Origin of the sequence: Wukongibacter baidiensis (genome assembly GCF_050888315.1) — a bacterium.
Classification (GTDB): Bacteria; Bacillota; Clostridia; order Peptostreptococcales; family Caminicellaceae; genus Wukongibacter; species Wukongibacter baidiensis.
In genome coordinates, this window is record NZ_CP138202.1 from 5017411 (window position 1) to 5075081 (window position 57671).

The 57671-nt window shown below is 32.6% G+C and carries 57 protein-coding genes (2 of these 57 only partly in view); 49 read left to right on the forward strand and 8 right to left on the reverse strand.

All coding sequences use genetic code 11. The features are described 5' to 3' along the window. A protein-coding gene (locus tag R9X47_RS22615) for a DNA-binding domain-containing protein (RefSeq protein ID WP_432663348.1) crosses the window boundary here: on the reverse strand, nt 1–272 show its 5' portion. 565 nt of this gene lie to the left of the window's left edge; the window shows 272 of its 837 coding nt (coding positions 1–272); its start codon is at nt 270–272; its stop codon lies beyond the left edge, outside the window. Next, entirely contained in the window at nt 269–1543 is a 1275-nt protein-coding gene (locus R9X47_RS22620) for an ATP-binding protein (RefSeq protein WP_432663349.1), read from the reverse strand. Before R9X47_RS22620 ends, R9X47_RS22615 begins: the two co-directional genes overlap by 4 nt. 676 nt (nt 1544–2219) lie before the next feature. On the opposite strand from R9X47_RS22620, the gene R9X47_RS22625 reads away from it, so the two are divergent. The 5 genes from R9X47_RS22625 to R9X47_RS22645 all read left to right on the forward strand — a co-directional run bounded on the left by R9X47_RS22625 (nt 2220) and on the right by R9X47_RS22645 (nt 10284). Beyond that, nucleotides 2220–5651 (forward strand): pyruvate carboxylase, encoded by a 3432-nt coding sequence (locus R9X47_RS22625; RefSeq protein ID WP_432663350.1) that lies wholly within the window; start codon nt 2220–2222, stop codon nt 5649–5651. Between the two features lie 544 nt (nt 5652–6195). Then, nucleotides 6196–6471, forward strand: coding sequence for a hypothetical protein (locus R9X47_RS22630; protein ID WP_432663351.1), 276 nt, complete (start codon nt 6196–6198; stop codon nt 6469–6471). A gap of 26 nt (nt 6472–6497) precedes the next feature. Next, entirely contained in the window at nt 6498–6839 is a 342-nt protein-coding gene (locus R9X47_RS22635) for a hypothetical protein (RefSeq protein WP_432663352.1), read from the forward strand. A gap of 327 nt (nt 6840–7166) precedes the next feature. Beyond that, nucleotides 7167–9572, forward strand: coding sequence for a leucine-rich repeat domain-containing protein (locus R9X47_RS22640; RefSeq protein ID WP_432663353.1), 2406 nt, complete (start codon nt 7167–7169; stop codon nt 9570–9572). A 250-nt stretch (nt 9573–9822) separates the two neighbouring features. Next, complete coding sequence (locus R9X47_RS22645) at nt 9823–10284, forward strand: VanZ family protein (RefSeq protein WP_432663354.1); 462 nt, start codon at nt 9823–9825, stop codon at nt 10282–10284. Between the two features lie 1446 nt (nt 10285–11730). Here the strand turns inward: R9X47_RS22645 and R9X47_RS22650 are convergent. Both R9X47_RS22650 and R9X47_RS22655 read right to left on the reverse strand, forming a co-directional pair. Continuing rightward, nucleotides 11731–11916 carry a uracil-DNA glycosylase gene (locus R9X47_RS22650; protein WP_432663355.1) on the reverse strand — a complete coding sequence of 62 codons (186 nt, stop codon included), beginning with the start codon at nt 11914–11916 and terminating at the stop codon, nt 11731–11733. Nucleotides 11917–11958: 42 nt separating this feature from the next. Continuing rightward, entirely contained in the window at nt 11959–12777 is an 819-nt protein-coding gene (locus R9X47_RS22655) for a metallophosphoesterase (protein ID WP_432663356.1), read from the reverse strand. Between the two features lie 148 nt (nt 12778–12925). On the opposite strand from R9X47_RS22655, the gene R9X47_RS22660 reads away from it, so the two are divergent. The 35 genes from R9X47_RS22660 to R9X47_RS22830 all read left to right on the forward strand — a co-directional run bounded on the left by R9X47_RS22660 (nt 12926) and on the right by R9X47_RS22830 (nt 44566). Further along, entirely contained in the window at nt 12926–13774 is an 849-nt protein-coding gene (locus R9X47_RS22660; RefSeq protein WP_432663357.1) for a patatin-like phospholipase family protein, read from the forward strand. A gap of 237 nt (nt 13775–14011) precedes the next feature. Beyond that, nucleotides 14012–16663 (forward strand): sigma 54-interacting transcriptional regulator, encoded by a 2652-nt coding sequence (locus R9X47_RS22665; protein ID WP_432663358.1) that lies wholly within the window; start codon nt 14012–14014, stop codon nt 16661–16663. Nucleotides 16664–16921: 258 nt separating this feature from the next. Continuing rightward, the gene (locus R9X47_RS22670) at nt 16922–17278 is read left to right on the forward strand and encodes a (2Fe-2S) ferredoxin domain-containing protein (RefSeq protein WP_432663359.1); all 357 of its coding nucleotides are present in this window, start codon (nt 16922–16924) and stop codon (nt 17276–17278) included. Nucleotides 17279–17293: 15 nt separating this feature from the next. Beyond that, nucleotides 17294–17767, forward strand: a complete 474-nt coding sequence (locus tag R9X47_RS22675; protein ID WP_432663360.1) for an NAD(P)H-dependent oxidoreductase subunit E — start codon at nt 17294–17296, stop codon at nt 17765–17767. Continuing rightward, the gene (locus R9X47_RS22680; protein ID WP_432663361.1) at nt 17768–19060 is read left to right on the forward strand and encodes a complex I 51 kDa subunit family protein; all 1293 of its coding nucleotides are present in this window, start codon (nt 17768–17770) and stop codon (nt 19058–19060) included. It begins immediately after the preceding gene. Further along, on the forward strand, nt 19057–20781 hold the full coding sequence (locus tag R9X47_RS22685) for an NADH-dependent [FeFe] hydrogenase, group A6 (RefSeq protein ID WP_432663362.1): 1725 nt from the start codon (nt 19057–19059) through the stop codon (nt 20779–20781). Before R9X47_RS22680 ends, R9X47_RS22685 begins: the two co-directional genes overlap by 4 nt. 854 nt (nt 20782–21635) lie before the next feature. Next, complete coding sequence (locus tag R9X47_RS22690) at nt 21636–28649, forward strand: S8 family serine peptidase (protein WP_432663363.1); 7014 nt, start codon at nt 21636–21638, stop codon at nt 28647–28649. A 25-nt stretch (nt 28650–28674) separates the two neighbouring features. Continuing rightward, a complete protein-coding gene (locus R9X47_RS22695) occupies nt 28675–29184 on the forward strand; it encodes an ankyrin repeat domain-containing protein (protein WP_432663364.1) in 510 nt (169 codons plus the stop codon). A 356-nt stretch (nt 29185–29540) separates the two neighbouring features. Next, entirely contained in the window at nt 29541–29705 is a 165-nt protein-coding gene (locus R9X47_RS22700; protein WP_432663365.1) for a hypothetical protein, read from the forward strand. Between the two features lie 399 nt (nt 29706–30104). Then, nucleotides 30105–30530 (forward strand): hypothetical protein, encoded by a 426-nt coding sequence (locus tag R9X47_RS22705; protein WP_432663366.1) that lies wholly within the window; start codon nt 30105–30107, stop codon nt 30528–30530. Then, entirely contained in the window at nt 30490–30708 is a 219-nt protein-coding gene (locus tag R9X47_RS22710; protein ID WP_432663367.1) for a hypothetical protein, read from the forward strand. Before R9X47_RS22705 ends, R9X47_RS22710 begins: the two co-directional genes overlap by 41 nt. Before the next feature lies 1 nt (nt 30709). Next, nucleotides 30710–31297, forward strand: coding sequence for a hypothetical protein (locus tag R9X47_RS22715; protein ID WP_432663368.1), 588 nt, complete (start codon nt 30710–30712; stop codon nt 31295–31297). Between the two features lie 82 nt (nt 31298–31379). Further along, nucleotides 31380–32147 (forward strand): hypothetical protein, encoded by a 768-nt coding sequence (locus R9X47_RS22720; RefSeq protein WP_432663369.1) that lies wholly within the window; start codon nt 31380–31382, stop codon nt 32145–32147. Between the two features lie 429 nt (nt 32148–32576). Then, nucleotides 32577–32762, forward strand: coding sequence for a hypothetical protein (locus R9X47_RS22725; protein ID WP_432663370.1), 186 nt, complete (start codon nt 32577–32579; stop codon nt 32760–32762). Between the two features lie 425 nt (nt 32763–33187). Next, nucleotides 33188–33349 (forward strand): hypothetical protein, encoded by a 162-nt coding sequence (locus tag R9X47_RS22730; protein ID WP_432663371.1) that lies wholly within the window; start codon nt 33188–33190, stop codon nt 33347–33349. A 13-nt stretch (nt 33350–33362) separates the two neighbouring features. Next, nucleotides 33363–33692, forward strand: coding sequence for a hypothetical protein (locus tag R9X47_RS22735; protein ID WP_432663372.1), 330 nt, complete (start codon nt 33363–33365; stop codon nt 33690–33692). A 148-nt stretch (nt 33693–33840) separates the two neighbouring features. Then, nucleotides 33841–34044, forward strand: coding sequence for a hypothetical protein (locus tag R9X47_RS22740; protein ID WP_432663373.1), 204 nt, complete (start codon nt 33841–33843; stop codon nt 34042–34044). A 16-nt stretch (nt 34045–34060) separates the two neighbouring features. Beyond that, nucleotides 34061–34540 carry a hypothetical protein gene (locus tag R9X47_RS22745; protein WP_432663374.1) on the forward strand — a complete coding sequence of 160 codons (480 nt, stop codon included), beginning with the start codon at nt 34061–34063 and terminating at the stop codon, nt 34538–34540. 16 nt (nt 34541–34556) lie between these two features. Further along, nucleotides 34557–35318 carry an REP-associated tyrosine transposase gene (locus R9X47_RS22750; protein ID WP_432663375.1) on the forward strand — a complete coding sequence of 254 codons (762 nt, stop codon included), beginning with the start codon at nt 34557–34559 and terminating at the stop codon, nt 35316–35318. A 49-nt stretch (nt 35319–35367) separates the two neighbouring features. Then, the gene (locus R9X47_RS22755) at nt 35368–35886 is read left to right on the forward strand and encodes a barstar family protein (RefSeq protein ID WP_432663376.1); all 519 of its coding nucleotides are present in this window, start codon (nt 35368–35370) and stop codon (nt 35884–35886) included. A gap of 67 nt (nt 35887–35953) precedes the next feature. Further along, nucleotides 35954–36238: a hypothetical protein gene (locus R9X47_RS22760; RefSeq protein WP_432663377.1), complete on the forward strand. Its 285-nt coding sequence runs from the start codon at nt 35954–35956 to the stop codon at nt 36236–36238. 287 nt (nt 36239–36525) lie between these two features. Further along, on the forward strand, nt 36526–36675 hold the full coding sequence (locus R9X47_RS22765; RefSeq protein ID WP_432663378.1) for a hypothetical protein: 150 nt from the start codon (nt 36526–36528) through the stop codon (nt 36673–36675). Between the two features lie 50 nt (nt 36676–36725). Further along, nucleotides 36726–36878, forward strand: coding sequence for a hypothetical protein (locus R9X47_RS22770; RefSeq protein ID WP_432663379.1), 153 nt, complete (start codon nt 36726–36728; stop codon nt 36876–36878). Between the two features lie 437 nt (nt 36879–37315). Further along, a complete protein-coding gene (locus R9X47_RS22775; RefSeq protein ID WP_432663380.1) occupies nt 37316–37864 on the forward strand; it encodes a hypothetical protein in 549 nt (182 codons plus the stop codon). A gap of 127 nt (nt 37865–37991) precedes the next feature. Beyond that, a complete protein-coding gene (locus R9X47_RS22780; RefSeq protein WP_432663381.1) occupies nt 37992–38141 on the forward strand; it encodes a hypothetical protein in 150 nt (49 codons plus the stop codon). A 122-nt stretch (nt 38142–38263) separates the two neighbouring features. Beyond that, complete coding sequence (locus R9X47_RS22785; protein WP_432663382.1) at nt 38264–38752, forward strand: hypothetical protein; 489 nt, start codon at nt 38264–38266, stop codon at nt 38750–38752. 409 nt (nt 38753–39161) lie between these two features. Then, complete coding sequence (locus R9X47_RS22790) at nt 39162–39605, forward strand: TipAS antibiotic-recognition domain-containing protein (RefSeq protein ID WP_432663383.1); 444 nt, start codon at nt 39162–39164, stop codon at nt 39603–39605. A 23-nt stretch (nt 39606–39628) separates the two neighbouring features. Continuing rightward, entirely contained in the window at nt 39629–40558 is a 930-nt protein-coding gene (locus R9X47_RS22795; RefSeq protein WP_432663384.1) for an ATP-binding protein, read from the forward strand. Between the two features lie 518 nt (nt 40559–41076). After that, entirely contained in the window at nt 41077–41208 is a 132-nt protein-coding gene (locus tag R9X47_RS22800; protein ID WP_432663385.1) for a hypothetical protein, read from the forward strand. A 130-nt stretch (nt 41209–41338) separates the two neighbouring features. Next, complete coding sequence (locus R9X47_RS22805; RefSeq protein WP_432663386.1) at nt 41339–41722, forward strand: hypothetical protein; 384 nt, start codon at nt 41339–41341, stop codon at nt 41720–41722. A 224-nt stretch (nt 41723–41946) separates the two neighbouring features. Then, complete coding sequence (locus R9X47_RS22810; protein ID WP_432663387.1) at nt 41947–42309, forward strand: hypothetical protein; 363 nt, start codon at nt 41947–41949, stop codon at nt 42307–42309. Nucleotides 42310–42492: 183 nt separating this feature from the next. Beyond that, nucleotides 42493–42777, forward strand: coding sequence for a hypothetical protein (locus R9X47_RS22815; RefSeq protein WP_432663388.1), 285 nt, complete (start codon nt 42493–42495; stop codon nt 42775–42777). 282 nt (nt 42778–43059) lie between these two features. Then, nucleotides 43060–43485 carry a hypothetical protein gene (locus R9X47_RS22820; protein WP_432663389.1) on the forward strand — a complete coding sequence of 142 codons (426 nt, stop codon included), beginning with the start codon at nt 43060–43062 and terminating at the stop codon, nt 43483–43485. Nucleotides 43486–43668: 183 nt separating this feature from the next. Beyond that, nucleotides 43669–44124, forward strand: a complete 456-nt coding sequence (locus R9X47_RS22825) for a hypothetical protein (RefSeq protein ID WP_432663390.1) — start codon at nt 43669–43671, stop codon at nt 44122–44124. Nucleotides 44125–44194: 70 nt separating this feature from the next. Beyond that, on the forward strand, nt 44195–44566 hold the full coding sequence (locus R9X47_RS22830; RefSeq protein ID WP_432663391.1) for a hypothetical protein: 372 nt from the start codon (nt 44195–44197) through the stop codon (nt 44564–44566). Nucleotides 44567–44841: 275 nt separating this feature from the next. Here R9X47_RS22830 and R9X47_RS22835 read toward each other — a convergent pair whose 3' ends face one another. After that, nucleotides 44842–45009 (reverse strand): helix-turn-helix domain-containing protein, encoded by a 168-nt coding sequence (locus R9X47_RS22835; protein WP_432663392.1) that lies wholly within the window; start codon nt 45007–45009, stop codon nt 44842–44844. Nucleotides 45010–45288: 279 nt separating this feature from the next. Here R9X47_RS22835 and R9X47_RS22840 point away from each other — a divergent pair, with 279 nt between their 5' ends. From R9X47_RS22840 to R9X47_RS22850, 3 genes are all read left to right on the forward strand, one after another. Then, nucleotides 45289–45579, forward strand: coding sequence for a hypothetical protein (locus R9X47_RS22840; protein WP_432663393.1), 291 nt, complete (start codon nt 45289–45291; stop codon nt 45577–45579). Nucleotides 45580–45798: 219 nt separating this feature from the next. Then, nucleotides 45799–46155 carry a cytochrome C biogenesis protein gene (locus R9X47_RS22845; protein WP_432663394.1) on the forward strand — a complete coding sequence of 119 codons (357 nt, stop codon included), beginning with the start codon at nt 45799–45801 and terminating at the stop codon, nt 46153–46155. A gap of 105 nt (nt 46156–46260) precedes the next feature. Next, the gene (locus tag R9X47_RS22850; RefSeq protein WP_432663395.1) at nt 46261–46821 is read left to right on the forward strand and encodes an HD domain-containing protein; all 561 of its coding nucleotides are present in this window, start codon (nt 46261–46263) and stop codon (nt 46819–46821) included. A gap of 126 nt (nt 46822–46947) precedes the next feature. On the opposite strand, the gene R9X47_RS22855 is transcribed toward R9X47_RS22850, so the two are convergent. Further along, complete coding sequence (locus tag R9X47_RS22855; protein ID WP_432663396.1) at nt 46948–47280, reverse strand: CGGC domain-containing protein; 333 nt, start codon at nt 47278–47280, stop codon at nt 46948–46950. A gap of 104 nt (nt 47281–47384) precedes the next feature. Between R9X47_RS22855 and R9X47_RS22860 the strand changes: the two genes are divergently transcribed. The 6 genes from R9X47_RS22860 (at nt 47385) to yihA (ending at nt 55104) form a co-directional block, all read left to right on the forward strand. Further along, nucleotides 47385–48014 (forward strand): regulatory protein RecX, encoded by a 630-nt coding sequence (locus tag R9X47_RS22860; RefSeq protein ID WP_432663397.1) that lies wholly within the window; start codon nt 47385–47387, stop codon nt 48012–48014. Nucleotides 48015–48376: 362 nt separating this feature from the next. Further along, nucleotides 48377–49663 (forward strand): trigger factor, encoded by a 1287-nt coding sequence (gene tig / locus R9X47_RS22865; protein WP_432663398.1) that lies wholly within the window; start codon nt 48377–48379, stop codon nt 49661–49663. 35 nt (nt 49664–49698) lie between these two features. Further along, entirely contained in the window at nt 49699–50283 is a 585-nt protein-coding gene (gene clpP / locus R9X47_RS22870; RefSeq protein WP_432663399.1) for an ATP-dependent Clp endopeptidase proteolytic subunit ClpP, read from the forward strand. Nucleotides 50284–50301: 18 nt separating this feature from the next. Beyond that, nucleotides 50302–51582: an ATP-dependent Clp protease ATP-binding subunit ClpX gene (gene clpX, locus R9X47_RS22875; protein WP_432663400.1), complete on the forward strand. Its 1281-nt coding sequence runs from the start codon at nt 50302–50304 to the stop codon at nt 51580–51582. Nucleotides 51583–52142: 560 nt separating this feature from the next. Beyond that, complete coding sequence (gene lon / locus R9X47_RS22880; RefSeq protein WP_432663401.1) at nt 52143–54488, forward strand: endopeptidase La; 2346 nt, start codon at nt 52143–52145, stop codon at nt 54486–54488. Continuing rightward, the gene (gene yihA, locus R9X47_RS22885) at nt 54478–55104 is read left to right on the forward strand and encodes a ribosome biogenesis GTP-binding protein YihA/YsxC (protein ID WP_432663402.1); all 627 of its coding nucleotides are present in this window, start codon (nt 54478–54480) and stop codon (nt 55102–55104) included. The genes lon and yihA overlap by 11 nt, the downstream gene beginning before the upstream one ends. Nucleotides 55105–55189: 85 nt before the next feature. Here yihA and R9X47_RS22890 read toward each other — a convergent pair whose 3' ends face one another. Both R9X47_RS22890 and R9X47_RS22895 read right to left on the reverse strand, forming a co-directional pair. Continuing rightward, nucleotides 55190–56098, reverse strand: a complete 909-nt coding sequence (locus R9X47_RS22890) for a DMT family transporter (RefSeq protein ID WP_432663403.1) — start codon at nt 56096–56098, stop codon at nt 55190–55192. 235 nt (nt 56099–56333) lie between these two features. Next, on the reverse strand, nt 56334–57671 hold the 3' portion of the coding sequence (locus tag R9X47_RS22895; protein ID WP_432663404.1) for a hypothetical protein. 1377 nt of this gene lie beyond the right edge of the window; the window shows 1338 of its 2715 coding nt (coding positions 1378–2715); its start codon lies off the right edge, out of view; its stop codon occupies nt 56334–56336.

Sequence of the window (57671 nt, forward strand, 5' to 3'; positions counted from 1 at the left end):
TTTCCTACCATATCCTTTGAAGACACCTGAGAAATCATAATAAAGGATATACCTAGGTGATTTCTTTTGATTTCCTTTACTAGAGATATACCATCCATTTCGGGAATAAATAAATCAACAAGGACGATATCAGGCTTCAAATTGACAATTTCATCTAAAGCAGAAATACCATCTAAAGAATAACCTATAACATCTCCTAGATCTCGATCATAAATAATTTTACTTAGAATCTTCACAATGTTTGAATCATCTTCAACTATGTAATACTTCATATATTCACCTCGATTTCTTCCTTAGGAATATAAATACTGAAGCAAGTTCCAGATCCTAAAACGGATTCTATTTCTATATGGCCCTTTAAGTGATTTTCAACGATATCCTTGACAAGACTAAGACCTAGTCCACGGTTTATGTGCCCCGTTTCATAATTAATCTTAGTGGAGAAACCCGGTGAAAAGATAAATTCCATATCTTTTTTATCTATGCCGCTTCCGTTATCAATGACTTTGAAAAGATGTTCTTTATCTAAACTTCGATGAACAAGTGATATCTTTGAATGCTTTTTATTTCCATCAAGGGCATCAAAGGCATTCATAATTAGATTACGTGATATTGACATAAGCTGATAATGCTTGTCCGTATAAAAATCAGCTCCTCTTTCAATTGAAAGCTCAATGTCAAGGTTCTTAAATCTTATCTCATTTTGCATTTTTTCCTCTAATATACTCATTATATCTTTAAAATACATCCCGTTATCTTTATAACGAGTTTCGGTGATGCCCTGTACTCCACGAAGAACTAACTCGTATTCCTTCTTTACTTCGTGGACATCACTAGCAATTTTTACCGAGCGTTTCGCCCATTTATCAGGATTTTTTTCATCTCTTATCTCCTCAAAAAGTGTATAGGCATCGGACATGACTTCCTCGATCTTGTCCATATTTTTGTCCATCCAGTACATCTCTGATTTTAACATCATTGTTAGCCATAGGAGCTTTCTATATCTTTTTTCATGCTCAGACTTAAGTAAAAGCATCTTATAGTATTTCGTAACAGTTGCAGCAATCCATATTGCTCCAGAGCGAATCAAAGCGACCACAAACAAGGACGTAATGATACTAAAGTAAAACATATGATCGTAATAAACAATTCTAATTAAGATTTCAATAATATTTGAGGTAAAGTCACACATAGCAAACATAATGAAAAAAATATGTGGACTTAATGTATCGACTTTTTTGATCAGCCTTGAAAACAATATACCATATATAATGAAGAAAAAGATCTCTGGAATATAAGCTCCCATAACTTCATAATTATTACCATATCTGAGAAAGTAGATTGCTATTCGCCAAAGGTATGTCGAAAATGCTACGGCAGTGCCCATTACAATAGGAGAAATATCTCTATTTAAAAACAAAAATAAGCCAAGGGCTATAATTGCGCATGAAACACGGAAATCTGAAAGTAAAATGTCAATATAAAATTGAGAGGATAAAGTGACAATTAATGATCCAATAAGGATTTTTTTTAATTTTGTCATTGTGTATCTCCTAGTCTAAAGTTTAGTCCGGGTAAAAAATAGTTAAATTAATTTGGTAGAATTTAATATTGGTATATGCATTTGATTATGTTACAATTATGAAATATTCTTTATGAAATAATTATACTATAAATAATAGTAATAAAAAATAATTTACAAAAATATTTTAATACCTAGGATAAATTTTGTATAGATTATAGTATTTGAAATAAAAACAGATTTAATTGGGCTGTTGTTTTTTTCATACATTTAAAAGTACATTTGTATGTAGTAGAAGAACAATAAAATATATTGCCAAAATATATAAAAATAACTTAAAAAGCACATCATATATAAAGGAAACTTTAATGTTAATAAATATACAATAAAAAAGTGATTTTTTATACAGTTTTCTGGTCTGATATTAAAACAAAATGATGATAATTTTATAACAGTTTTCTAAAAAATAAACAATTTTAATGTTTTAAAGTTCTTGACATGCAGCCAAACAATATATATAATAGACTCTAAAAACATTCGTGATTTTCTGAGTATTTAGGAAATTATATATATATCAAAAAATGTATATATATAATTTGTTCTATAAATTTTAACAGAAACAACCAACCCTAAATTAAACAATAAAAAAATCTTTGATTTAATTTTAATTATCGCGAAATATTCGAGGAGGGAGAAAATGGCAGGGGAAATAAACAAAGTATTGGTAGCTAACAGAGGAGAAATAGCCATAAGGGTTTTCAGAGCCTGTAAGGAGCTTGGGCTAAGAACCGTTGCAATTTATTCAAAGGAAGATAAATACTCACTTTTTAGGACTAAAGCAGACGAGTCATATTTAATAGGAGAAAAGAAGAAGCCCATAGAGGCTTATTTGAGCATGGATGAAATCATAAAACTTGCTCTTAAAAAAGGAGTAGATGCGATACATCCAGGATATGGTTTCCTATCAGAAAATCCTGTTTTTGCTAGAAAATGTAAGGAGGCAGGAATTGAATTCATAGGGCCTACCAGTGAAACAATAGATAATCTAGGTGATAAGATAAAGTCAAAAATTTTAGCAAAGAAAGTAGGAGTTCCTACAATACCTGGTGTAGATAAGCCTATTGCCTCTGGTGATGAAGCAGTAATATTTGCTAAAGAGCATGGATATCCTATTATATTAAAGGCTGCTGCAGGTGGCGGCGGTAGAGGTATGAGGATAGTTCATTCAGAAGAAGATATAGTTAGAGAGTTTAAAAGTGCCAAGAATGAAGCTAAAAAAGCCTTTGGTATAGATGATATATTTATAGAAAAATACTTAGAGGAACCTAAACATATTGAAGTTCAAATCCTTGGGGATAAAGAAGGCAATATTGTACACCTGTTTGAAAGAGATTGTTCTATTCAGAGACGACATCAAAAAATTGTTGAATTTGCACCAGCCATTGCTATTAGTGAAGAGCTGAGGGACAATATATGCAATGATGCGTTAAAAATTGCAAGGGAAGTAAACTATGAAAGTGCTGGAACAGCTGAATTTTTAGTTGATAAGCATGGAAATCATTATTTCATAGAGATGAATCCAAGAATACAGGTTGAACATACAGTTACAGAAATGATTACAGGAATAGATATTGTTCAGAGTCAACTTCTAATTGCACAGGGATATTCTCTAGATTCTGATGAAATTGGTATTCCATCTCAGGAGTCTGTTAAGACCAGAGGATATTCTATCCAATGTCGTGTAACAACGGAGGATCCTTCAAACAGTTTTGCTCCTGATACTGGAAGATTAGATGTATACAGAACAAGTTCCGGTTTTGGGATAAGACTTGATGGAGGTAATGGATATACGGGTTCCATGATATCACCTTACTATGATAGTTTATTGGTTAAGGTAATATCTTGGTCCAGAACCTTTGAAGATGCTGCAAGAAAAGCAGTAAGATCTATAAGAGAAACAAGTGTTAAAGGCGTAAAAACAAACGATGCTTTCCTTATAAATGTTCTTAATCATGAGCAGTTTTTAAAAGGACAGTGTGATACACATTTTATAGATCAAACACCGGAGTTATTTGACATAAGACCTAAAAAGGATAAAGAAACGAAGATATTGAGATATATTGGTGAGAAGGTTGTTAATGAGGTTAGGGGTACTAAGAAGGATTATGATATTGGGTTAGTACCTAAATCTCCTAGCGTTGAAGGTTTAAGAGGAACTAAGCAGATTCTTGAGGAAACGGGTGTAGAGGGTGTAATTGATTGGATAAAAGGTGAAAAGAAACTTCTATTAACGGATACTACCTTTAGAGATGCCCATCAGTCCCTTATTGCCACTAGAGTTAGAACTAAGGATATGGTTAAGATTGCAGATGCAACAGCAGCCTATGGAAAGGACTTATTTTCACTTGAAATGTGGGGAGGAGCTACATTTGATGTTGCCTATAGATTTTTAAGGGAGTCCCCTTGGAGAAGATTAGAAGCCCTTAGAAAAAGAGTTCCGAATTTATTGTTCCAAATGCTTATAAGGGGATCAAATGCCGTAGGTTATACAAACTATCCTGATAATGTAATTAGAACCTTCATTGATGAAGCTTCTAGTAAGGGAATAGATGTTTTTAGAATATTTGACTCATTGAATTGGCTAAGGGGAATGGAAGTTGCTGTGGATCAAGTTCTGAAAACCAACAAAATAGCAGAAGTCTGCTTATGTTATACAGGGGATATTCTAGATACTAATCGTGACAAATATTCATTAAAGTACTATGTTGATTTAGCTAAGCAAATTGAAAAAATGGGAGGACATATACTTGGTATCAAGGATATGTCAGGGCTATTAAAACCATATGCAGCAACAAAATTAATTAGAGCACTTAAGCAGGAGATTTCAATACCAATTCATCTTCATACCCACGATACAAGTGGTAATGGAGTAGCAACACTATTAATGGCAGCTGAGGCTGGAGTAGATATAGTTGATACTGCTTTTAATTCTATGGCAGGGCTTACAAGTCAACCAGCACTTAATTCAGTTGTTGCTGCATTAGAAAATACTGAATATGATACAGGTATAGATTTAATGAATATTCAAAAGTTATCAGATTATTGGGCCGATGTAAGAAAGGTATATGAATCCTATGAATCAGGACTTAAGTCAGGGACAGCCGAGATTTATAGATACGAGATACCAGGAGGACAATATTCAAACCTTAGACCTCAGGTAGACAGCTTTGGTATGGGTCACTTATTTAATGAAGTAAAAGAGACCTATAGAGATGTTAACGAGATTTTAGGTGATATAGTTAAGGTTACACCTTCATCTAAGGTTGTAGGTGACTTAGCAATATTTATGGTAAAAAATGAACTTACGAAGGACAATATTTTAGAAAAAGGAAAGAACTTGGCATTCCCAGATTCAGCAGTATCCTATTTCAAGGGTATGATGGGTCAGCCGGTTGGAGGTTTTCCAAAGGAGCTTCAGGATATAGTTTTAAAGGGAGAAGAACCTATCACATGTAGACCAGGTGAGATATTAGAGCCTGTAGATTTCGATGAAATAGGGAAGAAATTAGAAGATGAGTTTAATATGAAGGCTAATATTAGAAATATATTAAGCTATGCTCTATACCCTAAGGTATATACTGATTATTTAAAGTCTTTACAGCAATATGGAGAACTAAGTAATCTTGAGAGTCACGTATTCTTCTATGGACTAAAAGAAGGAGAAATTAGTGAAGTTGAGCTTGAGGAAGGGAAAATATTAATTATCAAGCTTTTAGAAGTTGGTAAGATTGATGAAGAAGGATATAGAAATGTAGCCTTTGAAGTAAATGGAAATAGAAGAGAGATTAGAATAATAGACAAAAACTATGGAGAAACCCAGAACATTGATATAGCTGTTTTGGCGGACCCTAGCAATAATAAAGAAGTTGGAGCTTCTATCCCTGGAACAATAACTAAGGTACTTGTTAAAGAAGGGGATAATATAGAAGAAAAGCAAAGTCTTATTATAATAGAAGCTATGAAAATGGAAACGAATATTTTGTCTACAGTAACGGGTGAAGTAGACAGTATATTAGTTTCGGAAGGACAGCAAGTTAAATCAGGTCAGCTTTTAATCAAATTAAAATAAATTGTGCAGAGGATAGGCGAAAGCCTATCCTCAGATTATTAACAACGTTAAAAAGATGTTAAGATCTTTTTTTAAAATACTATATAAAACTTTATACCTATAGCCGATAAATGTATAGGACTATTTACCTATATTGAATTTTCATAAAGAAATTAGATATAGTTTATTATATAATATGTAAGGCCATTTATATCTTATTAAAATAAATGGTAGAACTAAGTAGTTTATGGGTATCATAATAAATAGTAATTAAAATATCAGTTTGGACATATAATTAGTAATATAGAAATTAGATACAAGCAGTTATAGTACTATCGAACTATGAACCAATATTAAAAAAATATATTTTTAATTGCAGAGTATTTAGTATATAATTGTTATATTGTCTTTCATAAGGACAAATAAGTTACTAGAAATATGGATCTAAGTTTTGATATATCAATATAGATAGGCGGCCAAAAACTATAACAAATTTTTATAGGATTTTATTTGAAACTTTGTTATTGCGTATCTATGATTGATAGTTTTAATGGGGGGAATGAAGATGGGCTTGACGATACAACAGTTTTTTGATTATGTTGATAATATGAAGGACAACAAACCAGGAGTAGTCTTAAAGGGAAAAAAGGACAATCAAGACATTCTTTACAAGATACATTTAGCCCACGATAAATTTTTTATTGATACCATTAAAGATTTAAGCAATGAAAAAAACACAGATGATAGATACATTCTTGATAGCGAAGAACTTCAAACCTTTAAAGTAAAGGTTATGGAGTTATTGAAAGCTATAGAAGTAGAAGATATCTATCTAGAATAGATTAGAATTAGAGGTGCATAGGATAAATGGCAAATGACTGTGGAAGAGAAGAATTAAAAATTGAATACTTTGAAAAAATATATCTTTATAATTATTATCATAAGGGACAACCGATAAAATTAAGCTCTTCCTGTGAATTAATAATGCTAAATATTTCTTTAGAAGGATTAAGTGTAGTAACTGAAAAAAAATTTGATGAAGAAGATATTTTGTTGGTAAATATAACATTTGATGGTATCCCTTTTGACAAAATATTAAGCAAGGTTACAAAGTCAAAGAAAATTGGCGAAATGTATAAGATGTGCTTGGAATTTATTGGAATACCTAATTTCCTTTTTCAAAAATTAAAAAATGTTACACCAAGTTAGAGTAAGTTTTACAAATAAGCTTTATAACAAGCCTAGAGATTAGGCATTGATATACAGCCTAAAAGATCCTGTAAAGGATCTTTATATTTTTTTTGACACCGTGGATATAATTGTAAAATATGATAAAAGTTATTATAATATAAATATGCGTAGTAAGAAAATAATATAGAGATTCAAGTAAAGCTACTAATTTATATACATCCAAAACTCCCGGAAATACTGAGGGTATGTATAGAATAAGATTTTTACTAGGAGCACTCTATAATTTATCGAGAAATAAGGTCATATTATGAAATTTTCATGGGAATAAAAGGGAGGATAAGAAAGGTGAAAAGAATATTATCTATTTTTATGATTGTGGCAATTATATGTCTAACACTTATACCAATATACGGTGAGGAGAAGGTAGGGGTCAACCTTCAAACGGAGATAGGGAGTATTAAATTTTCTGATACGAACCTTGAACTAGCTATTCGCGAAATAATAAATAAACCACAGGGGGAAATCTTACTTAAGGATGTTGAAAATATAAAGAAGCTACATGTAAATAAAAAAAATATATCAAACTTAGAAGGGATACAATATCTAACTAATTTAGAGGAGCTATTTTTAAAGGAAAATAGCATTACCGATATTACTCACCTTGCTGGGCTTGAAAAACTTAAAGCCTTAAACCTTTGGAAAAACAATGTAAGAGATATAACTTCCTTAAAGGGGCTTAGAAATTTAAAAATATTGGATTTGGATAGCAATAAAATTGAAAATATTGAGCCGCTAAAAGAACTTTATAATCTAAAGGCATTAAGACTTGGAAGTAATAGATTAACAGATATAAGCCCATTAGCTAATCTAAATGAACTGGAGTACCTTTGTTTATGGTCCAATAGGATAACAGATATAAAATACATAGGTGGACTTACAAAGCTTAATAGATTGAGATTAGCATATAATGAAATTAAAGACATAGGACCATTAGCTAATTTAAGCAATCTTGAGAACATAAATTTGCTAAATAATAAAATAAGTGATGTAAATGCTTTAAGCAATATGACAAATCTTAAGAGTGTTTATCTAATGAGAAATGAGATAAGAGACATAAGCCCACTAGCCAATCTCAAAAATCTGGAAAGATTACGACTTGACTATAACAAGATAAGCAATATTGAACCACTTAGAGACCTAAATGAATTAAAGCTACTTACCTTATCTGAAAACAATATATCAGATATCAACCCATTAGAAGGAATGGGAAAATTAGAATATTTAAATCTGAATTCTAATAAAATAATCAGTTTAGATGCATTGGTTAACATTAATGGATTAGTAAAATTACTTGCAGATGAAAACAATATCTACAATGTTAGAGCCGTAAGTGATAAGCAAAATCTCACTACTTTGTCCTTATCACACAACAATCTAAGCGATCTCAGTCCTCTAACATCATTAGGAAGCTTAAAATACCTAGATGTAAGCAATAATGTAATACAGAATGTTGAACCTTTAAAGGAAAATACTAAGCTTGAAAAGTTATTTTTGCAAAAAAATCGTATTAAGGCAATTGATAGTATTTCTACTTTAACTAATTTAAGGGAACTGAATATATCGGAGAATCTAATCTATGATATAAATCCATTGAAAAACAATATTAATTTAAGGATCTTAAAGCTATATAATAACAGGATACAAGATCTTTCAGCATTATTGAATCTCAAAAATTTAGAAGTAATTAGAACGATAGGATATGTGTCCTCTAGAGATGCTATTACAATAGAAGGTAAAATAACCGACATCTATAATGATGAGAATAAAGGAGAAAAGACATATATAAATATGACTTCTATTAGTAATAAAAACAACAGATATATATATGTAACAAATGAATTTGGAGAGTTTAAGATTTCGGGAGTATTTCCAGGGGAATATAAAATAAGCTTAACAAAAAAAGGATACAAACCGCTGACTATATATAAAAATTTTGATTCTAATAATAAAAGGTTAAGTGTAAAGTTAGAAGAGGCTTCCGGTGAAAAATGGATAACTAATAAGACCGATAGAATGATGTATAAGCATAAGGAAGGCATAGAAATATCACGTACAGAAATCATGCTTCAAGAAAAGAAACTAAGTGAAATCGAAGAGTTCTTTAGTGTAAAAGTAAATGGGAAAATTGAATACAATATTTGTACATATCCTGAAGAAATATATGAGTTAGCATATAATATTAGGGATCGTTATGCCCTTGGAACCTATAACTCTGAGACAAATGCAATTTATTCCTTAGGTAGAGCCTTTGATTTTCATGAAACCTGTCATGCAGTGGAGTTTGAGTTTAATCCAAACTTCAATATTTCACTTGGAGAAGGTTTAGCAGTTTATTTTGAACGCAATAGTAACGAAGGTTCAAAAGCCTTAGACAGACCAGCTGATGACCTAATTCTTGAGTTAATGATTAAAGGAAAAGGGAAGTCACCAGATCTAAAGGCATTGCTTAAGGACTTCAAGGGTGGAAATGATTATATGAAAAATGGTTCTTTTGTAAACTTTCTATTAAAAAGATATTCTGTAAAACAATTTAGAGAATTATTTAAAATATTACCTAATAAGCCTTCTGATAAGGAGATAGATAATGCCTTTGATAAGGTATACAATAAGTCCACTACAGATATACAATATGAATGGATAAAATATATAGAGAATAATTATGGGATTCAGGTACTAGGGAACGGTTTATAATCGTTCCTCATCTTGTTGACAAAGTCAACAAGATGATAGACTTTTGAGAAAGCTGAAGTTCGAGGCGTGCTGAAAGCAAGAGACTGCAGCGTATATAGATATACGTAAGGGTTCTTGCTTGAAGCAACAACGAAGAAATTCAGGTCTGCCAACAGTCTTGGGAATGGTTTATAATCGTTCCTTAGCCTTTTGAAAAATTCAGTAATCTAAAGCACTATTCGCAGCTATTTTCATAGACTGGAGCTTAACAATGGATAGAAAACTTTGGAAAAAAGAAAAAATAAGTCATCTAGTACCTTCAATAGGTTTACTAGTATACCTATCTTTTCTGGTATGGCGAATGTTTTTTTTCGCATATAGTGATGTATATCGAGTAAAGAGTAATGTCCCGCAATATAATTTGATTCCATTTAGAACGATTATTAATTTTGTCATATATTTTGAGAGTAATAATTTAGAAGTTGTGCTATATAATATTTTAGGAAATATTATAGTGTTTATACCACTAGGGTTTTTGATTTCTACTATATTGAGAAGAAAGAAAAAGACACTGATAGTTATGACTACTTCTTTACTCCTCATTCTATGTGCGGAAACTATGCAACTAGTACTTAGGGTTGGCGTATTCGACGTAGATGATATAATTCTAAACTTAATAGGTTGCTATCTTGGTTATATTAGCTCTATTCTAGTTAATAAATATTATAACTAGGAAGAAAAATGCACATACTTTTTAGTTACTAAGAATAGAGAATATATATATGAAGTAAAAAAATGGATACGTATCTAGAACTAGGACACCAGAAGAATCTTAGATAGAAATTAGAGATAATGCAGAAATTTAATAGATATAATATGATAAATATCTCACATTCTGGAGATTTGACAGCCAGCTCTTCTGAGGATGGTAAATTTTTGGAATGTAATAGATTTTTCGTAACTTATATAGATATGAATACAAGCATTTGGTATAATATACTCAGAGTATATTATGTAAAAAATTATATTAAGAAAGGCGGAATAATTATGAATCAAAGAACAAAGAAAACTGTTGCAATTACTGTAGCTGCACTTATGGTTTTAGGACTATTTTCAAGTATAATATCGGCATTCGCATCACTATAGACAAAAAATAGATCGAGAACATAACGATCTACCTAGCACCATTATAGATAGCTTAGTACCTAACTACGATCTTTCGACCGCAACTAAGCAGGTCACCACCCATAATGATGGTTCGTTCGACCCTACATGATATCTTAACAACCCTATACAATCTTTCGACTGTATAGAATCATTGGCAATATCCTAGATTTACCAGCATACTACGTCGACACCATGGAGAATCTTAGCTCGACCCTATATGATAGGTTGGGATCCCATTACGATAATACAAAGTACGACCGTAATACAACCTTTCCCAACCATATAGAATCTTCCCTCCGACTGCATACCAGCCCTTTAAGACCAATATACAATCTTTGGCCGACCCATATACACCCCTTTTTAAAGAGCATATATAAGTCTTGGCTCAACCGTTATATCCCCGACATTATATAGTATGGTCAATATGAGAAAATATATCCCAAATAGGATCATGAAAAAATTTCCAACAAAAAAGCAAAAAAAGAGGCGAGAACATAACGATCTACCTCGCACCATTATAGATAACTTATCACCCGAGATTAATCTTTCGACTAAGCACGAGCAAGGTCACCACCTATAATGATGGTTCGTTCGACCCTACATGATATCTTAACAACCCTAGACAATCTTTCGACTGCATAGAATCATTGGCAGTACCCTAGATCACCAGAATACTACGTCGACACCATAGAGAATCTTAGCTCGACCCTATATGATAGGTTGGGATCCTATTACGATAATACAAAGTACGACCGTAATACAACCTTTCCCAACCATATAGAATCTTCCCTCCGACTGCATACTCGCCAAACAAGACCAATATACAATCTTTGGCCGACCCATAAACACCCCCTATTAAGGAGCATATATAGATCTTGGCTCAACCGTCATGTCCCCGACACTATATATTATGGTCAATACATAAAAATATATGCAAAATAGCATTATGTAAAATTTTACAATTGGAAGACGAAGCTTTCTATATCCTAGAAATTAAGCTCTCGAAGTGCGACTATACTTTTTTGCTATTCTTGTCCACAAAAGCTTGGCATCCCTTTCCAGAGCTACTGAGGACAGCCATAGAAGGAATTAGCTTAGTTTTAAAGCCAAAATACTTACAGCCCTTTGGATTATTTTGATCCCATGTTACATAAAAAAATTTACATTTAAAACAATCTATTCTATTAGTTTTTGACATAATTCATCTCCTAGTATGGGATTTACTTGAAATCTCTATATTCTATTCTCCTGTCAATGTAATTAAGCTAACTTGGCTTCGATTCAGAAATCTAATTGGAAGAGAACTAGTTCCGAACCCACTATTGATATATAGCACTGTATCATTGTCAATCCTATAAATACCCTTATCGTATTTTGGAAAATATCCTTGTCCTGGAGCAATAAGGCCACCTATAAACGGAAGGCGGATTTGTCCTCCGTGGGTATGGCCGCATAGAACTAGATCGCAGGGTAAATTATTTTTCTTTAATACAATATTAGGTGAATGGGAAAGTAATAATGTGAAATTACTTTTGCTAATATTATTAAAAGCCTTAACGGTATCATCATGGTTTGTATAGGGATCATCGATACCGCAAACGTTTATTGAAAAAGTATCCTTAGTAATAATCTCATTCGAATTATTTATAATTTTTATATTTCTTTTCTTAAGGCCTTTCATGAATTCTTTAGTCTTTGGATTTCTCCACTCATGATTACCAGATACAAAATAAGTAGAAGCATTTATCTTAACTAATTCTTCCGTTAGATGATAAATATTTTTAAAGTCTGTAGTCCTTCCATCAATTATATCCCCAGTAAGAGCAATAATGTCGGGATCTAACTTTTTAATATCGTTTAGCAAGTTTCTAGTTTTACCAGAAAACTTCTTATTATGAACATCTGAAATATGTAGTATCTTGAGGGTTTTACCCTTAGGAAGCTTTTTTGATTTTAACACTATATTTTCTATTTTTGCATAGTTGACTTCAAAATATATATCAACAATTAAAAGTAAAATTATGATTAAAAGCACAGTAAGAGTTTTTTTAATAATCATTTCTTTTGCCCACCTTATTAAGAATCACACATCTATATTATACCATTTTAAAATTATAACATCCTCCAGAATTTAACATTATCATATTATGAATACTCAAGGGAAATAGTGTCAAAAATTTAAATAAAAATAAAACTAAGGTGATGACATGAAAAATATAGGTCTAGTGTTACAGGGCGGAGGCATGAGAGGCGTTTATACATCAGGTGTATTAGACTTTTTTATGGATAGAGATTTATATTTCCCTTATACTATAGCAGTATCAGCTGGAGCATGTAATGCAATAGCATATATGGGAAAACAAAGAGGATTGGGCAAAAAAATTTGTGTGGGCTATATTGCCGACAACAAGTGTATAAGCTATAAAAACTTAGTGACAAAGGGCAGTATTCTTGAGATGGACCTTATATTTAATAAAATACCAAATGAGCTTGAACCCTTTAACTTTGAGGAAATTAATAATAGTACAGGTAAGCTTATTGTAACTGCTACTGATTGCTGCACTGGAGGTCCCATTTATATAGATAAGGATGAATGTGATGATATTATAACTGCAATAAAAGCCTCAAGTAGTGTTCCATTCTTAACAAAGGCCGTTGAATTTCAAAAAATGAATTTACTAGATGGAGGGATTGCTGATCCCGTTCCTATAAAAAAAGCCATCAAAGATGGAAATCAGAAGAATGTAATTGTATTAACCAATGAAGACGGATATATTCAAAGGCCCTTTAAAATGAAATGGATAGCAAAGAGGATCTACCCTGATTATATGAAGTTAACCGAAGCAATTTTAAATTCTCATAAACTATATGATGAAACAATAGACTATATAAATGACCTTGAAGATAAGGGACAAGTATTTATAATTAGACCAAGTACATATTTTAAACTAAGAACCTTCGATAGAAATACAAAAAAAATAGAGGCACTATATCAATTAGGCTACAAGGATGCTGAGAATAAATATGATGAACTAATAAAATGGATGGACTCCTGAAAAATTGAAGATACAAGTTGCAAGTCAAAATATATTCTATTAATCGCAGGAAAGAGTCTGCGATCATTTTTTTTGAGTTTTACTACAGTCTAAAAACACGCATAAAAGACTTTACCATAAAATGTCATACTTATATAGGTATGGCATATTATTTTATAGAGATTACTTTTTGACTAAAAAAATGGCTATAAAACTTGTAACTTAAAACATGCAACTTGCAACTTCAAAAGTAAAGGGGTGAGGGTTATTCAAGACATTATTAGCGTAACCGAACAGAAATGTAAGCAGTGTTATTCATGTATAAGAAATTGTCCTGTAAATGCTGTACAAATAAAGAACGGACAAGCTAAAATCCTCCATTCTAGATGTATAAACTGTGGAAAATGCGTAAAAAGCTGTCCTCAAAATGCAAAGGTAGTTATAGACAGCAAATCTAGAGCGTTAAATATTTTAAAAGAAAATAAAAATGTTATTGCCTGTTTAGCACCTTCTTTCGTAAGCAGCTTCTATCCCCATCCATATAAGAAAATAGTAGGAGCTTTAAAGGAACTTGGCTTTACAGAAATTTGGGAAGTTGCTGTAGGTGCAGAGGTTTTGTCAAAGCAAATTGATGAGTTTGTACGAAAAAATCTAGATAAAACCTACCTGTGTACCACTTGTCCAGCCTTTGTTAATATGATTGAAAAACATTATCCTGAACTTATAGAAAATTTATTACCCTTTGCATCACCTATGATATCTGCAGGAAAGATTATAAGAGAAGAAAAAAAGGATGACGATTTAAAAATAATTTTCATAGGTCCATGTATAGCCAAGAAAGCTGAAGCTATGGAACCTCAATTTAAAGGGATAATTAACTCAGCACTGACCTTTGAGGAATTAAAGGAGATTCTTATTGAAAAGGATATAGATATTAATAAGGCTAAGGAAGAAGAATTTGATAGTCCTAAATGTTCAACTGGAAGGTTATTTCCAATTGATGGCGGGATGATGTACAATCTGGGTGTTTTAAAGGAATTAAAGAAAAATGAGTATACCTGTGTAGCAAATGACAAAGAGTGTCTAGATTTATTAACTCTTATATCAAAGGAAAAGATATCTGCAAAAATAGTAGACTGCTTGATGTGTGATGGGTGTATAGAAGGACCTAAAATTAACAATGATACAAATCATTATGAAAAAATGAATGAGATATATGAGTTTTATGATACTACTGCTAAAGAGAAGGTAAACTTTGATTATGAAGTGGATTTATCGAGAAAGTTTAGAAATAGAAGGAGTATACTTCCCTTTCCATCGGAAGATGAGATACAAAAAATTCTAGAAATGACAAATAAGCTATGCAAAGAGGATGAACTAAACTGTGGAGCATGTGGATATACCACATGTAGAGATAAAGCCATAGCCGTAGGTCAGGGAATAGCAGAGCTGGATATGTGTCTTCCATATTTAATATCTAAAAAGACAAAGCTTATAGAAGAGATATCCGATAGGTATACAGAAATAAAAACCCTCAAGGATGAACTAGAGACAATAATTGAGTCCTCCTACGATGGTATAGTTGTGACCGATGGCGATGGAAAGGTACTAAAGATTAATACTGCATGGATTAAAATGGTTGGATACGAGAAGAAGGAGCATGATGAACTAGTAATAGGTATGGAGGAAGAAGGAGTTATATTTCCTTCAGCAACACTTCTAGCGCTGAAGGAAAAAAGAAGAGTATCATTTATTCAAAATTCATCAAATGGAAAAAGATTTCTAGCAACTGGTACCCCTATATTTGATGAAGATGGCAACATAAACAGGGTAGTTACAAATATAAGAGATATAGACGAGTTAAACAAATTAAGGAAGCAATTAGAAGAAACCATGAGGCTTGAAAAATATTATGAAAAAGAAAAAAAAATAGATCATTTAAACTTCCATAGCGAAAATATAGTAGCTAACAGCATTGAATTTGGAAATATACTTCAAACGGCAAGCAATGTAGCCGGGGTGGACTCAACCATTCTTATTCTAGGTGAGTCCGGGGTTGGAAAAGAGGTTGTCGCAAACTTCATCCATAAGCTCAGCAAAAGAAAGGAAAGATCCTTTATCAAGATAAATTGTGGTGCCATACCTGAGAATCTTATAGAATCTGAGCTCTTTGGATACGAAACAGGAGCCTTTACAGGTGCCAATAGAAAGGGAAAGTATGGACTTATAGAGCTAGCCCATGAGGGGACCCTATTTCTCGATGAAATTGGAGATTTGCCATTAAATTTACAAGTTAAATTACTAAGAGTAATTCAAGAGAGAAGATTGACTAGACTTGGTGGTGTGATAGAAAGGGATGTTGATGTAAGAATTATTGCTGCCACAAATAAGAATTTGAAAAAGATGGTTGCAGATGGAGAGTTTAGAGCCGATTTATATTATCGACTAAATGTAGTTCCCTTAGAAATTCCCCCCCTAAGAAAACGAAAATCCGATATACTACCTTTATGTCATCACTTTATAAGCATTTTCAATAAGAAATATTTATGCAATAAAGATATTACATCGGCTGTAGAAAAGATATTTTTAAGCTATAGCTGGCCAGGAAACATAAGGGAGTTAGAGAATATCATAGAAAGACTTATTGTAACAACTAATAAGGAGTTAATAGAAGAAAAGGATTTACCAATATTCTTATTGGAAGAAGATAACTCAACTGAAAAGATAAAGCTGGAAGGAATAATGCCTTTAAAAGAAGCAACAGAAATATTAGAAAAGAAGTTGATTGAAAAGGTATATAAAAGATATAGTACCACCTATGAAATGGCCAATGCATTAGGTGTAAATCAATCTACTATTGTTAGAAAGATACAAAAATATCTAAAGAGTAATGCATTAAAGCATAATTAAATGCAAATGTGCATTAAAAGCGTCCAGAGGGCGCTTTTTTAGTTGTGAGCATGAAGGAAGAGTAGATTAATCTTGAAGGATTTAATTAAAAAAGCGTGTAAGGACGCTTTTTTTTGTTGATCAAATCCTTTGATAATGGCTAAAATCAGCAAAAATTTTAAATCTCATAAAAAAATTAAAAAGGGACAAGCAGTTTACATAATTTGGCACGGTATATGCGATATAAGGAAGTAACTAATAAAAAGGGAGGATTACAGTATGAGTTATATGGATATTTATAATGATTTGAGAGAGAAAGCTGAAGAAGCTATAGACAATAGAAGAAAAGGAAACATAAGAGCAGTTTTAAATTATTCTATGTGCAGTGTAAGCGTGGGGGCAAATGAAGTGCTTAGAGCACTACAGGAGGTGGTAACTGAAGGAGAATTTGATAATGTGATAATTGAGACTACTGGATGTGCTGGACTTTGCTCTAAGGAGCCAATACTAGATATATATATGCCAGATGGAGAGAGATATACCTACGAATTTGTTACAGCTAAAAAGGCAAGAAGAATAATTGTTTCCCATACCATGTACAATGAGCACGTAGATGAATGGCTTTTAGAAATGTAAAGGGGGTAAGGCGATATGAATAAGGGTGAAAAAACAATTGATATTATAAAAAGAGTTGGAAATACGCCAGATAAACTTATTGAGGTACTTCTCGAAGTACAAAATCAATCAGAGGAGAATTATATAACGGAAGAAGAGCTTAAGATTATTTCAAGGGAGCTTGATGTGCCAATAAGTAAGGCCTTTGGGGTGGCCTCGTTCTACTCGATGTTATCTACTAAAAAAAGAGGTAAATACGTTATTCAAATCTGCAATAGTGGACCCTGTTACGTAAAGAATTCCAAGAAAGTAGCTAAAACCTTTGAAGCTGCCCTCGGAATAAAAATGGGTGAAATAACCGAGGATGGATTATTTTCTCTAGAATATACTAGCTGCATTGGAGCCTGTGACCAGGCACCGGCAGTAAAAATAAATGATGAAGTCTATGGAAACCTAGACAAGGAAAAGATATATGATATTATAAACTCCTTAAGAAAGGAGGAGAAATAGATGGTAAACTTTGTTTCAAAATTATGTGGAAAAATAAGTCCCCTTTCTATAAAGGAATATAGAGATAATAGTGGATTTGAAGGACTTGAAAATGCTATCTTAAAAATGAAACCAAATGAGGTTATAAAAACCGTTGAGGATTCGAAGCTTAAGGGTAGAGGGGGAGCAGCCTTTCCTACAGCATTAAAATGGAATTTTGTAGCTAGAGAAGATAGCGACGTAAAATATGTGATTTGTAATGCCGATGAAGGAGAGCCAGGAACCTTTAAGGATAAGATTCTATTAGATGGATGTCCACTTCAAATAATTGAAGGAATGATTATCGCGGCATATGCAACAAAGGCTTCTAAGGGATATATCTATATAAGGGGAGAGTATCCTAAAACGAAAGAAATACTAATAAAGGCCGTTGAAAATCTAAGAAATGAAGGTTATCTAGGTAATAATATACTGGGTCAAGACTTTAGCTTTGATATTGATATAAGATCTGGAGCAGGGGCCTACGTATGTGGTGAAGAAACGGCTCTAATAGAGTCTATCGAAGGAAATCCAGGAAGATCTAGATTTAAACCACCGTATCCTCCAAGTCAGGGATTATGGGGAAAACCTACCCTTGTAAACAACGTAGAAACCTTAGCAAACATACCACTCATATTAAAGTATGGTGCAGAAAAATATAGACAATATGGAACAGAAAGCAGCAGTGGAACGAAGCTAATATCCGTATCTGGAAATGTAGTTAATAAGGGCGTATTTGAGATTGAATTTGGAACCACCCTAAGAGAAGTTGTATATGATATCTGTGGAGGTATTGAGAAGGATAAAAAATTAAAATTCGTTCAATTAGGAGGTTCTTCGGGTGCTTGCATCCCAGAAGGTTTACTAGATATCAGGTTAGATTTCGAAGAACTTAAAAACTATGACATAGGACTCGGTTCAGGAGCTATCCTTGTGGTTGACGAATCGACATGTATATTAGACTTTATGAAAACCACCATGGAATTCTTTAAACATGAATCCTGTGGAAAGTGTACTCCTTGTAGAGAAGGAAATAGACACATAATTAAAATAATAGATAGAATTCAAAATGGAGAAGGCAGCGAGAGAGATTTAGAACTTTTGGAAAATATATCTCAGATAATGAAGGAAGCTTCCCTTTGTGGTTTGGGTCAGGCAGCGCCAACAGCCATCTTTACTACTCTCAAGTATTTTGGTGATGAGTACGAGGAACATTTAAAGGGTTACTGTAGATCAGGAGTATGTAATCCAGAGGGGAAGGAGGAATCTAGATGAAATATATAACTGTAAATGTTAATGGAACAGCAGTGGAAGTACCGGAAGGGACTACTATACTTGAAGCAGCTAGGAAAGTGCATGTTGATATTCCTACCCTATGCTATCATCCAGACCAAAGAATTAAGGGGAATTGTAGAGTTTGTATCGTTGAAGTTGAAGGGCAGAGGACATTTTCAGCAGCTTGCTGTACTCCAGTTTGGGAAGGTATGAATATAAAGACAAACACTAAAAAGGTGAGAGAAGCAAGGAAAACTATCCTTGAGTTAATACTTGCAGATCACAATTGTGATTGCCTAACCTGTGTAAGAAATGGAAATTGTGAATTGCAGACCCTATGTGAAGAACACAACATAGATACTATTCCATTTGATAAGGTCGTAGAGCTTTTACCTATTAAGGATACGAATCCTTCTATTGTGAGGGACGAAAGCAAGTGTATAAAATGTGGTAGATGTGTAGAAGCCTGTAATGAAGTCCAAGGAATAGGTGCTATTTACAATATAAATCGAAGCTGTGACGTAAAGATAGGAACTGCCTACGATAAGGAATTAAAGAATGTTAAATGTACCTATTGTGGTCAATGTATAAACGTTTGTCCAGTAGGTGCGATATATGAAAAGAGTAATGTAGATGATGTTTGGGAAGCCTTAGAGGACCCAAATAAGCATGTGGTAGTACAAATGGCTCCTGCCGTTCGTGTGGCCCTTGGAGAGGAATTTGGAATGGAGCCCGGAAGTATAGTAACTGGAAAAATAGTTAGTTTTTTAAGAAAGGTTGGTTTTGATAAGGTGTTCGACACTAACTTTACCGCTGACCTAACTATTATAGAGGAAGGAAACGAACTTCTACATAGGATAAATACCGGTGGAAAGCTTCCTATGATTACATCCTGTAGTCCAGGATGGATAAGATTTATAGAATACTTCTATCCAGAGCTTTTAGATCATCTTTCAACCTGTAAGTCACCACAGCAGATGTTTGGAGCCTTAGCTAAAACCTATTATGCAGAGAAATTTAATATTGAATCAAAGGATGTAGTTGTAGTATCGATCATGCCTTGTACTGCAAAGAAGGCCGAAGCAGTTAGAGATGAAATGGATGATAGTGGATACAGAGATGTAGATTTCGTTATAACCACTAGGGAACTAGCTAAGCTTGTTAAGCAGTCAAGAATTAATATAGCAAGCCTTGAAGAAGAGGAGTTCGACGCTCCATTTGGCATAACTACTGGAGCCGGAGCTATATTCGGTGCAACCGGTGGTGTTATGGAGGCAGCCCTTAGAACAGTCTATGAAGTAGTTACCGGTGAAGAACTTGAAGATATAGACTTCAAAGGTTTAAGAGGAATAGATGGATTTAAGGAAAGCACCGTGAAGGTTGGAGAGGTAGACGTTAAGGTAGCCGTAGTCAATGGTCTTAAGAATGCCAGAATGATTTTAGAAATGATTAAGGAAGGCAAAGCAGACTATCATTTCATAGAGGTTATGTGTTGTCCTGGTGGATGTATAGGCGGCGGTGGCCAACCTAGAGGAACTAACGCTACCAAAGAAAAGAGAATTGAAGCAATATACAAGGTTGATATACAATCACAAATTAGAAAGTCCCATGAAAATCCTGTTGTAAATACCTTGTATGAGGAGTTTCTAATTAAACCTCTAGGTCATAAATCCCATGAACTCCTTCATACCCACTATAAGGATAGGAGTAATGTAGATTAGTATCTTAAAGAATAGACATAAGAGAAGGGATAATGGAGAAGGGTGTTTAAGATAGTTTCTTGGAGGAGAATAGTAGAAATTTTTTCTCCAAGATTAGCAAAATGAAAACTAGGGATGGGGATTATATATAACCCTTCTCCAATTTTCCTTTTCCTTCTCATAATACAAGTTTGTCGGCCGAATCCATTTAGAGAAATAGTGGGTTTGGCTGATAGACTTGTTTTTTATTGATTGAGATAAAACTTAGGAAAAAAATCTGCTGAAAAATTGCCGCAAAACTACCGCAAGTGTGCCGTTTTTCTCAAAATATCTGTGCTATACTTTAAAATATCAGATATATAGTTACAAGTAAATCTTAAAAAATTTATACATATCAAAATATCCGATATTTATAGGGAGTTTTGATATGTATAAATTAAAGTTTTGACTGGAATCTCTATAATTAGAAACTACTTCATGGAGTTGCATGCTAAAAACGTATTAGAGTACATAAGTAGTATAAATAACATTTAAAGAGGCGAGTTAGATATAACATTCTAACTGGTCTTTTTTTTGTGAGACATATGAAATAATTACCAATGAATAGAGAGTATCTTGCAGGGGTTATATATATGCAGTAATTTCAATGAACAAAGCACGAAACACTATATATAGACGTGACGACGTGGGAAAATACCATATATTGTGCTTAGAATCCTAATTCGCATTATTATATCATAAACTCATAATGGAAATTTATAAAGTAATTAACAATGTACTAAGGAAGGGAGGCAAACACTGCATTCATACAGATTTATTGTCAAGTAATAAGAATCTAAAATATTAAGCTTAAAAATACTAAGGAGGGAAATTTGTTGCGAATCAAAAACAATGCGAAAAGAATAATCTCAATACTACTAATAATAAGTGCATTCTTCTTATATGTAGTAACACCAGTAATGGCTGAGGCAAGCCAGTTAAAGAATAAGGAAGATCAAAAAATCCTTAAGGAAAAAACTAAAAATGATGCCAAAGGAAACAAGAAAACTACAAATAGGTTTATAGTAAAGTATAAAGAAAATAAAGAGAAACAGGGAAAAGAAAAAATCGAAAAATCAATTAAGCAAGACATAAAGTCTATTAAGAAACTGAAGAAGAGTGGGAAGCAAAATAAGAAACAAGATTTTGGTCTAATTACAACAAATAATAAGATGGATTACGATGAGCTTTTACAAAAACTTCAGCTAGATCCTAATGATGCTGATATTGAATATATTCAACCTGACTATGAAATAAACCTAGAGGCTAATGATACATACTATCCTCAACAATGGGCATTAGGTGAAGATACAGGAATTGCATCAGCCTTAGAAAGTACTAAGGGAAAAGACGTTTTAATAGCAGTAATCGATACAGGAATTGATACAAATCATGAGGACTTATTACAAAATATATGGATAAATGAAAATGAAGTACCGGGTAATGGAGTAGATGATGACGGTAATGGATATATAGATGATGTAAATGGGTGGAACTTCAATGATGCCACTAATACTTTATATACTGAAGGATCATCAGACTCAAATCATGGAACCCATATCGCAGGGATTATAGCTGCGACTAAGGACAATGAGAAGGGAATAGCTGGATCAGCACCGGAGGCTAAAATAATGCCCCTTAAGGTATTTGACAACGGTGTAGCCTATACCAGCGACATAATAGAAGCAATAGAGTATGCAGGTGACATGGGAGCAAAGATTGTAAACTGTAGCTGGGGAGGTTTTAACGAAAACCCAGCACTGAGAGAAGCCATAGAAGGAAATAACATGCTATTTGTATGTGCAGCGGGTAATAAAGGATTAAATATTGAGGCGTTTCCCCTATATCCAGCGGCCTACAATAGTGAAAATATTATAAGCGTTGCATCAACAAATAAAGATGGAAACCTATCGATCTTTTCAAACTATGGAGAAAATCTAGTTCAGGTAGCGGCACCGGGAGAGGAAATACTAAGTACACTTCCAGGTAATAACTACGGTAAGATGAGTGGTACATCTATGGCAGCGCCCTTCGTATCGGCTGAAGCAGCCCTTATAATCAGCACATACGAGAATATCACCCTAGGTGAGATAAAGGGAAAAATCATAGAAAGTTCAGATAAACTTCCATCACTTGTTGGTAGAGTTTACGAAGGAAATAGAATCAATGCTAAGAACGCAGTATTAGGTTTAATAGGTGAGAGCATTTCCAATCAGGATACAAGCGGTGGAGAAGGTACAACCGAGGAAAACACAACTACCGAAGAAAACAGTCAAAATGAAAATTCTACAGGTGAGAATACTGACAATGGAAATACAACATCAGAGGAAAACTCAACTACAGAGCCAGGTAATGAACAGCCGGTAAAGGCTGAAGAACCACATCAAAGTGATAAGTTCTTTGATTTAGATGATATATTTGCAGATAAAACTATTGGTAAAATATTAGAGAAGAGAGATGAGTATAGCGATGCCAAGGATGAAGAAAAGGCTGCAATCCTAGAGCATTTTCAAATCGAAGAAGATTTACTTATACAAGCAGAAGCAAGGGGATATTCATTAGTAGACTCTATATTTGTAGCATCCATCGTAAAGAATTATGGTTTCACACTAGATGAAATTGAAAAGCTATTAGATATATACGTAAATATAGAAACAATATATAGACAGATAGATAAATTTGAAGTTTTTAAAAATGAGCAGCAGCTATCTGAAGAGGTAACAAAAGAGATTAAGGGACTTATGTTAGATGGGTACCTACTTAGAAAGATAAAACCTGCATATGAAGAATCAAAAACATCCGAGGTAGATATTAAAAGCATTATGGAGAATGAAGAAAAAAGCGGTGACTTTGAAACTCAAGCCATAATCCCAGAAGAAGAAGAGCCTATATCCTATAATGCTCCCTTTGACTATAGGCGAAATGGGAAAGAGTATATAAATGCAGGAAATGGAAGCCTGACCTATGAAGAAGTTGACATAAGCCTTCCAGGGAGAAATGGTCTTGATCTGAATATCATAACAAGATATCAGATGAAGGATGCAACAACATTTACTTATCTTGACAAGTCTACACCGAAATTTGATGGAGCTTCACCCTTTGGACTAGGATGGAATTTAGGTTTTTCTCACTTTTATAGACTTTCTAACGGGAGATTTTTACGATTATCTACGGGTGAAACCTATGAATTATATTATAATGGTGGATCATGGGACCTAAAAGGTTATGAATTAAATGATATTGATTTTGATGATGACGATAACAGCTTTAATAATGGACAAGAGAATTCGAAATATGTTTTAAGTTATAAGAATGGTAAAAAGGAATATTTCGGCCGTGAAGGTAATCTACTTGGTATAGTAGATCGATATGGAAACACAATAACTTTTGAGTACAAATATTGGGGAGAAACCCTTGCTATCACAAAAATCATAGACACTTTAGGAAGAAGTATAGATATTAGCTATGCAAACTATATTGAAAATGATCTAAGAAAAACCGTTATAACTGCCCCTGATGGATCGACAATAGAGTTTATATTAGAAAAAATACATGGTGACTATACATCGGGAAGTAGCATAGACCTATATAAACTTGTAAAGAAGATAGATCAAGAAGGTAGAGAAACAGATTTTGAGGGTACTGTACGCGAAGCCTCTAGAATGGCAGGGGAGAATAGTGGCAGAAATGATCTCGTAACAATAGATGAAATAACCTATCCAACAGGTGCAAAGAGCTACTATAGCTACGAAAAGGTAAAGGGAAGATTGAGTAGTAATACAAGTATGTATAGTGAATACTACAGAATTACTTCCAGATATGACAAGGTTAATGTAGTCAGACTTAATGAAGATACCTACAGCTATATAGGCGATTATTCAGCCTATGGAGTTACCGATAGTGAAGCTCTTAGAAACTATACCTACACTACCACCATAACCAACAGCGAAGGTACAGAAAGAATACTAACCTTTAAGAGAAGAAATCCCGATGGACGGAAAATTAAAGAAGAAATAAAGGAAAATGGGACAACACTTTTAATGGAAACAAATTACGAGTATGATGGCGATGAGCTACCAACAAGGGAAGAAACAATATCATATAATCCTACTTCTGGGACATCTATGACTAAGACGACTGAAAGGGCATATGACAGTGGACAGTACGGTGACCTGATAGAATATACCGATGAATTAGGAAATAAGACAACATATACCTATGATTCAAACTTCCACAGGTTAGAAAGTGTAGAGAAAAATATAAATTCAAGTGACTATCAAAAGACAGTAAATCAAATTGACCCGATTACAGGTAATGTAAATAAGAGCATACAGCATTATATGGATGATGAGGCCCTCAGGTTTATAGAGACCGATTACACCTATGACAGCTATGGAAATATGACAAGTGAGAAAACCCAAATAGAAGATGGAATCTATATAACTAAGAACTATGAGTACGATGCCCTATATCAGCATGGATATCTAACAAAGGCCTATACCGATGTAGAAGGTTATGATTTAAACAGCCTTGCAAAGACCTCAGAAACAATCGAAGAAACATATGGAGTCGATTTTGAAACAGGGAATCGGAATGGATATATAGATGGAAATGGGAAAATAACATTATATTATCATGACAAACTAGGACGAGCAAAGCAAATCCAATACTTTGACACGGACGATCTAATAGTAATAGACTACGATGATCAAAATAACATTGTTACCGTAACCGATGAAGAAGGAAATCAAATAAAACAGATATATGATGAACTTGGAAGACTTCTAAAGAAGCAGGAAGTAAAAGATGGTGTATGGATTACTCCACTTGAAAATCATTACAATAACTTAAGTCAGATAGACTGGGTAAAGGATGGAGAAGGTAATAAGACAAGCTTTGAGTATGATGCCCTAGGCAGACAAACAAAAATAATCCATCCTGACTCTAAAAATACTACGATAACATATAACGATGGTGAAAATAGTAAAACAGTAGAAAATGAAGAAGGAGATCCTCAAAAATACTATTACGATAAACTTGGTAACCTAATAAAGGAAGAAGTAAAGCCCGACAAAGACGGTCCGACAACATACACAACAACATATACCCATGACTATATAGGGAATGTGACAAGTAAGGTCGATGCCAACGGAAACCAAACAAAATATGACTATGATAACATGTCAAGGCTTATATCCGTAACCGACTCCTATGACAAAATGACTAAGTATGAATACTCTAAACAGGGAAACCTTAGAAAAATGACAACTGGACTTTCAGCCACAGGTGAAGGATATCAATTAAGCGGTATTGGATCTAATAACATGTCGGGATTATTGAATAGTACGATGATAACACAGAGTACAGGAAGTGGACACATATTCTTTGGTTACGCAGATATAAGAGACTATAACAGTGCTAAGCTTAGTGGAATACCGTATGATGAAGGTGGGATACCATTTGGAGAAGAAAGATCCTACTCAACGGATGTAATAAAAAATGACACCGATGGTAATGAATTTGAGATAGTATCTGCAAGAGTATATGATTTGGACGAACTATTCAACACGAATCCAACACCATTTGAAAATCATGTATATACAAATGAAGAAAAATCAAGTGGTACAGTTTCCTACACTCAAAGGCTTACTGAGGAACATAGTAGCGTAATGGTAATATTTGTATATGAGCAAAAAGACAATACAGCTTCGCAAGGTAGTGTAGTAACTAGGGAATATGATGAGCTAGGTAGACTTATCAAGGAAACAGACCCACTAAATAAGAATGTATATATAGACTATGATAAGGCAGGCAACATCACAGGTCAAAGAGATAAAAAAGGACAAATAACAACCTTTAACTACGATGGTAGAAACAGATTATTAAACCAATATGCAGGTTCTGTTACAACTAACTATACCTACGATAAAACAAGTAAAATCAAAACCATGGAAGATTCTACGGGCATAACCAACTATACCTACTATGAAAATGGCAGATTGAAAAGACAAACAGAGCCCGATGGAAAATATATAGAATACGATTATGACAAAAGCGGAAATATGACACAAACAACTGACTACTTTGGTAAAGTAACCACCTATGGATATGATAATAGAAACAGATTAAAAACCGTAACAGTAGATGGAGAAACTACAACATATTTTTATCATCCAGATGGAAGTAGGAATATCATACTTTATCCTGGCGGATTTGGAACACTATACGAATATGATGGAATGAATAACCTAACAAAACTAACTAACGTGCTTCCGGGTAATGTTATCAGTAGCGAATTCAGCTATACCTATGATGGAGTAGGAAATCAGCTTACAAAGGTAGATGCAAATGGAACAACAAGCTACAACTATGATAAATTAGATAGACTAGAAACAGTATCTGAGCCCGATGGAAACCAAGTCACATATACCTTTGATGATAACGGAAATATTAAAACAAAGGATCTAGTGCATCCTGCAAACTATACCTACACCTTTAAACAAGGTGGAGCAATACAGGAAATGAATGGCATTACAAGCCATACAATTAGTTATGATAATGATGCTAGCAATAAACTTACCAGCGTAACAGAAACAATTGACAATACTGGAGCAGTATCATCACAATACGTAGGAACAGCAAGCATTACAGTAGACCTAGACTACGATGAAAATGGAAACCTTATAACAACAACAAAGGGTGGAAGTGCTGATACAGAAATATCAAGCTATAAATATAACCAATTGAATCAAATGATAGAATACACGAGCCCAGGCTCAGTAATAACAAGCTATAGCTACGATGGTAATGGGCTAAGAAAAACAAAAACCTCAGGAAGTATAACAACTGGATTCTATTACTCCGGAGGAAACGTAATCAACGAAACAGAAAATGGAGTATTCAAGGCAAGAAATATAAGAGGAATAAATATCATAGCAAGGGAGGATAATCAAGGTACAAAGGCGTATTATTTATATAATGGCCATGGAGACACAGTAAACCTTGTAACAAATACAGGAGAGATACTAAACACCTATGACTATGATGTATACGGTAAAGCAAAAGTAGAAGAAGGATCAACAGATAACCCTTATAGATACGCAGGAGAATATTATGACGAAGAAAGTGAATTATATTATCTAAGAGCAAGATACTACGATCCAAATATAGCTAGGTTTATATCAGAGGATAGTTATAAAGGTGATCCTAGTTATCCGCTTAGTTTGAATCTTTATACCTATACCTATAATAATCCGATTAAGTATGTTGATCCTAGTGGGCATACAGTAGACTCAGCTGCAGATTTAAGTACTGGAACTGATATACGTGGAATGAAGCTTGTTGTAGATGGATTGAAAGAACTTGGAAACGGTGCAAAAGAGTTTATATCTGCTACTGGTGATAAGTTAGGAGCAGCAGCTGGCTCAGCCGTTGCTCCTGTTGTTGCTGGTGTTATAGCATTTGGAGCTACATGGTATGTAAGAACAATTGAAGCAGGTGATCCTGAAGGTATAGAACCGACCTATGTAAACAAACCATATTCCAATCCTAAAAATAGACCAAAGTATGGTGAAGGTCAAGTTGAACAAGTATGGGAAAATGCAAAAGATGATGAAGGTAGAGTTTTTGATCCTAATACAGGTGAAGAATTATTTTGGGACAAGTCAAAGAGTAGAAATGGTCAGTGGGATATGGGTCATTTACCAGGAAAAGAATATAGGAAATTGCATAAGGATTATATGGATGGTAAAATTGATAAAGAAACTTTTCTAAAGGAATATAGAGATCCTCAAAATTATAAGCCAGAATCAATTAGTGGAAACAGGGGTCATAAACATGAGTTAAAGTAAAATTAAGTGAGAAAGGATGCTTTAGATGATAGATGATATTTCAAAAAACAAAAATTGCGATTGGTTTCAGAGTATACGTTTAGGAGAGTTAGAATTTATAAAGAAAAGTATTAGAAAATTGGATATTAATATGGTAAATGAATTTGGTCAAAGTTTACTACATGAAGCGATAGCTTACAAACAGAAAGAGATAGCTATTGAACTTTTAAAAGAATCAATAGATGTAAATATCCAAGATAAGGAAGGAAGAACTGCATTACACTATATTGGTTTTCATCCAGATATTGATATAGCAAGAATAATATTAGATAATGGTGGAGATGTGAAATTAAAAGATTTGTACGGAAATATACCTTTATGGTATGCTGTATTTAACGCAAGAGGTAGATATGAGCTAGTAGAACTTTTTTTGAAATATAAATCTAATGTTAATATTAAGAATAATGCTGGAAGAACATCACTTGATTTTGCACTCCAGAAAAATGATGAGGTCTTAGTGAATATACTAAGAAACAATTGTGATGACTCAAACTGATTGAGCATAAAAATTTAGCAAAACAAATAGACTAGTATAGGAAATGATTCTGTGCTGGTCTTTTCTTTTGCTTAAAATCAAATCTTGTGAAATGGAATGTATGAGCCTGAAGGAGTTTTATGAACAAAGTGAATAAAATACTCTGAAGGAGAATACATGAAATGTAACGGAGCATAAGAGATAAAAAATATTTATGCCTAAAAAATTAAAGAAAAAGGTTTGTTTCTATCACATACCCTCCAGTAAATCCCTTAACCATGAGTTCTCATGCTTAACTATTTCCCCTTTACTTCTACTTAAAAATTCGCTATGATATCTGTCATAGCAAAATTAAGGAACTGGAGGGTGTATGTGTAATGAGTAAGAAAGTTATAAATGCTGGAATATATATTCGAGTATCCTCTGCTCAGCAAGCCGAAGAAGGATATTCCCTTGAGACACAGGAAAGAACTTTAAAAAAGTACTGCGAAGTGATGGACTGGAATGGAAGTGTCAAGGGGACGGGGTTGTTGACAACGTAGATATAGAGAAAAGAGATCGCATAAGTGATGCAGAAGCAAGAACAATAATAAAAGAAGTATGCAGAGTAAAAGTGCTATCTGATTTACAAAATATTGATAGAGAAATAAGGAATGCATATTTGAAAAATCTAAAAGAAAAATATAAATTATGGATTAGACAAATTGAGAGACTTACAGGCATAAATAGAGGGATTGTCTTGAAAGCATAGAGTGTCGATAACCCTAGTCAACAGGACATATAAAAATAAAATAAGTAATGCTTCATTTATAAGTGAATGTCTCTCTAACTAAAGGCAACAATTACCTTTGACTGGTTATATGATAAAATATATAGTTTATAATGTGACTGTGGAATTATTGTTTATAGGGAAGAAATTGAAATAAAAAAGGATTGATATAATGATTAAGCAAAATAGAATAAGTATTAAAGCTGTACTTATTGGATTTCTTGTAGATTATTCAGGTTCACTTATTTCTGGATTTATAATATCCATTATACTTGGTATTACTATAGCAATAAAAGGAGGAAATATTATAGAAATCTCCGACTCATTAGAATTGCTGATAATGTTATTTATAATTGGGATAATTATGACTACATTAGGAGGTTATGTAGCAGGTAGAATTTCTAGCTTTAATGAAATAGAACATGGACTATATGTAGGAATTATTTCAAATATATCAGCAATGCTTATTTTTGGTAGGGGTTCTAGCTCACTCCCCTCTTGGTATTTAATATCTTCAATCATTTTAGTAATACCAGCGGCTATGATTGGGGGATATTTTGCAAAAAAATCGAATGGAAAATATAAAAACAATATCTAATTCCTTTTTAGAAGGTAAAATAGTTCTTGATGGGAGAAAGGACGGGAGAAGGTTTAAATATCCTCTTAATAAAGTAAAATATCTGGATGAGTGGAAGAACAGAGCAGATACAATATTGGATGTATACTTTTATGGCGATTATAGTAGTATGACAATAAACGCAGTGGAAGGGGCCTAGAATGAAAAGCAAAATGTTCTTAATGATTATAGTAATATCAATAATTCTTATAGGTGTTGGTACTTATTATATAGCCGCGTTGAATAATGATATTATAACTACTAAGACACAAAATGATAACGATGATAAACAACCAAAAACAAATATTACAGGCAATATAAACACTGAACTTATATTGCAATTAACAGATGAAGACTTTGTTATAGAGAATAATAATAACTTTATCGAGCTTGGGGGGAAATATAAAAGTTTAAAAACAAATGATAATATTACAAATAAGCGCCTAGCTAATGAAAGCTTCTCTTATAATGTTTATGTGTTTGAAAATTTTAAATTAATGACAAATCAAAGTGGACAAGGTAACAGTATTATTATGAGCATCAACTTAACATCATCTGAACTTCAAACATCAAGAGGAATAAAGGTAGGTGATGAGATATCACTAGTTTTAAAAAAATATGGAAATGCTGATGAACATAATGTAACTGAGATACGTGAGAGCTATACGTATTATTATAATGAGAGCTTATTGACATTTTATACTGACAATAATGGAAAAGTGAGTTTTATTAGATTTGAATCTATTTAATGAATTGTGGTGAAAGAATGGAGTTCCGATAAGCCCGTCACTTTGACATCCCTTTGACATCCTAATAAAAGGAGATGAAAGAATGTATAGTCCTAAAATATTAGTCATAATTATACTTGCTTTTTTCACGATATTTACAGTCTCAAATAGTAATCAAGACGATTTAAATAATGTTGTTAGTGAAGGCTCGATAAGTGATGTGAACAGCGAATTAGAATTAAGCACAGATGACAATAAGATTAGCGTTTCTGTTTTTGGTGAAAAAGAGATATTGATAAATGAAGATCGATTTGGTGATGATATATATGGAACAGGTCAATTAGATAATAGATGGAATTTGAATGAAATAGATGATATTTTAAACTTAATTAAGGGTGACTGGAAAATAAATGAATATATTGGATTTGTTGATTCATCAATATATTACCCAGAGTTATTTGACTACAGTGACAATATTGAAGACAGTGTCAGAAATAATCTAATAGAAAATTATAATGAAAATGTTAAGAGTGCTAAAAATAATGTGCCAAATATATCTTTTTCAGTGAAAAAGTATAATAAAGAAGATACAAATAGTAATTATATAAATGTGAACGGCAATTATCTAAGTCCTATCAGTATTATATTGAGTCTGGAGAGAATGGACGATAATTATCCAGTGTTTGTTGACAGAACAACGATTTCGACTGATTTTAAAGTTGAGTACCCTATAATATATATTAAATTTTTTATAGAATACAACGAAGATGAATTAGAAACAAGATATGAGCCTGCAACGCTAGTTTTAACAAATGATAACAAGTTCTATATTTTGATTGATGGAGCTTTTTATTCAGTAGTTAAGAAATGAGCAATATTGTGTTGACTTTATGAGTATATATGTTGTACAAATTGGCGGGAAATCCAACCCAGTGCCTAACAAACCAAAAACACAATTCCGATAAAAGGTAACCAATGTAATACCTAATATAAAAGTTTTATGAAAAATATCTAAGTACTCCCAATAACCTTTATGGTATTGGGAGTCTTTCTTAGAAAGATGGTTGGGGTCAGGCTTTTATAATTTTACAAATTTCCCATATGATATGAAATAAGGAGGCTAGAATGAGTTTAATATTGGCTGAAAGTAAAAATTATATAATTACGAATGAATAGAGTGTCAAGGGGACGGGGTTGTTGACAACACTAATGGTGGAATAAATTTAGAACCGAAGGAGTTTAACGATCAAACAGGATTATCAAACCCCTCTTGAAGATGGTAGATATAGGAGGTATTCAAATGTTAAGTAAAAAAGAAGCTTATAAAGCTATGATTCTATTTCTTGAAAATTATTATTCTTTATCAAATTCAGAGTATATTGCTGATTTGCTAAGTAGTATGATGCTTTTAGGAGATGGAAAACCAGCTGATTCTGCACTATGGGAAGACTGGATAGAAGCGGTTAATAAAACAATAGAAGAGTAATTATTTTACCTAAGTTTGAAAGAATAATAATTACTGAAAAAATAGAGGTCATGGATAGTTGTTTAGAAATTAAATCAATAGCTATGTTATAGTTAACTTAATATAGAGTGTCGATAACCCCGTCCCTTTGACACTCGAAAAATGAAGTAGACGGGAAGCAAATAATTAAAGATGTAGAAAAGTATAAGAAAGAATATTATAAAAATCTAAAAGTATCAAGCGGGACTGTAGACCCTGGAGGAGCATCCTTACTAGGTAAAATAGATGACGTTGCTAGAATAGCAGATAAAGTTAGTGATTCTAGAACTTTTATAAATGTAACAAATAAAAGCTTTTGGAAAGCATATAATAAACTTCCTAAAAGTCTTCAAACCAAAGCTGATGAAGCTTTTAAGCTGTTCAAGAATAACCCTAATCATCCAAGTTTGAATTTTGAAAACCTAGGGGTTGGGAAATTCTTCTCTGTTAGAGTTAATCAAAAAGTCAGAGCTTATGGAAGAAAGCTTGCTGATGGTGCTATTGAATGGCTTGAGATAAATGGTCATGATTACAAAAAAGCATTAAGGATGCTTGAAAAGGTAAAGTAAGGAGTGTGTTATTTTGAAACATATAGTCATAGAAGCAAAATGTTTATACTATTTTATTGAAGATACAGAAAAACAAATTCCTAGTTGTTGTAAATATGAACCAGGAAGAGTAGGAACACTCTGTTTTAAATTTAATGAAGAAAAACATAAATATTGCCCATATCTGGGAATTGGAACTGCTAAAGCCTCTTTAGTATTAACTGATGGAGAAGGGGAAGCAATTAATGCAGATGGCTACTGGGGAGACTTTAAAATGTCAGAAGAAGATTGGATAAAAGAAGAGAAAAAATGGATTGAGAAGCAAAACAGATATATTTCTGAACAATCTGATGAATCATTATAAGATAAAGTCAGTTGATAATATAATCAAAATTTTGTAGAAAGTTAGAATTAAGACTAACATGGGAGTCAAATCCTGTGCAAGTGTCGAGGGGACGGGGTTGTTGACAACGAGGGTGAAGTAAAGATAAGATGAGTTAGGGGGTGAAACAATGGCAAGAAAAGCGAGAAAGAAAAGGAGTGTCAAGGGGACGGGGTTATTGACAACACATATAGCTAATACTATTGAAAATGGAGCAATAACTAGTACTAGGGATTTACCAAACGGAGGTAAAATCGTATTTAAATTTTTGAATATAGATGGCGCTGAAGTTTGGGTTAAAGAATTTATTGAAGAAGGTATGAGTAGACTATAAGATGCGGGGTGAACAATTGGTAGATTATATGCAACAATACAAAGAATTTGAGAAACAATTTGGAAAGTTAGATAGCGAAGAACTTATTAATCAGATTCAATCTTTTATTGTAAATCATGAACTTGATTTACAAACTAAATCAAAATTTTTATCTTTGATAGGTGGTATTATTTGCGATCTTTCGACATATTTAAAAGATGATTGTGGATATTCTTATTTTAGAGAGGCGATAGAGGTTGATGCTAATAACTATGATGCAATCTTAGGAGTTTGTTCGATTTTTAACACATATCCTTATCCATTTAACAAAATAGTAACGGAAGTTGAATATCTTTCACATGTTGAGAAGCTTATTAATGATTTTGAGCTTCTTGAAAATAATCAGAAGTTAAACGCACTACAAACTATTAAAAGTTACTCAATATTTAGAAAAAAAATTATAGAGTGTCAAGGGGACGGGGTTATTGACAACGATGGTGAAGTAAAGATAAGATGAGTTAGGGGGTGAAACAATGGCAAGAAAAGCGAGAAAGAAAAGTAAAAGCGGAATATATCATATAATGATGAGAGGAATAAACAGGCAAAGTATATTTGAAGAAGAGGAAGATTATAAAAGATTTATAGAGACGATACAGAAGTACAAAGAGAAAAGCGGATACGAGGTTTATGGGTATTGTTTAATGGGAAATCATGTACATATTTTAATGAAAATAGGTAAGGAGCCATTAGAGCAAGTAATGCGTAGGATAGGTGGAAGCTATGTATATTGGTATAATAGGAAATATGACAGGATAGGAAACTTATTTCAAGATCGATTCAAAAGTGAGCCAGTAGAAGATGATGCATATCTTCTAACTGTCCATAGGTATATTCATCAAAATCCGATTAAAGCTGGACTGGTAAATAGTCTTGAAGAATATAAGTGGAGTAGCTATTATGAATATGTAAATGAAGGGAAACTGGTGAATACAGACTTTACCCTTAATATATTCAATAATGACAGAGAAGAGGCAATGGAAAGATTTATTCAATACAATAATGAATCTAATGATGACATTTGCTTAGATATAGAGAAAAGACATCGAATAAGTGAGGCAGAAGCAAGAACAATAATAAAAGAAGTATGCAGAGTAAAAGTCCCATTTGATTTACAAAATATTGATAAAGAAATAAGGAATGTATATTTGAAAGAGCTAAAAGAAAAATATAGATTATCGATAAGACAAATTGAGAGACTTACAGGTATAAATAGAGGGATTGTATTGAAAGCATAGAGTGTCGATAACCCCGTACCTTTGACACTCAAAGAGAACGAGGTGGAAAATGTATGATAGACAAAACTTTACTTCTTTAAGAAAACCATATATACATTTGATTAGCTGTAAAAGTCAAGATGCAAATGATTTCATAATAGACATGTTAAAGGAACAAGAAAAGGAGATTTCTATTAGAGTGATTAATGGCGATAACTGTACAACCAGTGATAAGCTATTCAAAGAATTCGCAAAAACATTTAACTTTCCAGACTATTTTGGAGAAAATTGGGCTGCATTTGATGAATGTATAAATGATTTAGACTGGATAGGAGCGGATGCATATATACTATTAGTAAAGCAAACAGATCAAATTTTAAAGGATGATAACGATAATTTTAGGATATTTATAAAAATTTTATTGTCAACAGTTGAAGAATGGACTAAAGGGAGAGATTATGATAGCTTTCCAACTCCTCCGACCCCATTTAATATAATATTTTTATGTTCTAAAGATGAAATAAATAAAACTGAGATGAAATTAAAGAAATTTGGAATACAAAGTATTAATAAGATTAACATATTTTGAGTGCTGATAACCCTGACCCTTTGACACTTCGATATCTTTAATAGGATATTTAAGGGAAGGTGATAAGTTGAAGAATTTTTTTAGAAATTTACTTTATGGCTATATGTTAGCAATAATTGTTGCGGCATTTATTAATATCAACATTTTATCCCAAATAAGTAATATTGAATTTCTCAAAGTTATGTTAGTAGGTAGTTTAGTTATTACACCAATTATGTGTTTATTGATATACGCAATAAAGTTTGCAGGTATTCCATTAGTCAACGACTTTATTGAGGGAAGCATTTTCAATAAAATACTCATATTAGCGATAGTGATTACATTAATAACGATGAAGTTTTTAAACGGATAGCAGGAGAGTGGAATTTGAGAATGCCAATAGGATGAGATTGCTAACAGTACAATGGTTCTAAGCACCTTAATACGAGGAATATAACAAAACAACTAGACCAACATAGGAACTAAATCCTGTGTTGATCTTTTCTTTGGCTTAAAATCAACCCTCGTGAAATGGAATATAACGGAGAATAACAAGTGTCAAAGGGACGGGGTTGTTGACAATACAATGAAGAACCAATAGAACAATTAAAGAAAGAGCTTGAAGAGTTGTCTAAGTAAAAATCAATAGGGGGAATATTAATGAGTGTACTAGTGTTGATAGGCATTTTATGTATTGCATCAGTTGGTACATGGTTTAAGTTTTCTCATAATTCAAGTATAAAAGAAAGAATAATGATTATCATAGTATTTGATATGATCTTAACAGTAGCATTTTTTAAGTATAGATAGTAAAAAAGAGTTATTGGAGTGTCGATACCCCCGTCTCTTTGACACTTCCTTTGAATTATGTTGATGAAAATGGTGTAAGACATGAACTTACAGTAGAACTTGGAGCCGAGAAGTTAGGTATATTATCAAGTATAGATATTACTGATGAAGGTCATGGGATAGAAGGAGCTGATCCAATAGATTTTTACTCCAATCACCACTAAAAAGATGAGGAGGAATTTATATGAAGAAGGATACTAAGTCTTTAATGGAAAAATATCTTAATTTATTGAGATTAAAAAAATTCATGGTTGTTTTCGTAATACCATTCACGTTTATGTGAGGATCATTTACTTATTTTTTAATTCAGACAATAATCGATGATGCATTTGTATTCAGCGACATTATAATATATTTAGGTTATAATTTCTTGTTCTACATGGCGCTACGTTTATTCCAAAAATTCTGGATTAATGCTGGAGCTGAGGATAGATATGATTATTTTACGAATAGAGATAATGAAAAGAAAAAATAATTTAGAAGGAAATTGGGATCGGGCTTTATGATTTTATTACGGTAAATTTCCAAGATGGAGTTTTTAAAACAGCTTAGTGAATCCATAAACTTAACTTAAGAGATTCTGGTTATTAGGAGGTATAGAATGTTTTATATCAACTATTTAGTGCTTGACGATGAAAAAGAAAGGTTATCAAGTATAAAAGATTTCAGAGATTTTGAAAATGACATGGATACAGTTGTAGGGCAAATTCAACTTTCCTTTACTAATAATAGTATTGGATTTGTGGACATTGATATTCCTTATGATGGGGAGTTTATTGTAACATGGCTACGATTATTGAATGAAGCAATAATCTATATAGAAAAATATAACTTTGCCACTATATATGAACCTGATACTAATAACTTGTGGTTAGAATTTTACTCATACAATGAAAGAATTAAGGTGACTCGTACTAGAGTTGAACACCAGAAAATAGTGCCAAGTCATATTGAAAAGTCGCCCCAAAATCATATTGAAACTTTATGGAATGATAATGTAAGTAAAAGAGTGTTTTATGATGTTATTTTAAAAGTGACTAGTGAATTTATAAATGAGATTAAATCGTTAAATCCAATAGTAGTTAATTCCAGGAACTTAAGAAAGTTGATAGCAAGCCATAATAAAGCGGTTGAATTGGTAATGTATTAACTGGTGGAGATCAAGTGCCTAGAGAGTCAAGGGGACGGGGTTGTTGACAATATAATGAAGAACCAATAGAACAATTAAAGAAAGACTTGAAGAGTTGTCTAAGTAAAAATCAATAGGGGGAATATTAATGAGTGTATTAGTGTTGATAGGTATTTTATGTATTGCATCAATTGGTACATGGTTTAGGTTTTCTCATAATTCAAGTGTAAAAGAAAGAATAATGATTATCTTAGTATTTGATATGATTTTAACAATAGCATTTTTTAAGTATAGATAGTAAAAAAGAGTTATTGGAGTGTCGATAACCCCGTCCCCTTGACATTTCCTTGACATTTCTGTGTGATATTAAGATTCATTACAACTAAATGGATAAATTTCTTGGAAAGGAAAAACGAATAAATGAAAAAAAATGAGTTTAAATTTACCTTTGAAGAATTGCTTATATTTTTCTTTAACAAAAAAAAGTGCCCTCATTGTGGGAACCAGAATTTAAGTAGATATACACATAAATATTATAAAGGGACTAAAAGAAGTACTGAGAAAAAGATGAATCTCATGCTAGAAGAAATATATGAAAATACTCTTATTTATGAATGTAAAATATGTAAACGTAAATATACCTTAAAGGGGCTAAAGAAGAATACTGAGTTAAATGAGGATTATATAGAACTTGAAACTAATAGTGCTGATTATATTACTTTAGAAAAAGTAAAAATGTCAAATCAAAAAGCCAAGTTGAGAGTACGAAAATTCTTTAATGCTTTGATATTAGTTTTTATGTTAATACTAGTATCAATAGCTATAGGAGATCAGAACTATATAGTTGTTCTTATATTTGCGCCACTTATTGTATTTGTATTCTTCTTATTAAGGTATTTTACAAGATAAAAAATAGATATAGACTAATCAATTGAGAGTCTATGGAGTTGATAGTAACGATTAATTGACTTAGTACAAGTTTTAGCAAAGTTAACTAGACCAACATAGGAACTAACCCCTGTGTTGGTCTTTTCTTTTGATTAAAATCAACCCTAGTGAAATGGAATATAACGGAGAAGGAGTGTCAAGGGGACGGGGTTATTGACAACGCATGCAGGTACATTTGTTTATGCTGTAAACTTATCCTATCTTGAGAGCAGAGGGGGGAGAGTGACCCTGTAGGACCGAAGCTACTTTGACTATAAAATAAAAATAGTAAAAGAACTATTGACCCTAACGTAACGTGATAGTCTATAATAATATTCAGCCGATAAGTTAGGCCCAAATTAATATTTCTAAGAATAATGGAGTGATTAGTATGAAGAAAAATAGAAAACATAATAATTTACCTGAGGAGAAGCAAAGGTATGAAAATGAGGCAATGAGCCAATGGGGAAAAGATAGAGTTATAGAATCTACACAACGTTGGAATAGCTATGGTAAGGATAAAAGAGAGTTGATAAAGGAAGAATGTCGTTCAATATTTCAGGAATTGGCTGATAACATGCAGTTAGGAGCAGAGAGTCAGTTAATTCAGGATATTTTAATAAAATGGCACCAATTTATATGCTACTTTTACGAGCCATCTTTAGAGGTGTTAAGAGGGCTTGGTGACGTTTATACCTATGACCCTGAATTTAGAAAATTTTTTGAAGCTATAGATCCAGAACTTCCAGACTTCCTTCAAGGCTCTATAAATTGTTATGTTGATGAACTAGAGATGCGATGGCTTGAAAGTCAATATGAAGTTCTTGAAGAGTAAATTAAAGACAAGGAGATATTGAAATGGATAAGATAAATACAGAAAATAAAAATAGACAAAATTTTAGGCCACAATCTGAGGCGAGATATGTAGCACCACCTGTAAAAGGCAACCAGAGGACAATAGAAAATGATATTAATAAAAGGATGAATATGTTTACAGTTGAAAAGCCGAAGCGCCGATTAGAGGATTTGGTTGTTTCGGAGAAAATTAAAATGCAGCTGGCAAGCTTACTTGCAAAGATTAAATATCATGACGTACTATATGATGACTTTGGAATAAAGGAAGTTGACCCTACGGGGGGACGTACTGCAATAAACTTATATGGTCCTCCGGGAACGGGGAAGAGCTTTACTGCCGAAGCAATAGCTAATGAGCTTAACAGGGACATTATTAGGGCGAACTATGCAGAGATAGAATCTAAATTTGTAGGAGAAACACCAAAAAATATTAAAGCTGTTTTTCAAAAGGCTAAGGAAACAAATGCTGTATTATTCTTTGATGAAGCAGATTCTATCCTTGGAAAAAGATTATCAAATATAACTCAAAGTACAGATCATGCAGTGAATGTCAGCCGTTCAGTAATGTTATTAGAGCTTGACAATTTCTCGGGCATAACTATTTTTGCAACTAACTTTGCATCAAACTATGATTCTGCATTTGTTAGGCGTATTTTGGGGCACATAGAAATGCCATTGCCTGATAAGAGATCCAGAGAAATGCTTTTTGAAAAACTAATCCCTAAAAAACTTCCTATACAGCTTTCAAAAAATGACTGGGAGTGTATAATCATTGAAACAGATGGGCTTTCAGGAGGAGATATTCTCAATATAATTGTTAATGCAAGTTCCATGGCCCTTGAAAGAGAAGGTTATACATGTAAAGTAAAATTAAATGATTTTATAACTGCAATTCACTCAAGTAAAAAGGCTAAAGAAGAAATAGGAAGATAAATTTGCTGAATAAAAAATAGTGACTTTAACGTTGCGTAATAGATTACAAAAGGATATACAGGTGGTGAGATAATGAGCTATTAAAGTAAAGCAAGTGTCAAAGTTGGTAGGAGTAAGTGCACGAACACTTCAATAGAGGGATTGTCTTGAAAGCATAGAGTGTCGATAATCCCGTTCCTTTGACACATCTAATGTATATGAGATAACACGGATAAAGTACATAAATCGGTACCACTCATTAGATGGATAGTGCTGATGTTTTTGAGCTCATTATATAGTGATCTGAACACCATTTAAAGTTCTAATGTCTTCAATGTAATAGTTACTGTTATGTTGAAGACAATTTTATTTAGTAATATTGATTTAAGTCAATGAAAAAACCAAATAATATGGCTATAATAATATCAAATAAAATTTTAATATAGAGAGTTCCAAGTAAATTTTAATATATATTAAATAAAGCTTTGACTGGAATCTATATATATAGAATATTAAATAAGAGAAATGGAGTGAATAAGATGAAAGCGATTCAATATCACCGATTTGGTTCACCAGAAGTTTTGGTAATTGAAGAAACGAATGTCAAGGGGACGGGGTTGTTGACAATACTACATTATACCCTATCTCAGGAGATGGATTCCATCAATTAAATAGAATTGAATATAAAGCTATGGGAATTTATATTCAATTTGGCAACACTGAAAAAGCAAACATGATTTTAAATAATATGAAAGTTGATGCAGATACTAAAGAAAAAATATTAGACATAATGGGGTTAGAATGATGATGTGGGAGGATATGATTTTAGAAAAAGTAATTGATAAGGATGAACTTAAAAATGCTCTTGTTGAGATATTCCATATAAAAAGTGAAGATATAGAGATTGTTAATAACATTGAGCAGTTTTTGGAGATTAGTAGTGGTCTAAAAGTAGTATGTTTAAAAAGTATAATTAAGAATAAACAAATGAGATTAGAAGTTTATGTATTAGATGATACAATGATATTAGATGATAATAAATATACATTGCTACAGAAATTAAGTAAACTTATTGGATGTTATGTTGTTATTAGTGGGGATAGTATAAATCCATACGAAGCAATAAAAATAAAAGAGAATGGAGAAATTATAAACATTGAAGTTGATATGGAAATATATGATTAATAAAGATTTACTACCTAATAAAGCTATTCTTAGTACCTGTCGTGATTGCTCTAATTACTCATAGAGAATTAGCTAAACTGCCTAGGCCAACATAGTTGAGTGTCAAGGGGACGGGGTTCTTGACAATGTAGGTATTGGCTTTACGAAAAAAAGAGTAAGGTGACAAGCTCCAAGTTTCTTATTTGATGAAAATCGTTTAAATGCATTGTAAAGGTGGGAGGGAAATGATAAATATAAGAAAGTATACTATAAAGTATATTTCGTTATTAATAGTCTTAGACATAGTTGTAATCATAATTAGAATGTATGGTTATAAAAGCATTGATTTTCTAGTTATACCTCAGCTAATACTAACTTTAGTCTGTTTGTTAAATGAAAAATCTAAACTATATGATTTATTGAAAAAAGAGAGGAAAGAAATTCTGACTAAATATAAATTTGTGGGTAAATATTCTACATGGGAATTGAATATTATTAAAGCAGCAAGTGAAACTAAAGACTTGTTGCTTATGGAAGTCAGAAATAAAGTTGTAACTTTAAATCTTGTGTCATTACTATTTCGAGTGTCGATAACCCCGTCCCTTTGACACTTTTAGCTGAATCGATGGTTTTGATATATTATCTGATGATAAGAATAAGCTAATCCAAAATAATAAAATTATAAAAGTCTGACCCCTTTTCCTTCCTGTTCAATATAAAATCTATATACGATAATGCTAAGGATAAAACTATAGATATCTTTAATAGGGTATTTAAGGGAAGGTGATAAGTTGAAGAACTTTTTTAGAAATTTACTTTATGGCTATATGTTAGCAATAATTGTTGCGGCATTTATTAATATCAACACTTTATCCCAAATAAGTAATATTGAATTTCTCAAAGTTATGTTAGTAGGTAGTTTAGTTGTTACACCAATTATGTGTTTATTGATATACGCAATAAAGTTTGCAGGTATTCCATTAGTCAGCGATTTTATTGAGGAAAGCATTTTCAATAAAATACTCATATTAACGATAGTAATTATATTAATAGCGATGAAGATTTTAAACGGATAGCAGGAGAGTGAATTTGAGAATGCCAATATGATGAGATTGCTAACAGTACAATGGTTCTAAGCACCTTGAATGTATGAGCCTGAGAGTGTCAAGGGGGTGGGGGTGTTGACAATAAAGGCTTCACCTAAAACAATGACACCAGATATAAATAATATTCTAAGAGAACTTTCAAAATAGACTATGATTTGATATTTAGAAAGTATAAAAAAGTTACACTTCCTAAATTATTGGTTATGATGTATGGTAAATAGAATTTGATAAAAGGGAGTGTGGTGAAGAAACATGATAAGAGAATTTACATCAACTAGAAGTCTTTTTAAATATTTATTTATTTCTTTAATTATTTTTGCAATTCTAATTTATAGAGATAATAGTCCTATTTCATATTTTGTGGGTAGTGTTGTACCAACTATCATGTTATTAATAATTTTCAGAGATTATAAAATTGTAATTGATAATGAAAAAGTAGAATTTTTTAGTTTGTATAGAGAGAAGAAGATATTTTTATGGAAAGAAATTAAACAAATGGAGATTAGAAGAACTACTCAAGAAACTAAGCTTGAAAGTTTTAAGAAGAACATATATATTTATTCAGATAGTGAAAAGTTTACGTTTAATATTCATGAGTTACAAAGTGAAGAATTTTTTGAAGCAATGGATGAAATTGCTGATAAACATTCTATTAGTGTGAAATTTGATAAAAGATAGAGTGTCAAGGGAACGAGATTGTTGACAACGTAAGTAGCAAGAAGGTATTTGAAAGAGCTAAAAGAAAAATATTGATTATCGATCAGACAAATTGAGAGACTTACAGGTATAAATAGAGGGATTGTCTTGAAAGCATAGAGTGTCGATAACCTAGTCACCTTGACACTCAAAGGAGCTAAGAGTATGAATGAAAATTTTGATTGCACTCAATTCTTGTCATTTAAACTAAATAGTAATGATTTGAATCTAGAAGAATTAATGGTACAGTTTAAGAAAATAGGTTTTGATGTGATATATAATAATCAAATAAGGCAAGTAAAAAAAGAGTATTTTAGTGACTATACTAACGATGAATTTGTTGAACTTGAATGTGATAACTTCATCGGTGAATTTGAAGATTGGGAGGATATGATACATCCACCTGAAAAAATCAAGACATTCGCGAATACTGTGAGTGATTTGATAAGAAATGGAAAGATTAAAGATACAAAGATTATATTAACAAGTTTTGCTCAATTTGGATATTCTTCTAATGAAAAAATAGAAGTTAAAGCGAAAGATATTATTGAGGGATTATTTTCAATGTCCAAACATTTTTATGATGTGTGGACAGATAATCTAATCATTGAGTTAATATAAGATGGAACTATGACTCAGTTAATGACGTAATGACAATTGATAATACGTTAAGGAGGATTCAAAAGTAAATATGGAAGTTAAGATTATTGAGTTTTTAAACGACCAATATGTTCGAGTAGTTACAAAATATGGTGAGCTAGATTCAAGATGGTTTGGTATAGTACCCCCACTAGGGTCAATAAAACATGTTGAACTAGAAATAGATGAATTGTTTGAATGGGGAGATAACATATTTTTATCAGAAGAGAAAGAATTTAGAATTGAGTCTGATAATATAATTTGCATTATTGGCAAACTTGAGTCAATTGATGATGATGGATATACTGTAATAAGATTGGGTGAAAGTATTATAAGTATCATTATCAAGGGTATTTCACAATCAATAGGAGAGTATGTGAGATTAAAGGTAACCGATATTGAATTATATGATGTTGGGGTTTAATAAGTAAATCAATTTAGAGGCAATGGTAATGACTTCAAATAAGAATCTAAGAAACTAGTTAGACTAACATAGGAACTAAACCCCTGTGTTGGTCTTTTCTTTTAATAGTAGTTCGTACCTTAGAGGCATAATAAACCTGTCTATTATAATAAGATCTCCATTAAACTATTGGCGGTCGATGTAGACATGCCAATAAACTAATGGAGCTCAAGGAGCTCAAAGAACCTTGGAAGTTCTCAAACTTTATATGAATTATTCTAGCTAAGAAAACTTTGTTATTTGTGATCTTTAGATCTGGGATAAGGCTGTACTTTATCAGTTAAGCCTAACAAGTAATCAACGCTTGTATTGTAGTATTTAGCAAGAGTTATTAAAGCATGTGTAGGAATATCGTGGTTACCATTCTCATAACTAGAGTAGGTTCTTTGAGCAATGCTAGGCATTTCCTCCATCTGCTTTTGCAATAGGTCATTATTTTCTTTTAGACTTATTATTCGTTTCTATTTCACAATAACATCCTATAAAGAATTATACTATAGCTGAAATAAGGCTATTAATCCGAATTGCACTTATATTTCAGCTATAATAAATATAGAAATGGAAATTTTAAACATAAATATGAAGAGCAGAATGGATATTGAAAGACTAAAGAAATTGGATAAGTTTAGAAAAGTATTTGATTTGAACTATTTTAATGGGATTGGGAAAAGGGAGGGGAAACAATGTCGACAGAATACATAAACCATGTAAAACAGCTATTTTCAGATATACACGAGGAAACAATGAAAAGTTTAAGAATCAATGATAAAGAGTATAGTGAGCTTTTAAGGTGTAGTGTTGAGGAAAGCAGAAAAGTAGAAAAAATAATTAATTGTCTTGATGATGAGGATAGAGAGCTTGTTTTAAGACATAAAGAGAGACACGGGAGAATGGAGTGGATTGAAAGGGAAATGCTTTATTTCCAGGGGCTTAAGGATTGTGTAAAATTATTGAGTTTTCTTGAGGTTATATAATAGAATATAGAAAGGATGGTCTTACTATCCTTAAAAATGACCGATAGGGTAGAAATATCTTATCAGTTTTTGTAAATAGAAAATGGAGTTCAAAGTTTGTAATTACAAGGGAAAATATAGATATAAAGATAGAATTTTGAAAATTATATATTTCAATTAAGTCAGATTGATACTAAAATAAGATAGTAAGACTCACTTTATAATGGAAGGATGTAACTAATGAAGAACTTTTATTTTGATGAATTTAAAATTGAAATATATGTACCAGAGGAATATATAATTCCTCTAAGGGATGCTCTTAATAAGATAAAGGCATGTAGGGTTGGAGATTATGATAATGTCATGTCGATAACAAATGTTAGAGGATACTGGAGGCCTTTGGAAAGTGCAACCCCCTTTAATGGAGATAAAAACGAGATCAATGAGGGTACCGAATGTAAGATTGAGATAAGATGTAAAGAGGAATATGTTAATGATGCATTAGATGTTATTAAAAGAATCCATCCATATGAAGAACCATTAGTAAATATAATTCCACTAGCAAATTCTTTTTTTATAAATTCTGTTGATGAATAATAGTGCTTAGAGGCGTTATAGATTTTTATTATTTTATACTAATTAAGGAAATGATATATACTATAAAATAAGACAACTACTTCTCATAATGGAGGTATTGATTAAATGAAAGATTTTAACTATCTAATAAATAAAGCCATCGAAATAGCAGCTAAAGCCCATGAAGGCCAGCATAGAAAGGTAACGGACATTCCATATATAGTACACCCCTTTGAAGTAGCCATGATTCTACAGGAAAATGGCTGTAGTGAAGATGTGATTGCTGCAGGGATTTTGCATGATACATTAGAAGACACAGAATTAACGGAAGCAGAAGTAAGAGAAGTATTTGGAGATAGAATACTAGAACTAGTTCTTGGTGCCTCAGAGGAACTTGAGGATAGAGGAAATAGAGCCTGGTATGATAGGAAGCTACACACAATAGAGTACTTAAAGGATGCATCTATGGAGATAAAGATGATTGCCTGTGCAGATAAGCTTAGTAATATAAGAAGTATGATTAAAGGTTGTAATGATATGGGAAATAGGCTTTGGGACAGGTTTAATGCCCCGTATGAAGATCAAAAATGGTATTATCAAAGTCTAACTGAAAGTCTAAAGAGTTTAAATGGGTTCAAAATGTATGGACAGTTTAAAGAGGCTGTAAACTTTCTATTTCAGGATTAAATTACCTTATATGCTACTAAGTCATATATCTGATCTTTGTAGTAACTTAAGGGCCTATGATATTTCATTTGAGTAATTATAGGAATGAAATATCATAGGTCCTCGGAGTAGTATAAACCTATTAAATTATTTTTTCTTTTTCCCATGAGAATATCCAACTACATCATACTCTTCCGATAATTTAGCCATGAACTCATCATAATAGGGACATTTAGACTTTACGCAGGTAGATAGGTGGATAACATCAACCCCTACTTTTTTCATTCTTTCAGCCCTTGCTAAAACCTGTTCTACGGAATTATCGCTGCAGCCATTACAATGAACAAAGCTAATAACTTGAATGTCTTCATCCTTATATCTTTCAAAGGAGCCTGTTTTAGCGTAGGCGGCTTTAAAACATCCAGAAGAAGAACACCTCTGAGATACATTAAAACAGTTTATAATACCAATTTTTTTCAAATTCATCACCTTTTATTGAGATTTCTATTATAATTATACATAGATGATAAAAAATATATGTGATTTTTGTCAAATTACGTAGATGAGGAAAGCGGTGAAGGATCTTGTTAGAAAAAGAACTTAAAATTACCAAGCTAGAAACCCAAAAGAGAAATAAGAATAGGGTATCTATATATATAAATGATGAATTTGCTATTGGAGTAAGTAGAGATATAATTTATAAGCTTCATATTGAAGAGGGAAAAGTTATTGATAAAGATTACTTTGAGGAAATAATAAAATCCGAAGAGCAGAAAAAAGCTAATGAGTATGCAGTAAAACTCCTATCTTATAGACCTAGAAGTCAAAAAGAAATAGAAGATAAAATGAAGCAAAAAGGATACGATGCTGAAATGATTGATAAAACCATTAAATGGCTGAGAGAGTATAATCTTATAAATGATGAGGATTTTGCCAAGGAATATATTCTATCAAAATCTAAAAAATATGGTAGTAGAAGGATAAAAATGGAGCTTGGAAGAAAGGGAGTAAATGAAGAAGTAATAAATGAAATTCTGGATGAGGAAATAGACTATGATAAAGAGTATAGTATAGCCCTTGAATGTGCTAAGAAAAAAATGAAAGCATACAAAGGGGATGAAAGGAATGCTATTTATAGAAAGCTAGCTTCATATCTCCAAAGAAGAGGATTTTCCTATGACATTATTTCTAAAATTTTAAAAGAGCTACTTTAATCTGGGGTAATTTAAACAAATAAAGCAAAAAAAGTATTTACAATAAACTTCATAATGATATAATATCTATGATGATATTAAAAATTCTTTAGACCAATGGAAAATCCATTGGTCTTTTAAGTAATTAGTGCACAACTAAAAAATCCTATTCCATTATCTTGATAGGCTAATAAAATTCTAATATATAATTATTAAAGACCAACTTTAAACTCTGACTTTGATGTTGGTTATCTGTGTATAATGCATTTATGGGTTTGTATTTTGATTTTTTGTATTACATATGGATGATTATATTAGTTTAAACTTAACGATATTAGTTAATAATGGAAATATTAAAATACAGTAGAGGAGGAAGAATATTAATGGATTCAACTATGGTTAAAAAAGAAGGAAATAAAGTTACTTTACAGATTAAGGTAAGTGCTGAAGATTTTGAGAAAGCGGTTCAAAAATCTTACTTAAAAAACAGAAAGAGATTTAATATACCTGGATTTAGAAAGGGTAAAGCTCCAAGAAAAATGATCGAGATGCAATATGGGGAAGGTGTTTTCTATGAAGACGCAATAAATATTGCACTTCCTGTAGAATATGACAAGGCGATTGACGAGCATAATTTAGAACCTGTTGATAGACCGGACGTTGATATTGAAGAAATCGAAAAGGGAAAAGACTTAGTATTTACAGCTATAGTTACAGTAAAGCCTGAGGTAACTCTAGGAGATTACAAAGGTATAGAAGTAGAAAAAATTGAGTATAATGTAACTGATGAGGATGTAGATACAGAAATAGAAAAAATGAGAGAAATGAATTCAAGATTAGTTAGTGTTGATGATAGACCTGTACAAAACGACGATAACGTTATTATTGACTACAAAGGATTTGTTGGTGAAGAGCAGTTTGAAGGTGGAACTGCTGAAAATCAAACACTAGTTATCGGTTCAGGTAAATTTATTCCAGGATTTGAAGAACAATTAATTGGAGCAAATATCGGTGACGAAGTAGAAGTAAAAGTAACATTCCCAGAAGAATATCACGCAGAAAATTTAGCTGGTAAAGAAGCTGTTTTCCAAGTTAAGGTTAACGAGATTAAATTTAAAGAATTACCTGAGTTAGATGATGAATTTGCTAAGGATGTAAGTGAATTTGAAACTTTAGAAGAATTAAAGAATGATACAAGAACTAAGATGGAAGACAGTGCTAAGGATAAAGCTGAAAAAGAGCAAAGAGAAAAGGTACTAGACAAAGCAGTTGAAACTGTAGAAGTAGAGATTCCTGAAGCTATGGTTGATACGGAAATAGATAGTATGATTAGAGATTTTGATTTCCAATTAAGATATCAAGGATTAGATCTTGAAAAATATTTACAATTTACAGGCGGTAAAATTGAAGATTTAAGAAAACAAATGACAGATGATGCATACAATAGAGTAAAAACTTCTTTAACTCTAGAAGCTATTGGAGAAAAAGAAAGTATAGAAGCAACTGATGAAGACTTAGAAGAAGAACTTCAAAAAATAGCAGAAAGCCAAAAGTCAACTATAGAAAAAATAAAAGAAACTTTTAAAGAAGAAAACTTTGGGTATATTAAGAATACTATTAAAGTTAGAAAGACAATTGACTTCTTAGTAGATAACGCTAAACTAGCTTAACTAATTTTAATATAAGAAGTGAGGAGTGAGGTTATATGGCTTTAGTGCCTGTAGTAGTTGAGCAAACTAATCGTGGAGAAAGATCCTACGATATTTATTCAAGATTACTTAAAGATAGGATAATATTTTTAGGTGAGGAAGTAAATGACCATACTGCGAGCTTAGTTGTAGCTCAGCTAATGTTTTTAGAGGCAGAAGATCCAGATAAAGATGTTCATCTTTACATAAACAGCCCTGGAGGTTCTATTACTGCGGGTATGGCTATTTATGATACTATGCAATATATAAAGCCAGACGTTGCGACTTATTGTGTAGGAATGGCAGCCAGCATGGGAGCATTTTTACTTACTGCTGGTACTAAGGGTAAGAGATTCGCTTTACCTAATGCTGAAATAATGATACATCAGCCACTGGGCGGTACGAGGGGTCAGGCCACTGATATAAAAATTCACGCGGAAAGAATCATAAAAATGAAAGACAAACTTAATAAAATATTAAGTGAGAGAACAGGGCAACCTTTAGAAACAATAGAAAAAGATACTGAGAGAGATAACTTTATGGATCCTGAAGAAGCTTTAAAATATGGATTAATTGATAAAGTTATTGCTTCTAGGAAATAACACAAGAGAGGTGTAGCGATGTCTAGATTTGATGACAGAAGCAGAAGCAAGCTAAAATGCTCTTTTTGTGGCAAATCACAGGATCAAGTTAAAAGACTTATAGCTGGTCCTAATGTATATATATGTGATGAATGTATAGAGCTTTGTCAAGAAATTATTCATGAAGAGTTTGAAGAAAACTTTGATATGGTAGCATCTGATCTTCCGAAGCCTAGAGAAATCAAGGACATTTTAGATCAGTATGTTATAGGGCAGGATATGGCTAAGAAAGCCTTGGCTGTTGCAGTATACAATCATTATAAAAGAATAGACCAAGACATTAAGAGTGATGAAGTAGAGCTGCAAAAGAGTAATATATTATTACTAGGTCCTACAGGGTCAGGAAAGACTCTTCTTGCACAAACACTGGCAAAGATATTGAATGTACCATTTGCTATAGCTGATGCTACATCATTGACTGAAGCTGGATATGTAGGTGAAGATGTTGAAAACATTATTCTAAAGCTAATACAAGCAGCTGACTTTGATATTGAAAAGGCTGAACGTGGTATTATCTATATAGATGAGATTGATAAAATTGCTAGAAAAACTGATAATCCTTCCATCACTCGTGATGTAAGTGGTGAAGGTGTGCAGCAAGCACTTCTTAAGATATTAGAAGGAACTGTTGCAAGTGTTCCACCTCAAGGTGGAAGAAAGCATCCACATCAAGAGTTTATACAAATTGATACTGGAAATATACTGTTTATTTGCGGTGGAGCTTTTGATGGTATAGAGAAGATCATACAAAAGCGTACTGGTAAAAAAGCTATGGGCTTTGGAGCTGATGTTCAGAGCAAGATTGATATGAAGATAGGTAAAATTCTAGAAAAGATACAACCAGAAGATTTATTAAAATATGGTCTAATTCCAGAGTTCGTTGGAAGGGTACCTGTTGTTGTGTCTTTACATGAACTAGATGAAGATGCCCTTGTAAAAATATTGGTTGAGCCAAAGAATGCTCTAGTAAAGCAGTATAAGAAATTATTCCAGCTTGATGAAGTAGATGTAGAGTTTGAAGAGGATGCTCTAAAAGCCGTTGCACAAATGGCTATTGATAGAAAAACAGGAGCAAGAGGTCTAAGAAGTATACTTGAAAATGCTATGCTTGAGGTGATGTATGATATACCTTCAAGGGACGATATTAAAAAATGTATTGTTACTAAGGAAACGATAGAGAATAAGATCGCACCTACCTTAGTTCTTGCCGAACAAAAAAAGAAAAAGACTAGAAAAAAGAATGAAGAGACTGCTTCATAATTAAATAAAAGCTTGTAGGCGAGTCGATTTGGCTCGCTTTTTTTAGCATATAGAAAATGAAAAAAACGTCCTTATCCATATTGATATAAAGGTATAAGTAGATTTAAAAATGCAAAACATAAGACTAATTACAAGTTGTTAGCTTTTACAATTACTCACTTTAAAGCTTGATAAGTCTCAAGGAAAAAATCTACAAAGATTTATTTTTCTCTTAAAATTTACTTTAAGTTTTAGAGTTGTTTGCCGATATAAGTGTGTAAATGTTAAGTTTGATATGTTGAGGTTTCTAGTGAGGACCCTTATTGATAAAGGTAATCCATTTATGGAGAATGTGTTTTGAAAATTTTATGATATAATAGTCTATGAAAAATTTATAAGAATTTTCAAAGAAGATTTGCTAAACTATGCAAATACAATAAATCTTTTACATTTTGATTTTCTGAATCCATTGAAGCTGTGGCGAGTCAGAAGATGAAAATGTGGATTTATAAACACATTCCATATAACACAGCTGATAACTAATATAAAAGAACGAATCCTCAAACGAAGGAGGGAATTTAATGGATGATAAAACAAAAAAAACTATAGAATTACCACTAATACCACTTAGAGGTTTATCTGTCTTTCCATATATGGTACTTCACTTTGACGTAGGAAGAGAGAAATCCATAAAGGCTTTAGAAGAAGCAATGGTTAAAGATCAGACAATATTTTTAACAACTCAAAAAGAGATAGATATTGACTTGCCAACTCCAGAAGATTTTTATGAAATTGGAACAATTTCAAAAATTAAGCAAATGCTTAAATTACCTGGAGATGCTATCAGAGTCTTAGTTGAAGGTATTAGCAGAGGTAGAATTAGCGAACTAATGCAGGAAGAGCCATATTTTAAAGCAGAGATAGAAGAATACGTATTTGAACAAGACGAAGAGGATAAAGAGCTAGAAGCTATGATGAGGGTAGTATTAGAATCCTTCGAGAATTATGTAAGCGTAAGCAATAAGATATCACCTGAGGTAATGATCAGCGTATCTTCCATAGAAGAATCAGGAAGACTTGCAGATGTTATTGCATCTCATATGCTTCTCAAGACAGAACAGAAGCAGGAGATTTTAGAGGCATTCGATCCAAAGGATAGACTTGAGGTTCTTTACAAAATACTTCTAAAGGAAATTGAAATACTAGAGGTTGAGAAGGAAATTAACACTAAGGTTAGAGGTCGTATAAACAGACTACAAAAGGAATACTATCTGAAGGAACAGCTAAAAGCCATAAAGGAAGAACTTGGCGAAGGCGGAGAATTCGACAATGAAATAGATGAATTATACGACAAGGTTGACAAGGCAAAGCTACCTAAAAAGGTAGAGGAGAAGGTACATAAGGAAATAGACAGACTTTCAAAATTATCGCCGGGTTCTGCAGAAGGCGGCGTTATAAGAACATATGTCAACTGGATAATAGATTTGCCTTGGCACAAAAAGACAAAGGATTCCATAGATATAAAGAAGTCAAAGGATATTTTAGATGAAGACCACTATGGACTTAAATCCGTTAAGGAAAGAATTTTAGAGTATCTTGCAATAAGAAAGCTTGCAAAGAAAATGAAAGGTCCGATTATATGTTTAGTAGGGCCTCCTGGTGTAGGAAAAACATCAATTGCTAAGTCTATAGCAAGGTCATTAAATAGAAAATTTGTTAGAATGTCCCTTGGTGGAGTAAGGGATGAAGCTGAGATAAGAGGACATAGAAGAACGTATATAGGAGCTATACCTGGAAGAATTATTTCATCTATAAAGGATGCCGGTTCAAAGAATCCAGTATTTCTATTTGATGAAATAGATAAGGTAAGCAGTGATTTTAGAGGTGATCCTGCCTCAGCACTGTTAGAGGTCCTAGATCCAGAACAGAATAAAGAATTTACTGATCACTACTTAGAAGTACCATTCGATTTATCAAACGTAATGTTTATTACTACAGCTAATTCATTAGGTACTATACCAAGACCTTTATTAGATAGAATGGAAGTAATAGACGTTTCAGGTTATACAGAGGAAGAAAAAACAGTAATTGCTAAGAGGTATTTAATTCCTAAGCAAATAAAAGAACATGGCATGAAAGAATCTAATTTACAAATGTCTGAGCAGACTGTAAGAGACATTATCAACTACTATACAAGAGAATCAGGAGTTAGAAATCTAGAGAGACAGATAGCTTCTGTGTGTCGTAAAGCAGCAAGACAGATTGTAGAGAATGACTCAGAGATAGTAAGGGTTAATGCAACTAATCTTAAAAAATTCCTTGGAATTCCTAGATATAGTTATGAAAAGGTAAGAGATAAGCATGAGGTTGGTATAGCAACTGGCCTTGCTTGGACAAGGGTTGGTGGAGATACACTATCTATAGAAGTTACTCCAATGAAGGGTACTGGAAAGCTAGTGTTAACCGGTCAGCTTGGAGACGTTATGAAGGAATCTGCAAGGGCGGGATTAAGCTATATCCGTTCAAGGGTAGATACACTTGATATCGATGAAGAGTTTTATAAAAACCGTGACATACACATCCATATACCAGAGGGAGCTATACCTAAGGATGGACCTTCAGCTGGAATTACAATGGCAACTGCCGTTATTTCTGCTCTTGAAGAAACACCAGTAAATAAAGAAGTAGCAATGACTGGAGAAATAACTCTAAGAGGTAGGGTACTACCTGTTGGTGGTATAAAAGAAAAGGTTTTAGCAGCTAATAGAGCAGGTATTAAGAAGATTTTATTACCAATTCAAAATAAAAAAGATCTTACGGAATTACCGGATACGGTGAAGAGAAAGTTAGAATTTGTATTGGTTGAACATATGGACGAGGTATTAGAACATGCACTAGTAAAAGGAGAAAATAAAGATGAAGATTAGAAGCTGTGAATTTATCATTAGTGCAGTAAGTCCTAAACAATACCCTGAGGAAGAGATTCCAGAAATAGCCTTAGCAGGAAGATCAAATGTAGGAAAATCTTCATTAATCAATATGCTGTTAAACAGAAAAAAAATGGCTAGAACTAGCTCAACACCGGGAAAAACGCAAACAATAAATTTTTATAAGATAAATAATGAATTCCACTTTGTAGACCTGCCAGGCTATGGATATGCTAAGGTCTCTAAGTCTAGTAAGGCAGAATGGGGTAAGATAATAGAAACTTACCTTACAACTAGAGACAAGCTTGTGGAAGTTGTGCAACTAATAGATATTAGACATAAACCAACTCAGCAAGATATCCAAATGTACAATTGGATAAGGCATTTTGGTTTTAAGGGTATAGTAGTTGCTACAAAGCTCGATAAAATCAAAAGAAGTCAAAGACAAAAGCATATTAGTCAAATTAGAAAATCCTTAGAAATGGGTAAAGACGATATATTGGTTCCGGTTTCTTCTATGAATAGAGAAGGAAAGGAAAAGCTTTGGGAGACAATAGCTAATACATTTATTGAAAGAGGATTTGATATAACTGTAGAAGAAGCAGCAGAGATTTAGATCTCTGCTGTTTTAATATGTGTGCCCATGCTGAGCACACTATAATAAAAAGTAGAGAAAAAATCTCTACTTTTTTAAAGCTACCTTAAGCACTTTGATCTTTTTCCAGCTTTTCGTCAGCATTTTTAGATTTATTAAATATGCTTTTAAAATCTACTTCGGCCACAAGCATTCCAGCTAATATCAAAAATGCTCCAAAGATCCCTCTTGCAGTTAAAACTTCGCCGGAAATAAAATATGCGAAAATAGCTGCGAAAACTGGCTCACCCGTATATATAAGCGCCGTATGGGTAGCAGATGTATATTTCTGAGCTGCATTCTGAACTATAAAAGCACCAGAGGTACAAATTAAGCTAAGAATAAGAAGGTTTATCCATACATCTGAGCCCTGTGGAATAATAAAAGTTTCTGTAGTTAAAGTCATTATAAGGCTAAGAAAACCTACTGTACCTATTTGAACTATAGCCAGCGAAATTGAATCAACTTTTGCTGTATACTTACCAACTGTAATTATATGCATAGCATAGGCAAAGGTAGAGCAAAGAGTAAGTAAATCGCCGATGTTAAGACCTAAGCTTCCATTAAGAGTCAGAAATCCTAAGCCAAATAGCGCCATGACTGCCCCTATAATAGCAGCTCTTTCAGGTATTTTCTTTAGAAATAAAGCAGAAATTATAGGAACTAGGACAACAGAAAAACCAGTTATAAATGCAGATTTTGAAGCGGTTGTGTAGTTTATTCCCACAGTCTGAAAGGCATAGCCCGTAAATAATATAAAACCAATCAAAACCCCATATTTAACAGTAGCTTTATCTAATTTCATCATATTTTTATAAAAAATTAAGGATGAAATAGCAAATGCAATAATAAATCTAATTGCAAGAAAGTTATAGGACTCTAAAGTGGCTAAAGCATTTTTTGTTAAGATAAAGGATGCTCCCCAACCTACGGTGACGGCCAATAGAGCTAAATCGGCCTTGAGTTGTTTTGACATTTTCCATTCCCCCATATATAAAGAGTTCCAAATAAATTAAAGTTTTGACTGGAATCTCTGTATTAAAAGCTATATTATATTTTAACATTATTGGATGAAGATTTATATATAATCTGTCATGATTTATGGCAATTAAAAAAACTACCTAGCCTTCAAAATAAATGAAAATCTAGGTAGCTTAATCTTACTATAGGATTTTATGAATTTATATGGTTTTATAGGAAGGAGTGGAGCTTTATGGGTTTATTTTTAGTTGCTTATCTTCATCTAAATCCTCTTTTTCTTGATATTTAATAGCTATAATTTGGCCATCTCTTAGGATGAACTCAATAGCATCACCTTCATTTATTCGATTTAGATTTTTTGCGTTATCATCATGGTATATAACTACTTCGTTATGAACTTCGTATTCTTCAATAGTATTCTCGTTACCTACATAAACTGTTATGTCGCTACCATCCTTGTCACAGAACCACATTTCTCCGCCATCAGCATCACCATGGAGTTCATTATTGTTGTCAAAATCCTTAAGCTTTAATTCTCCATCTCTTAATACAAATACTATTAACTCTTCAATACCGTAATCTTTGATTTCATCTTGATCATCATCATCTGTAACATTATATTCTTTCTCGCCTTCGCCAAATACATCAACCGTTACAGTCATAATGTCATCGTCTGTTACGTAACCTAATAGATACCCAACATATGTATCATTCTCAGAGGAATCATTGTCATCTATTTCATCATAGTTGTCTATGAAAGCTAGTAATCTTATTTCATCATCTTCATCTTCGTTGGCTACTATAAGAGCTACAACTGCATTGCTAGAGTCAGCACTTGGGATATCAAGATCTTCGAAGTCTTTCCATTTAAGAACATCTAAGTCATCATCATCTTCGTGGTCGTTTTCTTTATATTCACTGTAATCGAAGTATACAGAATCACTTTGATCGTAGTAGTTATCCCTATCTTCATCTTCAACGTTATCTTTGTTAATTTCGTCTAACTTAACAAGCTTTACGTTTTTTCCACCTACTGCTTCTCCAGAGCTTGCATCATAAATCTTAGCTATTACATCGATAGTTCCATCGTCTTCTAAAGAGTACTCAATGATATCACCTATATTAAAATCGTCATAATCTAGCTTATTTTCGTAATCATCTATATCGTATTTAACAGTTTCACCAGTTTCTATCCATAGCTTAAATTCATCATCCAAACCTGAATCTTTCTTAATAAGGACAGCAAAGTTTCCAGGAGAAGTGGTTGGATTATCATCAGTATTGTCATCTATCTCATCATAGTTTTCTATGAAAGCTAGTAATTCTATTTCATCGTCTTCATCTTCGTCAGTTACTATAAGAGCTACAACTGCATTGTTAGAGTCAGCACTTGGAACATCAGCATTTTTGAAGTCATCCCAATCAAGAACATCCAAGTCATCATGATCATTATATAAATTAGTTTTGTACTTACTGTAGTCGAAGTATAGAGAAGTACCTTGATTAAAGTAGTTATCACCATCTTCGTCTTCAAGGTTATCTTTATTGATCTCATCTAATTTAACAAG

Bases quoted from the DNA above. Each gene is read 5' to 3' on its own strand.
- R9X47_RS22755 (WP_432663376.1), top strand. From the start codon at position 35,368: ATGTATGATAGACAAAACTTTACTTCTTTAAGAAAACCATATATACAT.
- clpX (WP_432663400.1), top strand. From the start codon at position 50,302: ATGTCTAGATTTGATGACAGAAGCAGAAGCAAGCTAAAATGCTCTTTT.
- R9X47_RS22765 (WP_432663378.1), top strand. From the start codon at position 36,526: ATGAGTGTACTAGTGTTGATAGGCATTTTATGTATTGCATCAGTTGGT.
- R9X47_RS22830 (WP_432663391.1), top strand. From the start codon at position 44,195: ATGGAAGTTAAGATTATTGAGTTTTTAAACGACCAATATGTTCGAGTA.
- R9X47_RS22740 (WP_432663373.1), top strand. From the start codon at position 33,841: ATGGCAAGAAAAGCGAGAAAGAAAAGGAGTGTCAAGGGGACGGGGTTA.
- R9X47_RS22625 (WP_432663350.1), top strand. From the start codon at position 2,220: ATGGCAGGGGAAATAAACAAAGTATTGGTAGCTAACAGAGGAGAAATA.
- lon (WP_432663401.1), top strand. From the start codon at position 52,143: ATGGATGATAAAACAAAAAAAACTATAGAATTACCACTAATACCACTT.
- R9X47_RS22810 (WP_432663387.1), top strand. From the start codon at position 41,947: ATGATAAATATAAGAAAGTATACTATAAAGTATATTTCGTTATTAATA.
- yihA (WP_432663402.1), top strand. From the start codon at position 54,478: ATGAAGATTAGAAGCTGTGAATTTATCATTAGTGCAGTAAGTCCTAAA.
- R9X47_RS22800 (WP_432663385.1), top strand. From the start codon at position 41,077: ATGAAAGCGATTCAATATCACCGATTTGGTTCACCAGAAGTTTTGGTA.
- R9X47_RS22780 (WP_432663381.1), top strand. From the start codon at position 37,992: ATGAGTGTATTAGTGTTGATAGGTATTTTATGTATTGCATCAATTGGT.
- R9X47_RS22645 (WP_432663354.1), top strand. From the start codon at position 9,823: ATGGATAGAAAACTTTGGAAAAAAGAAAAAATAAGTCATCTAGTACCT.
- R9X47_RS22670 (WP_432663359.1), top strand. From the start codon at position 16,922: ATGAGTTATATGGATATTTATAATGATTTGAGAGAGAAAGCTGAAGAA.
- tig (WP_432663398.1), top strand. From the start codon at position 48,377: ATGGATTCAACTATGGTTAAAAAAGAAGGAAATAAAGTTACTTTACAG.
- R9X47_RS22835 (WP_432663392.1), bottom strand. From the start codon at position 45,009: ATGCCTAGCATTGCTCAAAGAACCTACTCTAGTTATGAGAATGGTAAC.
- R9X47_RS22675 (WP_432663360.1), top strand. From the start codon at position 17,294: ATGAATAAGGGTGAAAAAACAATTGATATTATAAAAAGAGTTGGAAAT.
- R9X47_RS22820 (WP_432663389.1), top strand. From the start codon at position 43,060: ATGATAAGAGAATTTACATCAACTAGAAGTCTTTTTAAATATTTATTT.
- R9X47_RS22785 (WP_432663382.1), top strand. From the start codon at position 38,264: ATGAAAAAAAATGAGTTTAAATTTACCTTTGAAGAATTGCTTATATTT.
- R9X47_RS22805 (WP_432663386.1), top strand. From the start codon at position 41,339: ATGATGATGTGGGAGGATATGATTTTAGAAAAAGTAATTGATAAGGAT.
- R9X47_RS22700 (WP_432663365.1), top strand. From the start codon at position 29,541: ATGAGTAAGAAAGTTATAAATGCTGGAATATATATTCGAGTATCCTCT.
- R9X47_RS22705 (WP_432663366.1), top strand. From the start codon at position 30,105: ATGATTAAGCAAAATAGAATAAGTATTAAAGCTGTACTTATTGGATTT.
- clpP (WP_432663399.1), top strand. From the start codon at position 49,699: ATGGCTTTAGTGCCTGTAGTAGTTGAGCAAACTAATCGTGGAGAAAGA.
- R9X47_RS22890 (WP_432663403.1), bottom strand. From the start codon at position 56,098: ATGTCAAAACAACTCAAGGCCGATTTAGCTCTATTGGCCGTCACCGTA.
- R9X47_RS22790 (WP_432663383.1), top strand. From the start codon at position 39,162: ATGAAGAAAAATAGAAAACATAATAATTTACCTGAGGAGAAGCAAAGG.
- R9X47_RS22720 (WP_432663369.1), top strand. From the start codon at position 31,380: ATGTATAGTCCTAAAATATTAGTCATAATTATACTTGCTTTTTTCACG.
- R9X47_RS22695 (WP_432663364.1), top strand. From the start codon at position 28,675: ATGATAGATGATATTTCAAAAAACAAAAATTGCGATTGGTTTCAGAGT.
- R9X47_RS22840 (WP_432663393.1), top strand. From the start codon at position 45,289: ATGTCGACAGAATACATAAACCATGTAAAACAGCTATTTTCAGATATA.
- R9X47_RS22715 (WP_432663368.1), top strand. From the start codon at position 30,710: ATGAAAAGCAAAATGTTCTTAATGATTATAGTAATATCAATAATTCTT.
- R9X47_RS22680 (WP_432663361.1), top strand. From the start codon at position 17,768: ATGGTAAACTTTGTTTCAAAATTATGTGGAAAAATAAGTCCCCTTTCT.
- R9X47_RS22725 (WP_432663370.1), top strand. From the start codon at position 32,577: ATGTTAAGTAAAAAAGAAGCTTATAAAGCTATGATTCTATTTCTTGAA.
- R9X47_RS22650 (WP_432663355.1), bottom strand. From the start codon at position 11,916: ATGTCAAAAACTAATAGAATAGATTGTTTTAAATGTAAATTTTTTTAT.
- R9X47_RS22630 (WP_432663351.1), top strand. From the start codon at position 6,196: ATGGGCTTGACGATACAACAGTTTTTTGATTATGTTGATAATATGAAG.
- R9X47_RS22795 (WP_432663384.1), top strand. From the start codon at position 39,629: ATGGATAAGATAAATACAGAAAATAAAAATAGACAAAATTTTAGGCCA.
- R9X47_RS22845 (WP_432663394.1), top strand. From the start codon at position 45,799: ATGAAGAACTTTTATTTTGATGAATTTAAAATTGAAATATATGTACCA.
- R9X47_RS22750 (WP_432663375.1), top strand. From the start codon at position 34,557: ATGGCAAGAAAAGCGAGAAAGAAAAGTAAAAGCGGAATATATCATATA.
- R9X47_RS22620 (WP_432663349.1), bottom strand. From the start codon at position 1,543: ATGACAAAATTAAAAAAAATCCTTATTGGATCATTAATTGTCACTTTA.
- R9X47_RS22660 (WP_432663357.1), top strand. From the start codon at position 12,926: ATGAAAAATATAGGTCTAGTGTTACAGGGCGGAGGCATGAGAGGCGTT.
- R9X47_RS22655 (WP_432663356.1), bottom strand. From the start codon at position 12,777: ATGATTATTAAAAAAACTCTTACTGTGCTTTTAATCATAATTTTACTT.
- R9X47_RS22775 (WP_432663380.1), top strand. From the start codon at position 37,316: ATGTTTTATATCAACTATTTAGTGCTTGACGATGAAAAAGAAAGGTTA.
- R9X47_RS22635 (WP_432663352.1), top strand. From the start codon at position 6,498: ATGGCAAATGACTGTGGAAGAGAAGAATTAAAAATTGAATACTTTGAA.
- R9X47_RS22685 (WP_432663362.1), top strand. From the start codon at position 19,057: ATGAAATATATAACTGTAAATGTTAATGGAACAGCAGTGGAAGTACCG.
- R9X47_RS22825 (WP_432663390.1), top strand. From the start codon at position 43,669: ATGAATGAAAATTTTGATTGCACTCAATTCTTGTCATTTAAACTAAAT.
- R9X47_RS22850 (WP_432663395.1), top strand. From the start codon at position 46,261: ATGAAAGATTTTAACTATCTAATAAATAAAGCCATCGAAATAGCAGCT.